The 54,696-nt window shown below is 63.0% G+C and carries 52 protein-coding genes and 1 pseudogene; 32 read left to right on the forward strand and 21 right to left on the reverse strand.

Annotation, left to right across the window (positions count from 1 at the left end; translation table 11 throughout):
* Positions 1-392: 392 nt before the first annotated feature.
* Positions 393-2,111: an adenylate/guanylate cyclase domain-containing protein gene (locus tag NKJ17_RS28565; protein ID WP_352691141.1), complete on the forward strand. Its 1,719-nt coding sequence runs from the start codon at positions 393-395 to the stop codon at positions 2,109-2,111.
* A 192-nt stretch (positions 2,112-2,303) separates the two neighbouring features.
* On the opposite strand, the gene gnd is transcribed toward NKJ17_RS28565, so the two are convergent.
* The 6 genes from gnd to NKJ17_RS28595 all read right to left on the reverse strand — a co-directional run bounded on the left by gnd (position 2,304) and on the right by NKJ17_RS28595 (position 8,117).
* The gene (gene gnd / locus NKJ17_RS28570; protein WP_352691114.1) at positions 2,304-3,728 is read right to left on the reverse strand and encodes an NADP-dependent phosphogluconate dehydrogenase; all 1,425 of its coding nucleotides are present in this window, start codon (positions 3,726-3,728) and stop codon (positions 2,304-2,306) included.
* Between the two features lie 140 nt (positions 3,729-3,868).
* A complete protein-coding gene (locus NKJ17_RS28575; RefSeq protein ID WP_352691115.1) occupies positions 3,869-5,506 on the reverse strand; it encodes a copper resistance CopC/CopD family protein in 1,638 nt (545 codons plus the stop codon).
* A gap of 52 nt (positions 5,507-5,558) precedes the next feature.
* Positions 5,559-6,077: a YcnI family copper-binding membrane protein gene (locus tag NKJ17_RS28580; protein ID WP_352691117.1), complete on the reverse strand. Its 519-nt coding sequence runs from the start codon at positions 6,075-6,077 to the stop codon at positions 5,559-5,561.
* 25 nt (positions 6,078-6,102) lie between these two features.
* Positions 6,103-6,639: a copper chaperone PCu(A)C gene (locus tag NKJ17_RS28585; RefSeq protein WP_352691119.1), complete on the reverse strand. Its 537-nt coding sequence runs from the start codon at positions 6,637-6,639 to the stop codon at positions 6,103-6,105.
* A gap of 99 nt (positions 6,640-6,738) precedes the next feature.
* Positions 6,739-7,095, reverse strand: a complete 357-nt coding sequence (locus tag NKJ17_RS28590) for a DUF2946 family protein (protein ID WP_352691120.1) — start codon at positions 7,093-7,095, stop codon at positions 6,739-6,741.
* A gap of 119 nt (positions 7,096-7,214) precedes the next feature.
* Positions 7,215-8,117 (reverse strand): GntR family transcriptional regulator, encoded by a 903-nt coding sequence (locus NKJ17_RS28595; protein ID WP_352476364.1) that lies wholly within the window; start codon positions 8,115-8,117, stop codon positions 7,215-7,217.
* A gap of 256 nt (positions 8,118-8,373) precedes the next feature.
* Here NKJ17_RS28595 and NKJ17_RS28600 point away from each other — a divergent pair, with 256 nt between their 5' ends.
* The 5 genes from NKJ17_RS28600 to NKJ17_RS28620 all read left to right on the forward strand — a co-directional run bounded on the left by NKJ17_RS28600 (position 8,374) and on the right by NKJ17_RS28620 (position 14,907).
* Positions 8,374-9,879, forward strand: a complete 1,506-nt coding sequence (locus NKJ17_RS28600) for a UxaA family hydrolase (protein WP_352691122.1) — start codon at positions 8,374-8,376, stop codon at positions 9,877-9,879.
* A 329-nt stretch (positions 9,880-10,208) separates the two neighbouring features.
* Positions 10,209-11,204: an ABC transporter substrate-binding protein gene (locus NKJ17_RS28605; RefSeq protein ID WP_254816763.1), complete on the forward strand. Its 996-nt coding sequence runs from the start codon at positions 10,209-10,211 to the stop codon at positions 11,202-11,204.
* Between the two features lie 100 nt (positions 11,205-11,304).
* A complete protein-coding gene (locus tag NKJ17_RS28610) occupies positions 11,305-12,858 on the forward strand; it encodes a sugar ABC transporter ATP-binding protein (RefSeq protein ID WP_352506643.1) in 1,554 nt (517 codons plus the stop codon).
* Positions 12,855-13,820 (forward strand): ABC transporter permease, encoded by a 966-nt coding sequence (locus NKJ17_RS28615; protein ID WP_352691123.1) that lies wholly within the window; start codon positions 12,855-12,857, stop codon positions 13,818-13,820. The genes NKJ17_RS28610 and NKJ17_RS28615 overlap by 4 nt, the downstream gene beginning before the upstream one ends.
* A 70-nt stretch (positions 13,821-13,890) precedes the next feature.
* Positions 13,891-14,907, forward strand: a complete 1,017-nt coding sequence (locus NKJ17_RS28620) for a zinc-binding alcohol dehydrogenase family protein (RefSeq protein ID WP_352506645.1) — start codon at positions 13,891-13,893, stop codon at positions 14,905-14,907.
* 12 nt (positions 14,908-14,919) lie between these two features.
* Here the strand turns inward: NKJ17_RS28620 and phnF are convergent, their stop codons facing one another.
* Positions 14,920-15,663: a phosphonate metabolism transcriptional regulator PhnF gene (gene phnF, locus NKJ17_RS28625; protein WP_352506646.1), complete on the reverse strand. Its 744-nt coding sequence runs from the start codon at positions 15,661-15,663 to the stop codon at positions 14,920-14,922.
* 134 nt (positions 15,664-15,797) lie between these two features.
* Here phnF and phnG point away from each other — a divergent pair, with 134 nt between their 5' ends.
* From phnG to phnE (NKJ17_RS28685), 12 genes and pseudogenes are all read left to right on the forward strand, one after another.
* Positions 15,798-16,259 carry a phosphonate C-P lyase system protein PhnG gene (phnG, locus tag NKJ17_RS28630; RefSeq protein ID WP_352691125.1) on the forward strand — a complete coding sequence of 154 codons (462 nt, stop codon included), beginning with the start codon at positions 15,798-15,800 and terminating at the stop codon, positions 16,257-16,259.
* Positions 16,259-16,870 (forward strand): phosphonate C-P lyase system protein PhnH, encoded by a 612-nt coding sequence (phnH, locus tag NKJ17_RS28635; protein WP_352691127.1) that lies wholly within the window; start codon positions 16,259-16,261, stop codon positions 16,868-16,870. The genes phnG and phnH overlap by 1 nt, the downstream gene beginning before the upstream one ends.
* A gap of 1 nt (position 16,871) precedes the next feature.
* Positions 16,872-17,984 (forward strand): carbon-phosphorus lyase complex subunit, encoded by a 1,113-nt coding sequence (locus NKJ17_RS28640; protein ID WP_352506649.1) that lies wholly within the window; start codon positions 16,872-16,874, stop codon positions 17,982-17,984.
* Entirely contained in the window at positions 17,981-18,892 is a 912-nt protein-coding gene (locus tag NKJ17_RS28645) for an alpha-D-ribose 1-methylphosphonate 5-phosphate C-P-lyase PhnJ (protein ID WP_352506650.1), read from the forward strand. The genes NKJ17_RS28640 and NKJ17_RS28645 overlap by 4 nt, the downstream gene beginning before the upstream one ends.
* Complete coding sequence (gene phnK, locus NKJ17_RS28650; protein ID WP_065009749.1) at positions 18,889-19,665, forward strand: phosphonate C-P lyase system protein PhnK; 777 nt, start codon at positions 18,889-18,891, stop codon at positions 19,663-19,665. Before NKJ17_RS28645 ends, phnK begins: the two co-directional genes overlap by 4 nt.
* Before the next feature lie 211 nt (positions 19,666-19,876).
* A complete protein-coding gene (gene phnL / locus NKJ17_RS28655; protein ID WP_352506651.1) occupies positions 19,877-20,584 on the forward strand; it encodes a phosphonate C-P lyase system protein PhnL in 708 nt (235 codons plus the stop codon).
* Entirely contained in the window at positions 20,581-21,198 is a 618-nt protein-coding gene (locus tag NKJ17_RS28660) for a DapH/DapD/GlmU-related protein (RefSeq protein WP_352506652.1), read from the forward strand. The genes phnL and NKJ17_RS28660 overlap by 4 nt, the downstream gene beginning before the upstream one ends.
* 552 nt (positions 21,199-21,750) lie before the next feature.
* Positions 21,751-22,449 (forward strand): annotated as a pseudogene (locus tag NKJ17_RS28665) (DUF1868 domain-containing protein).
* A gap of 145 nt (positions 22,450-22,594) precedes the next feature.
* Entirely contained in the window at positions 22,595-23,443 is an 849-nt protein-coding gene (phnC, locus tag NKJ17_RS28670) for a phosphonate ABC transporter ATP-binding protein (protein ID WP_352506653.1), read from the forward strand.
* Between the two features lie 88 nt (positions 23,444-23,531).
* Positions 23,532-24,440, forward strand: a complete 909-nt coding sequence (gene phnD, locus NKJ17_RS28675; RefSeq protein WP_352476349.1) for a phosphonate ABC transporter substrate-binding protein — start codon at positions 23,532-23,534, stop codon at positions 24,438-24,440.
* Positions 24,441-24,493: 53 nt separating this feature from the next.
* Positions 24,494-25,450 (forward strand): phosphonate ABC transporter, permease protein PhnE, encoded by a 957-nt coding sequence (gene phnE, locus NKJ17_RS28680; protein WP_352506654.1) that lies wholly within the window; start codon positions 24,494-24,496, stop codon positions 25,448-25,450.
* Between the two features lie 67 nt (positions 25,451-25,517).
* Positions 25,518-26,885, forward strand: coding sequence for a phosphonate ABC transporter, permease protein PhnE (gene phnE / locus NKJ17_RS28685; RefSeq protein ID WP_352506655.1), 1,368 nt, complete (start codon positions 25,518-25,520; stop codon positions 26,883-26,885).
* A 24-nt stretch (positions 26,886-26,909) separates the two neighbouring features.
* Here the strand turns inward: phnE (NKJ17_RS28685) and NKJ17_RS28690 are convergent, their stop codons facing one another.
* From NKJ17_RS28690 to NKJ17_RS28700, 3 genes are all read right to left on the reverse strand, one after another.
* Complete coding sequence (locus NKJ17_RS28690; RefSeq protein ID WP_352691129.1) at positions 26,910-27,761, reverse strand: sugar phosphate isomerase/epimerase family protein; 852 nt, start codon at positions 27,759-27,761, stop codon at positions 26,910-26,912.
* Positions 27,762-27,938: 177 nt separating this feature from the next.
* Complete coding sequence (locus NKJ17_RS28695; protein ID WP_352476346.1) at positions 27,939-29,144, reverse strand: Gfo/Idh/MocA family protein; 1,206 nt, start codon at positions 29,142-29,144, stop codon at positions 27,939-27,941.
* A 139-nt stretch (positions 29,145-29,283) separates the two neighbouring features.
* Positions 29,284-30,339: a sugar phosphate isomerase/epimerase family protein gene (locus tag NKJ17_RS28700; protein WP_352506657.1), complete on the reverse strand. Its 1,056-nt coding sequence runs from the start codon at positions 30,337-30,339 to the stop codon at positions 29,284-29,286.
* Between the two features lie 392 nt (positions 30,340-30,731).
* Between NKJ17_RS28700 and NKJ17_RS28705 the strand changes: the two genes are divergently transcribed.
* The 5 genes from NKJ17_RS28705 to NKJ17_RS28725 are packed head-to-tail and all read left to right on the forward strand — an operon-like array spanning position 30,732 to position 34,968.
* The gene (locus tag NKJ17_RS28705; protein ID WP_352506658.1) at positions 30,732-31,619 is read left to right on the forward strand and encodes a sugar phosphate isomerase/epimerase family protein; all 888 of its coding nucleotides are present in this window, start codon (positions 30,732-30,734) and stop codon (positions 31,617-31,619) included.
* Positions 31,620-31,674: 55 nt separating this feature from the next.
* Positions 31,675-32,844, forward strand: coding sequence for a mandelate racemase/muconate lactonizing enzyme family protein (locus NKJ17_RS28710; RefSeq protein WP_254816744.1), 1,170 nt, complete (start codon positions 31,675-31,677; stop codon positions 32,842-32,844).
* 1 nt (position 32,845) lies between these two features.
* Complete coding sequence (locus tag NKJ17_RS28715; RefSeq protein ID WP_254816743.1) at positions 32,846-33,562, forward strand: FadR/GntR family transcriptional regulator; 717 nt, start codon at positions 32,846-32,848, stop codon at positions 33,560-33,562.
* Position 33,563: 1 nt separating this feature from the next.
* Positions 33,564-34,544, forward strand: a complete 981-nt coding sequence (locus NKJ17_RS28720; RefSeq protein ID WP_352506659.1) for a hydroxyacid dehydrogenase — start codon at positions 33,564-33,566, stop codon at positions 34,542-34,544.
* 40 nt (positions 34,545-34,584) lie between these two features.
* Complete coding sequence (locus NKJ17_RS28725) at positions 34,585-34,968, forward strand: hypothetical protein (protein WP_352476343.1); 384 nt, start codon at positions 34,585-34,587, stop codon at positions 34,966-34,968.
* A 14-nt stretch (positions 34,969-34,982) separates the two neighbouring features.
* Here the strand turns inward: NKJ17_RS28725 and NKJ17_RS28730 are convergent, their stop codons facing one another.
* Complete coding sequence (locus NKJ17_RS28730; RefSeq protein WP_352506660.1) at positions 34,983-36,278, reverse strand: amidase; 1,296 nt, start codon at positions 36,276-36,278, stop codon at positions 34,983-34,985.
* A 117-nt stretch (positions 36,279-36,395) separates the two neighbouring features.
* Here NKJ17_RS28730 and NKJ17_RS28735 point away from each other — a divergent pair, with 117 nt between their 5' ends.
* Positions 36,396-36,743 (forward strand): GFA family protein, encoded by a 348-nt coding sequence (locus tag NKJ17_RS28735; RefSeq protein ID WP_352506661.1) that lies wholly within the window; start codon positions 36,396-36,398, stop codon positions 36,741-36,743.
* Here NKJ17_RS28735 and NKJ17_RS28740 read toward each other — a convergent pair.
* Positions 36,740-37,963: an MFS transporter gene (locus NKJ17_RS28740; RefSeq protein WP_352506662.1), complete on the reverse strand. Its 1,224-nt coding sequence runs from the start codon at positions 37,961-37,963 to the stop codon at positions 36,740-36,742. The two genes, NKJ17_RS28735 and NKJ17_RS28740, sit on opposite strands and share 4 nt — an antisense overlap.
* A 90-nt stretch (positions 37,964-38,053) precedes the next feature.
* Here NKJ17_RS28740 and NKJ17_RS28745 point away from each other — a divergent pair, with 90 nt between their 5' ends.
* Complete coding sequence (locus NKJ17_RS28745; RefSeq protein ID WP_352506663.1) at positions 38,054-39,025, forward strand: AraC family transcriptional regulator; 972 nt, start codon at positions 38,054-38,056, stop codon at positions 39,023-39,025.
* A 125-nt stretch (positions 39,026-39,150) separates the two neighbouring features.
* Here the strand turns inward: NKJ17_RS28745 and NKJ17_RS28750 are convergent, their stop codons facing one another.
* The 8 genes from NKJ17_RS28750 to NKJ17_RS28785 all read right to left on the reverse strand — a co-directional run bounded on the left by NKJ17_RS28750 (position 39,151) and on the right by NKJ17_RS28785 (position 46,411).
* Positions 39,151-39,432 (reverse strand): hypothetical protein, encoded by a 282-nt coding sequence (locus tag NKJ17_RS28750; RefSeq protein WP_352506664.1) that lies wholly within the window; start codon positions 39,430-39,432, stop codon positions 39,151-39,153.
* Positions 39,433-39,679: 247 nt separating this feature from the next.
* Positions 39,680-40,783: an ABC transporter ATP-binding protein gene (locus NKJ17_RS28755; RefSeq protein ID WP_023675181.1), complete on the reverse strand. Its 1,104-nt coding sequence runs from the start codon at positions 40,781-40,783 to the stop codon at positions 39,680-39,682.
* Positions 40,783-41,886, reverse strand: coding sequence for an ABC transporter ATP-binding protein (locus NKJ17_RS28760; protein ID WP_352506666.1), 1,104 nt, complete (start codon positions 41,884-41,886; stop codon positions 40,783-40,785). The genes NKJ17_RS28755 and NKJ17_RS28760 overlap by 1 nt, the downstream gene beginning before the upstream one ends.
* Entirely contained in the window at positions 41,883-42,104 is a 222-nt protein-coding gene (locus NKJ17_RS28765) for a hypothetical protein (protein WP_023675179.1), read from the reverse strand. Before NKJ17_RS28765 ends, NKJ17_RS28760 begins: the two co-directional genes overlap by 4 nt.
* The gene (locus NKJ17_RS28770; protein WP_352476335.1) at positions 42,101-43,060 is read right to left on the reverse strand and encodes a carbohydrate ABC transporter permease; all 960 of its coding nucleotides are present in this window, start codon (positions 43,058-43,060) and stop codon (positions 42,101-42,103) included. The genes NKJ17_RS28765 and NKJ17_RS28770 overlap by 4 nt, the downstream gene beginning before the upstream one ends.
* A 1-nt stretch (position 43,061) precedes the next feature.
* Complete coding sequence (locus NKJ17_RS28775) at positions 43,062-43,967, reverse strand: carbohydrate ABC transporter permease (protein ID WP_254816733.1); 906 nt, start codon at positions 43,965-43,967, stop codon at positions 43,062-43,064.
* 74 nt (positions 43,968-44,041) lie between these two features.
* Positions 44,042-45,358: an ABC transporter substrate-binding protein gene (locus tag NKJ17_RS28780; RefSeq protein ID WP_352448404.1), complete on the reverse strand. Its 1,317-nt coding sequence runs from the start codon at positions 45,356-45,358 to the stop codon at positions 44,042-44,044.
* Between the two features lie 357 nt (positions 45,359-45,715).
* On the reverse strand, positions 45,716-46,411 hold the full coding sequence (locus tag NKJ17_RS28785; RefSeq protein WP_352506668.1) for a TetR/AcrR family transcriptional regulator: 696 nt from the start codon (positions 46,409-46,411) through the stop codon (positions 45,716-45,718).
* Between the two features lie 106 nt (positions 46,412-46,517).
* Here NKJ17_RS28785 and NKJ17_RS28790 point away from each other — a divergent pair, with 106 nt between their 5' ends.
* From NKJ17_RS28790 to NKJ17_RS28800, 3 genes are read left to right on the forward strand one after another with little or no spacing between them, the layout of a single operon-like run.
* Complete coding sequence (locus NKJ17_RS28790; protein WP_352691135.1) at positions 46,518-47,714, forward strand: Tm-1-like ATP-binding domain-containing protein; 1,197 nt, start codon at positions 46,518-46,520, stop codon at positions 47,712-47,714.
* 11 nt (positions 47,715-47,725) lie between these two features.
* On the forward strand, positions 47,726-48,565 hold the full coding sequence (locus NKJ17_RS28795; protein ID WP_352506670.1) for a phosphoenolpyruvate hydrolase family protein: 840 nt from the start codon (positions 47,726-47,728) through the stop codon (positions 48,563-48,565).
* Positions 48,566-48,589: 24 nt separating this feature from the next.
* On the forward strand, positions 48,590-49,018 hold the full coding sequence (locus NKJ17_RS28800; RefSeq protein WP_352691137.1) for a cupin domain-containing protein: 429 nt from the start codon (positions 48,590-48,592) through the stop codon (positions 49,016-49,018).
* Here the strand turns inward: NKJ17_RS28800 and NKJ17_RS28805 are convergent.
* Positions 49,015-50,202 (reverse strand): M24 family metallopeptidase, encoded by a 1,188-nt coding sequence (locus tag NKJ17_RS28805; RefSeq protein WP_352506672.1) that lies wholly within the window; start codon positions 50,200-50,202, stop codon positions 49,015-49,017. The genes NKJ17_RS28800 and NKJ17_RS28805 overlap by 4 nt on opposite strands.
* A gap of 363 nt (positions 50,203-50,565) precedes the next feature.
* On the opposite strand from NKJ17_RS28805, the gene NKJ17_RS28810 reads away from it, so the two are divergent.
* From NKJ17_RS28810 to NKJ17_RS28825, 4 genes are all read left to right on the forward strand, one after another.
* Positions 50,566-52,176 (forward strand): ABC transporter substrate-binding protein, encoded by a 1,611-nt coding sequence (locus NKJ17_RS28810; RefSeq protein ID WP_352506673.1) that lies wholly within the window; start codon positions 50,566-50,568, stop codon positions 52,174-52,176.
* 268 nt (positions 52,177-52,444) lie between these two features.
* Entirely contained in the window at positions 52,445-53,431 is a 987-nt protein-coding gene (locus NKJ17_RS28815; protein ID WP_352506674.1) for an ABC transporter permease, read from the forward strand.
* Positions 53,428-54,258, forward strand: coding sequence for an ABC transporter permease (locus NKJ17_RS28820; RefSeq protein ID WP_352506675.1), 831 nt, complete (start codon positions 53,428-53,430; stop codon positions 54,256-54,258). The genes NKJ17_RS28815 and NKJ17_RS28820 overlap by 4 nt, the downstream gene beginning before the upstream one ends.
* Positions 54,255-54,696 (forward strand): ATP-binding cassette domain-containing protein (locus NKJ17_RS28825; RefSeq protein ID WP_352691139.1); only part of this gene is annotated, 442 nt, incomplete at its 3' end. The genes NKJ17_RS28820 and NKJ17_RS28825, both read left to right, overlap by 4 nt.

Here is a 54,696-nt window from a genome sequence, read left to right on the forward strand (position 1 = left end):
AAATCCCCATAACCATCGCCTGTGGCCCGCGGGTTCCTTCCTCGGGGACTTTCGTACGCCTGCCGGCGCCCGAAACTCTTCACGAAAGCGGATTGGCAGCTCCGGGCCGCAGATCTTTAATTGCGGACATTTAGGTCGGCGTGGGCATCGTCGTGACCTGGCCCGAAGCGGTCACGGGTCCGGTTGAGAGGCAACTGCCGCGAACAAGCGGTAGGGATAGATGGGACTCGCTCGTCAGTGGCGCTGCGCAGGAGAGCCAAGGCGTCGCGCGAGTCATACTCTCAAGAAGCGTGATCTGTGGTATAGAGGCCGGTGAGGGCACGCCGGAGGCGCCGGTCCTACCTGCCTCTGACCTGCGCCTGGCGTGTCGCGAATCTGAACTGAGGCTCAACATGGAGCGGAAGCTCGCTGCCATCCTTGCCATTGATGTTGTCGGTTACTCGGCGCTCATGGAGGTGGATGAAGCGGGCACCTTCGACCGGCTGAAACGGGGCCGCAAAGAGTTGTTCGAGCCGGAAATCGCGACGCGACACGGGCGAATCTTCAAGCTTATGGGAGACGGCCTGCTGGCGGAGTTCGGTAGCGTGGTGGATGCGGTCGAATGCGCGGTCACGCTTCAGCGCGGCATGACGGAACGTAACGCGAGCGTCGCCGAAGACCAGCGCTTCGAAGTCCGGATCGGAATCAACCTTGGGGAAGTGATCGTCGAAGGGGACGATCGCTATGGCGAGGGCGTGAATGTAGCGTCGCGCCTCCAACAACTCGCCGAGCCCGGTGGCATCTGCGTTTCGGAGAAGGTGTCCAAGGAGGTCAGGCAGAAGCTGGCGTTTGCGTTCGAGCCTATGGGCGAGCAGCGGGTGAAGAACATAGCCGAGCCGATATACTGCTATCGCGTCAACCTGCAGCTTCCGAGAGCCGCTCAGGTCGGGCGACTGGCATCGCTGGAATTGCCCGACAAGCCCTCGATCGCGGTCTTGCCTTTCACCAACATGAGCAACGATCCGGAGCAGGAAACCTTTGTCGACGGCTTGACCGAAGACCTGATCACCGACCTATCTCGCTGCGCCGGCCTCTTCGTCATCGCACGCAACTCGACCTTTGCTTACAAAGGGCGGTCGGTCGATGTGCGTTTGGCCGCGCGTGATCTTGGGGTGCGCTATGTGGTTGAAGGCAGCGCCCGGCGCGCCGCGGGGCGCGTGCGCATCAATGCGCAGCTGATCGACGCGATCGGCGGCGATCATATCTGGGCCGAGCGCTACGACAGCAGCCTCGAGGATATCTTTGCAGTGCAGGACGAGGTCACGGCCAAGATCGTCGAAGCCCTGGTCGGCCGATTGGCCGGACAGCCGGCGCGCAAACGGCCGACGAGTCTCGAAGCCTATGACCTCTGTGTACAAGCCCGCGGCGTCAGTTTTCAGACCGGGTTAGGCGCGCAGGAAGCGCGCATGCTGCTGGAGAAGGCGATCAGACTCGATCCCGACTATGCCGAAGCGCATAGCTTGCTGGCCCTCAATCTTTGGCTCGGCTGGCTGTTCTGGAACGAGCCGAAGGAAACCAACCAACCTCGCTCGCTCGCGGAAGCGCAGCAGGCAGTGGCGCTCGACCCTAACGATGCCGGGAACCGGTGGGTGCTGGGCATCATACTTGGTCACGAACGGCGTTTCGCGGAATCGGATGCAGAGTTCGAGGCGACTTTCAAGCTCGATCCCAATCATGCCGATGCCTGGGCGATGCGCTCGGATCTCATCACCTTGAGGGGCGATGCGGTCAAGGGCGTCGAATTCGTGAAGCGGGCGTTGCGGCTCAATCCGCGCCCTCCGGGGTGGTACCATTGGATGGCGGGCCAAGCCTATTATGCGCTCGGCGACTATCAATCCGCGGTCGAGGCTTTACGCAAGCCGGAAACCTACCGCACCACGTCGCGGCGCATGCTTGCGGCAGCCCTCGCGCAGCTCGGACGCCTGGATGAAGCCCGTCAGGAGGCGGAGTTCTTCATGATGAGCAATCCCCATTTCAGCATCAGGCACTGGGCGACATCGCAGCCATTCGACGACGAGGAAGTGCTCCAGCGCTTCGTCGAAGGCTACCGCAAGGCTGGCCTTCCCGACTAAAGAGCGCATCGCTTTGGATCGCCGGCTTGCTCTCGTCAGGACATAGGCTCGTCTTTTGGCTGTGAGGGCAAATGCCCGTGGGTTCCCTCGATCAATGTCCGTTGATGGCGCAACCACGATCTCCAGCGTGATCGCCAGCAAGGTCCGCTTTCAAGAAACTGCGAAGCCGATCTCTACGGCCGAGACCGGGCGCTAACCAGCCGCCCCACTTCCCCACGGGCCATGGAAAGCGCCCTGCCCATCGATGCGCTCGAAGCCGTGCGCGCCGAAGAAATCGCGCTGCGCCTGGATCAGGTTCGAAGTGCCGCGGCCCTGCCGGTAACTGTCGAAATAGGCAAGTGCAGATGACAGGGCCGGCACCGGCGAGCCGGCTTCGGCCGCCCTTGCGACGACACGGCGAAGCGACGGATGTGCCTCCTGCATCAATGAGACGAAAGCCGGCGCCATCAACAGGTTGGTGGCTGCGCCGCCGCCGCCGAAGGCCTCCGCCATCGTATCCAGCAATTGCGAGCGGATGATGCAGCCGGCCCGCCAGATCTTGGCGATGACCGGCATCGGCAGGTTCCAGTTGAATTCCTTCGACGCGCCGCTCATCACCGCGAAGCCTTGCGCGTAGGCGGCGATCTTGCCGGCAAACAGCGCCAGCTCGAGATCGCCGAGCAGGGCGTCCCTGTCTCCGGAAATCTTGCTCACGCCGCCGCCATAGACCTTTTCGGCGGCAAGCCGCTCGTCCTTGATCGACGACAGTACGCGTGCCGCCACAGCCGCCTCGATCGCGGTGGCCGGGATGCCTAGCTGCTGCGCCTCGATCACCGACCATTTGCCGGTGCCTTTCTGGCCGGCGCGGTCGAGGATGATGTCGACCACCGGTTTGCCGGTCTTGGGATCGTCGGCGGCCAGCACCTTGGCGGTGATCTCGATCAGGTACGAATTGAGCCTGCCCGTGTTCCACTGGGAAAACACCTCGGCGATCTCTTTCGGCCCCATGCCGAGCCCGTCGCGCAAGATGCCGTAGATCTCGGCGATCATCTGCATGTCGGCATATTCGATGCCGTTGTGGATGGTCTTGACGAAATGGCCGGCGCCGTCGGTGCCAAGCCACGCCGCGCAAGGCTCGCCCTTGAACTTGGCCGAGATCGCGGTCAGCACCTTTTCGACGCGCTTCCAGGACTCTTCGGTACCGCCGACCATGATCGAGGGACCGTGGCGTGCGCCCTCCTCGCCGCCGGACACGCCCATGCCGATGAAGGTCAGGCCCGAATCGGTAAGCTCGGAGAAGCGACGCATCGTATCGCGGAAATTGGCATTGCCGGCGTCGATGACGATGTCGTTGGCCGACAGCACGCCGCGCAATGCCGCGATCTGCTCGTCGACCGGCTTGCCGGCCAGCACCATGATGATGATCGGCCGCGGCGGCCGGATCGCGGCGGCCAGTTCTTCGAGGCTGTAGCAGGGCACCACCCTATCCCGAAGCGCGCCGGCATTTTCGACAAAGGCATCGGTGCGCGCCGCGGTGCGATTGAAGACGGCGATGCGGTGCCCCTTCTCGGCGATGTTGAGCGCCAGGTTGGAGCCCATCGTGCCAAGGCCGATCAGGCCGATTTCGGCTTTTTCCATCGTTTCTTCCCTGCTTTCGGATCTTGTTGGTTTGAGCCCGCGATTGGGTTGGACGCCCATTCTTGATGGCGATGATTGACGGGGGTTCGCGGCCGCGTCAACCGCCTCGCCGAATTGTCTTGCGTGGACCAGCGCTCTCGTCACGGCCTGATGTCGATCGGCGCCTCAATCTTCACCATCTCGAAATCCGAGACCAGGATATCGAGCCGCGCCGTCCACCGGCCGGCGACCGGAATGACGAGATCGTCGACGCGCCAGGTGCCGTCGCCAAGCCTCGTCGCCGGGCGCTTGATGGGTTCGATGCCGGAATCGGGCTTTGACAGCACCAGTGTTACCTGCTTGGCGTCGAGCGGGCCGAAATCGCCGGTCATGATGAAGATCGAAGCGGCAACAGGCCCGGCATGGCCGGGCGCAATGCTGAGGTCGGCCATCGCTTGCAGCGTGTGGATATGCACCGACGCCGGCTGTGCCGCGGCGATCGCCAGCGCGCGCGGCGGCGGCGTGAAGCGCCAGCCGGCGGCAACGCCGAAGATCGCCAGCACGATCAGCACCTCGATGGCGATCGAGCGGGCCAGCCGCCGCTGGACTTCCGTTTCGCCCGCCTCAGCCGGGGCCGTAAGCTTGAAGCGATTGACGGCGGCGAGCGTGAACAGAAAGACGAGCAGCACCAGCTTGAGCAGCAGCAGCCGGCCGTAAGCGGTATGGACCAGCGCCGACGGCGTTTGCACCTGGATGACGGCGAGCACGATGCCGGCTGCCGCAAGCACCGCCACGACGAACAGGATCGCTCGTGAAAACCGGCGCAGCAACGGCCCGGCTTTGTCCGGCTGCCGTTTCAAGGCAAGACCGAGCGGCGCCAGCGCCCCGGACCAAATCGCGATACCAGTGGCGTGCAGAAACACCATCGGCCGGGTCAGCCATTGCGGCTCGGCGGCACTGGCATGCCCGCTGGCGGCAAGTGCTGCGCCAACGCCAACCAGTCCGGCCAGGGCGAGCGGCCTTGCGTCGGCGCGCGGCACGACCAGCGACAACAGGCCAAGGCCGAGCGCCATCAGCGCGATCAGCACTGTCCAGCCGAAGCTGGTGCCGAGCCCGGTCTGCCAGATGACCGGCTGCGCCAGCCGGGCAAGCGGCGCGCCAAGCGCATCCAGGCCCTGGAAACCAAGCGACAGCGGTGCGGCGGCCAGGCCGCACAGGATCGCAGCGACGATCATGTTCTGGCCTGATCGGCCGCCTTGCGCCAGCCAGGCCTGCGCAAAGGCACCGCCGACCCCGAAAAACAGGCCGACATACAGAAAAACCTTGCCGATCCAGATCGCCGTTCGAAGCCCCCGGTCAACGGCATCGGAGGCGGCCGGCGCGGCACTCGGTGTGCCGACCGAGAACAGCACCGAGCCGCCGACCGGATGCCCGTCGGCGGAGATTACCCGCCAGCTCAGCACATGCGTGCCGGATGTCAGCGCCTGCGGATTGTCGATCTCGACGGCCTGGCCGCTGAGCCGGAAAGAGCTCAGCGGGATCGACGTGCCGTCGGGCCGCACCAGCGTCAGCACCAGCGGCGAAACCGGCTCGCTGAAGGTCAGCGACATCTGCGACGGGCTCTGCGCCAGCACCGCACCGTCAGCCGGCTCGGCCTTGATCAGCGCTGCATGGGCGAAGGCGGGATCAGGCATGGCGATTACGGCGAGCAGCACGATGGCGGCCAGCAGGCCAGCCACAAGCCGGCCAGAACAGTTGCCGGCCATGCAAGCTTGCCGCAGGAAGGATGGCGCGCTCATATCACCGCCAAGAGCAGCGGCGCGCCCATCCGCCAAAGCGCGCCGCCGGAGCTCACTTCTTCGGCAGCAGCTTGAGGCCGGGCGCCGGAAATTCCAGCGCATCCTCAGCCTGCCCGGCCGCCGGAATCTCGATCCAGCGATCGGCAACGCCGTCACATTCCTGTACCACCGGAAAATGCAGCATCTGGCCTGCCGGCAGGTCGGATGCCAGTGTCGCGCGAAAGACGAATTCGTCGTAGAATTCGTCCGGCAGGCTGCCGGCGCTCCAGTCGATCTCCTTGACGCCGCTGGTCACTGCCTGGCCGTAGAGCTGGTAGGACTTCTCGTATTTGCCGTTCTTGACCTGCAGCGTCCAACCCGGCTTCGGCATCGGTTTGACCGAGAGCACCCCTTCCGGGATCTGCACGCGCACGGCGGTCGTCGCCTTGCCCTCGCAGCCATGCGGCACCCGAAGAACCGCCTTGTAGGTCGAGCCCACCGCCGCCTCCGGCGTTTCGAGCGTGATGTGGGCAAAGGCCGCGCCGGTCCCGAGGATAAGAAGCACGCAGCCGGGCAAAAGAGATTTCTTCATGATGGTACCTCTCGAAGCGGCCAAGTCAGTGGTCGTCCTGCGGCGCCGCGCTGCCGATGCCTTGCACGGCGAATTCAATCTGCACGGGCCCGGCTTTTTCGAAGGTCAGTGTTGCGGAAAACATTTCGCCCTCCTTGGGCTGCCGCTTCAAATCCATGAACATCAAATGATAGCCGTTAGGCGCCAATGCGACCTTGCCGCCAGCCGGGATTTCGAGGCCGCCTGTGACCGGCCGCATGGTCATGACGCCATTGCTGACGCCCATCTCGTGCAGTTCGGCCTTGGCCGAAATGTCGGAGGTGATCGACAGCAGGCGATCCGGCGCACTGCCGGTGTTGGTGATCGTGAAGTAGCCGCCGGCTACCTTGGCGCCGGCTGGCGTGGCGCGCGACCAGGGGTGCCCGATCTCGAGATCGCCAAGCTTGAACTCGTGTGCCAACACCGTCTGGGCGCTGGCGAACAGGAGGGCAAGAACGCAAAGGGCGATGCCGAGACGCTGCTCGAAACGACCCAGTGCGAAGCGCCTGCGGCTGGATGCGGCGGCGCGAAAAGAGTGAGACATGATTGCTCCGTGGACTTTAAGGGACCGCGCCGACGGCCGGTCGCGAACGATGTCGATAAACGCGCCGGCAAAGGGTTGCGCGGCGCGAACCAGAACGGATCAGGCCGTCGCCGGTGGTGCGCGCGGATTGGACGGAGTGCGGGCGCGGGCGAAATCGCGATGCCGGAAGGCCGGCAGGAAAAAGGCGATGGTTTCGACGGAGAGGCTGCGAGCCAGGCTCCCGGCGGCATCGGGCGGCGCGTAGACCGCCGAAACGAGGTTGCAGCCAAGCATGCAGCAAGCCGGCATGTGCTGATGATGCGGATCGCCGGCGGGGAGTTGCGCCGCACCGTCATGGGTGCAGATCGTGTTGCCGAAAGCATCGAATTGCGAGGCGTTCGGCTCGCCGCCTGAAGCAAACGCGCCGAACATCGACTGGAGCACGAAAAGCCACGCCGCGGCGAACGCGACCGGCATGCTCCATCGTCTCCGGCGTATGGTCAAGAACCAGCCTCTTCACGCAGCAACGTCAGTTCTCTAGCACGGAGCCGGCGGCCGGAAAATCGCCAAAACGTTGCTGCGGCAACGCAACACAATCACGCGCGTTGCGGCTGCCTGCCCTCGGGAATGGACGTCAGCAGCGTGTGGCGGGCCGATTTCAGGTGCTTGCGGCAGGCGGCGTCGACCTTGGCGAGATCGCGCGATTTGAGCGCGGCGATATAGGCGAGATGCTCCTGGACCGCGACTTCGTTGCGCTCGCGCTCCTGCGCCTTGTTCCACTGGTAGTGGTAGTGGAAGATCATGGCGATGACGTCGTAGAAATCGACAATGAAGCGGTTGTGCGACGCCCGGTGGATAAGCCGGTGAAAGCGCTCGTCGAGCTCGGAGAATTCGTTGAACCGCACGGCGATCTCGCGCGCCAGCAGGCGATGCTCGTCCTCCAGGCGGTCGAGGTCGGCCCACACCGGGCTGTCCTCGGGCAGAGCGGCAAAGGCTGCGGCCGAGCGCAGTTCGAACATTTCGCGGATCTCGGTCAACTCCAGCGCGAAGGCGCGGGTAAAGCCTTTCAGCACCCAGTGGCTGTTGCGGCGCTTCTCGATCAGGCCAAAGCGCGAGAAGCGGATCAGGAATTCGCGCACGCTGGTGGTGCCGACGCCGATCTCTCGCGCCAGCTCGAGCTCGTTGATCTGCATTCCGGCTTCGGCACCGCTGGCAAGCAGCCGCCGCATGAAGGAACGCTCGATGATCTCGGCCAGCGTGTCGGTTTCTTCCTCGGGGAAGAAATCATCCGGCCGCGGCTCGCGCAGAACCGTCTTGCTGCGCTTGTTCCAGTCTATCAGCCCGGTCTCTTCCATGCGCGCAAGGATAGTGCGGACCGTCGTGCGGCTGACGCCGAGCAGCGTACCCAGCTCCGGCTCCGAAGGCAGGCTCCTGGTTTCGTCGAGCAGCCTCAGACCGCGATTATAAGCGTCCTTGTAAACGTTGTTGCTCTTCGACATCCCCTGCCCCGTGGCGCATTGGCGATTGCGGCCGGATTGAAGCGTTTCGCGCGCATGAAATCGGAATCGCTTCGCAAAATACCATGCGCAACGCTAGTCTTGGTTGTAGAGCCTACTTCTCGCATCCAAAAGACGCGTCGCGCTCTGGCGAAAAAACAATTGACGCAAAAATGTTTTTTCACGATAAAAGACATTATATGTTAAGAGCCGCGTGTCAATCCGCTCGCGCACCCAGGAACACACCCAGGAAGCTCCCGTGAACGCCGCAAACAGCATTCTTCTGTCTCCCGCCGACAATGTCGCGGTCGCCAATGGCCGCATCGAGATCGGCACCGTGCTGCCGGGCGGCGCCGTCGCCGCCGCGCTGATCGAGCCGGGCCACAAAGTGGCGATCAAGCCGATTGCGGCTGGCGAAGCCGTGGTCAAATACGCCCAGGCGATCGGCCGCGCCACGCAGGACATCGCGCCCGGCGAGCATGTCCATTCGCACAATCTGGTCTTCGAAAGCGGGCGTTTGCCGGTGGTGCCGCCGAGCGAGGCAGTGCATGCGACCGAGGCCGACCGCGCCCGCACCTTCATGGGCTACCGCCGCGCCGACGGCCGCGCCGGCACGCGCAACTTCGTCGGCATTCTGGCCAGCGTCAATTGCTCGGCAACCGTCTGCCACGCCATCGCTGACGCGGCGAACCGCACGCTTCTGCCGCAATATCCCGGCATCGACGGCTTCGTCCCGATCGTCCACGGCCAGGGCTGCGGCATGAGCGCCACCGGCGACGGCATGATGGTGCTGCATCGCACGCTGGCCGGCTATGCCCGTCATCCGAATTTCGGCGGCGTGCTGATGGTCGGGCTCGGCTGCGAGGTCAACCAGCTCACCCTCTATGGCCAGAAGGGCGTTGCCGCGGGAAAACGTCATTTCAACATCCAGGAAGCCGGCGGCTCGCGCAAATCGGTTGAGAAGGCGCTGGTCGTGCTGGCCGAGATTGCCGAAGAGGTCGGCAAGCTTCAGCGTGAGCCGATCCCGGTCAGCGAGATCGTCGTCGGCCTGCAATGCGGCGGCTCCGACGGCATGTCCGGCATCACCGCCAATCCGGCGCTGGGTGCCGCGGTTGACATCCTGGCCGGCGTCGGCGGCATCGGCATCCTCTCCGAAACGACGGAGATCTACGGCGCCGAGCACCTGCTCGCCTATCGCGCCGCAACCCCCGAGATCGCCGCCAAGCTCGACGGTTATGTGAAATGGTGGGAAGACCACGTCGCCAAGCATGGCGCATCCATCGACAATAATCCCTCACCGGGCAACAAGCGCGGCGGCCTGACCACCATCCTGGAAAAGTCGCTCGGCGCGGTCGCCAAGGGCGGCCAGACGCCGCTCAACGGCGTCTTCGGCTATGCCGAAAAGGTCACCGGGCACGGGCTGGTGTTCATGGACACGCCCGGCTACGACCCGGTCTCGGCCACCGGCCAGGTGGCGGGCGGCGCCAACGTCATCGTCTTCACTACCGGCCGCGGCTCCTGCTTCGGCTGCCGGCCGACGCCGTCGATCAAGGTCGCCAGCAACTCGACCATGTACCACGCCATGGAAGAGGACATGGACGTGAATTGCGGCGTCATCGCCTCGGGCGAAAAGACCATTGCCGGCATGGGCCGCGAGATCTTCGAGCTGATCGTCGAGACAGCTTCGGGCCGCAAGACCAAGAGCGAGGAATTCGGCTACGGCGACAACGAGTTCGTGCCGTGGCATCTCGGCGCGACGCTCTAAGCCTTGCCGTCCGGGAAGTCGCGCGCACCTGACGTGAGCGCCAGGTGTCACAGTTCGTACACCGCCAAAACGAATGTACATTCCATATTGACTGGTTGATGGAACTAATATTCCATGCGGGATATTGAAGCAGATTGGCAGCGGAGTTCCGACAGAAAAAATCTTCCATCCAGCCATTCGAAGCGGCCATCAAACAGCGCTTGCGCCGACCGAGATGATACACTATCAAAATACAGTAAATGTTTTTTATTGATAAAGTTCCGTTTTGGGCCGCGCCATCCGAATGGAGCTTCCGTAACATTCACCGGGCGACTTAGGGAGGACTCCTAATGAAATTCGTGACCAGCATTCTCAACCGCCGCGCCTTCGTGGCACTCGCAGCCGCGTCGATGCTTGCCGGCGTGATGCATTCGGCTCCGGCATCCGCGGCCGACGTAACCATTCCGATCATCGTCAAGGACACCACGTCCTTCTACTGGCAGATCGTTCTGGCCGGCGCCCGCAAGGCCGGCAAGGACCTCGGCGTCAACGTGCCGGAGCTCGGCGCCCAGGCCGAGACAGACGTCAACGGCCAGATCTCGATCCTTGAAAATGCCGTCGCCGGCAACCCGGCGGCCGTCGTCATCGCGCCGACCGAAGCCAAGGCGCTTGGCAAGCCGATCGATGAGGCCGCCACCAAGGTCAAGATCATCGGTATCGACTCCGGTGCCGACTCCAAGGCCTTCACCTCGTTCCTGACCACCGACAACATCCAGGGCGGCCGTGTCGCCGCTGACGGCCTTGCCGCAGCCATCGGCGAAGCCAATGGCGGCAAGGTCGAGGGTGACGTCGCCCTGATCACCGCGCTTCCGGGCGCCGGCTCGCTCGAACAGCGCGCCCAGGGTTTTAAGGAACAGCTCGCCGCCAAATATCCCGGCCTCAAGCTGGTCGCCGACAAATACGCCGACGGCCAGGCCACCACCGGCCTCAACATCGCCACCGACCTGATCACCGCCAACCCCAACCTCAAGGGCATCTTCGCCTCCAATCTAATCATGGCGCAGGGCGTCGGTCAGGCGATCGCCGAGAACAATCTTGCCGGCAAGGTCGCGCTGGTCGGTTTCGACAGCGACGAGAAGCTGATCAAGTTCCTCAATGACGGCGTCATTTCGGCTCTCGTCGTTCAGGATCCGTACCGGATGGGCTATGACGGCATCAAGACGGCGCTCGCCGCCTCGAAGGGCGAGAAGGTCGAGGCCAATGTGGACACCGGCGCCAACCTGGTCACCAAAGCCAACATGAAGGATCCGAAGATCGACGCGCTGCTCAACCCCAAGCTCGACTGAGCATCGCCACAAGTGAACTGTTTCCGGGGCCTTTGCCCCGGAAACATCCCACTCGCGCCAATCGTCAGACCATCTGGCGGGCCAATCTGGGAGGATTGTCATGATGTCGACGGCGCAGGAACTCCATCCGGCCCCAACGCTGGAACCGGGCAGGACCATCCTCGAACTCCGCGGCCTGGAAAAGCGCTATCCCGGCACCCACGCGCTGAAGCCGGTCGACCTCGCCTTCAAAGCCGGCGAGATCCACGCCATCGTCGGCGAGAACGGCGCCGGCAAATCCACCCTGATCAAGCTTCTGACCGGCGTCATGCCGCGCACCTCCGGCGACGTCATCTGGGAGGGCAAGCCTGCCGCATTGGCAACGCCGCATGAGGCGATGGCACTCGGCATCAATGCCGTGCATCAGGAAGTGGTCCTGTGCCGCCATCTCACCGTCGCCGCCAACATGTTCCTCGGCGAGGAGGATGCACGTTTCGGCATCCTGCAGCAGCGGGCGATGGTCAGGCAGGCGCAGAAGATCATCGACGACCTAGGCTTCGACCTGCCCGCGCATGTCATGCTGGGTGACCTGACCATCGGCCAGCAGCAGCTGATCGCCGCCGCCCGCGCCACCGTGCGCGGCACCAAATTCCTGATCTTCGACGAACCGACCGCCTACCTCACCCGCAAGGAGGCCGACCAGCTGTTCACGCTGATCCGCCGGCTGAAGGGCGAAGGCGTCACCATCATCTACATCAGCCATCGCATGGAAGAAGTGTTCGAGCTCGCCGACCGCGTCTCGGTGCTGCGCGACGGCACGCTGGTCGGCACCAGGAACATTGCCGAGACCAATGACGCCGAGCTGGTCAAGATGATGATCAACCGCTCGATCGAGCAGGTCTACCACAAGGAGCATTTCACCTTCGGCGCGACCATCGTCGAAGCCAGGAACCTGTCGGGCAAGGGCTTCGAAAATGTCTCGATGTCCGTCCGTGCCGGTGAGATCGTCGGCCTCTATGGCCTGATCGGCGCCGGACGCAGCGAGTTCGTCACCACGCTCTATGGCCGCCACCGCAAATCGGCCGGCCAGATCCTCTGGGAGGGCAAGGAGGTCAAGGTCAATAGCGAACATGACGCGATCAGGCTCGGCATCGCGCTTGCCCCCGAAAGCCGCCGCGACCAGGGCCTCTGCCTCAACCTGCCGGTCGGGCTCAACCTCAATCTGCCGATCTACAAGCGCATCTCGAGCAATCTGCTGATCTCGCGCGCGCAGGAAAAGGCGCAAGCCGATCGCCAGATCGCTGACCTGCGCATCAAGACGCCAACACGCAGCGCGCTGGCCTCCAGCCTGTCCGGCGGCAACCAGCAGAAGATCGTCATCGGCAAATGGCTCGCCCACGGCGCCAAGCTGTTCATCTTCGACGAGCCTACCGTTGGCGTCGATGTCGGCACCAAGGCCGAGATCTACCGCCTGTTCGGCGCGCTGCTATCCAAAGGAGCCGGCATCATCCTGATCTCGTCCTACCTGCCCGAGGTCTATGAACTCGCCGACACGCTGCATGTGTTCCGGCGCGGCAAGCTGGTGGCTACGCACGGGTTTCGGACCGCTGATCACGAGGAGATCCTCACCCAGGCGCTGGCCGAGAAACAAGAAAGACCGGGAGGACGGATATGAGCACCGAGGCGATCGCTGCCGAAAGGCCGAAACGCAACTATAACGCCCTGTTCGGGCTGACACTGCTGGCGCTGCTGGTTCTTTTGTGGGTCATCCTGTCGGTGGCGACGCCGAGCTTCGCCTCGGGCAACAACATCTCGAACCTGTTGCGGCAAGGGTCGATGATCGCCATCCTGGCGGTCGGCCAGACCTTCGTCATCATCACCGGCGGCATCGACCTTTCCGTCGGCGCCGTGGTCGGCTTCGCTACCGTCATCGTCGCGATGCTGATCAACGCCGGAACACCGGTTTTCCTGGCCATCCTGATTACCTTGCTGGTCGGCGTCGCCATCGGCATGTTCCACGGCTTCGGCATCGTCAAGATGGGCCTGCCGCCCTTCATCATCACCCTGGCGACGCTGACCTCGCTGCGCGGCATCGGTCTGTTGATGACCAACGGCAACTCGATCTCGATCAACAACGATGCCTTCCAGACGTTCTCGCGCAGTTCCTTCGTCGGCGTCCCCAATCTGTTCTGGATGGTGATCCTGGTCGGCATCCCGGCCTACATCTTCCTGCACCACAGCCGCTGGGGCCGCTATCTGTTCTCGGTCGGCTCCAACGCCGAGGCGTCGCGCCTGTCAGGCGTCAACGTCCAGCGCACCATCTATATGGCCTACACGCTGTCGGGGCTGTGTGCGGCATTCGTCGGCGTGCTGCTCGCCTCGCGCATCGGCATCGGCAATCCGACACAGGCCGAGGGCTGGGAATTGCAGGCGATCGCCTCCTCGGTGATCGGCGGCACCTCGCTGTTCGGCGCTGTCGGCTCAGTGCACGGGCCGCTGCTCGGCGCCTTCATCCTTGCCACCATCAACAACGGCGCCAATCTGCTCAACGTCAACGCCTTCTGGCAGCGCATCATCACCGGCGTGCTGATCATCGTCATCGTCTACTTCGACGGGCTACGCCGCCGCGGCAAATAGACCGCCTCCCCACAACCGCCGGCCTCGCGACAGCAGAGCCGGCGGTGCCATGAACCGACTGGATTGAAGCATGAAAGCCGTCGTCTGCCGCTCGCCCGGCGAACTTGTCCTCGAAGATCGTCCGGCGCCTGGCGCGCCGCCAGCCGGCTGGGCGCTGGTCGCCGTCAGCCATGTCGGCATCTGCGGCACCGACTATCACATCTTCGAAGGCAAGCACCCGTTCCTCGCCTATCCCCGCATCATGGGCCACGAAGTTTCCGGCACCGTGATCGAGGTTGGTGAGGGCGTCGATCTGGCAATCGGCGAACCGGTGGTCGTCAATCCCTATCTCGCCTGCGGCAAATGCATCGCCTGCCGGCAAGGCAAGCCGAATTGCTGCGTTAAGATCGAGGTGCTCGGCGTCCACCGCGACGGCGCCATGTGCGAGCAAATCCTGGTGCCGGCGCAAAATCTTTATCCGGCAAACGGCTTGTCGCTGGCCGATGCTGCTGCCGTCGAATTCCTGGCGATCGGCGCGCATGCCGTGCGGCGCTCGCTGGCTGATCCAGGTGCGCGCACGCTGGTCATTGGCGCCGGCCCCATCGGGCTCGGCACGGCGCTGTTCGCCCGCATCGCCGGGCTCGACGTGACGCTGCTCGACATGAGTGCGGAGAGGCTGGGTTTCGCCGAAAGCGAACTCGGCTTCGCGACCCTCGACGGCTCGCAGGGCGCTGCTGCGGACCTGGTGCGGCAAGCAACCGACGGCGACGGTTTTGACATGGTTTTCGATGCCACCGGCAACACCCAGTCGGTGCAGTCGGCCTTCGCCCATGTCGCGCATGGCGGGGCGCTGGTCCTGGTCAGCGTCGTCAAGGACGACATCGCCTTTTCCGATCCCGAATTCCACAAGCGCGAGATGATGCTGATCGGCAGCCGCAACGCGCTGCGTGCCGATTTCGACCATGTCGCCGCCTCGATCCGCAACGGCGCGGTGCCGTTGGCAAAGCTCGTCACGCACCGCACGACGCTTGGCGAAACGCCGCACGATCTTGCCCGCTGGGCGCATGAGAAGTCCGGCCTGATCAAGGCCGTTATCCAGGTCGCATGATGCTGGCGCACCTCAAAGCGCCGACAGTTTGAGCTCGATCCGCTCGGCCGGGAAGCGCGACTCCGAAAACTGGATCGGCTGACCGTCGGGCGTGACGTTGACGGCGACCGTCACCAGCACGATGGCGCCGGGCTGCAGGTCGAGGTCCGCAAGGTCGGCCGCATCGGCATGGCGCGCCGACAACACCGTCGATTGCCGCAGATAGTCGTCAATGCCAAAACGTGCCAGCGATGCGGTGATCGAACCGGTTTCCGCCATGGCAGCATCGATGCCGGCAAAGCGCCTGGCATCGAACCAGCCGGCAGCGCGGGACACTGGCATTCCATCGGCTTCGCCGCGCGTTTCCAGACGTATCACGTCGGCCCCCTTTGCAAGGCCTAAGCTCTCTGCCACACGACGGTTGGCAGGCTCGACCGATGACGCAAGCAAGGTGATATGCCGGTCGGACGCCTGTCCTTGCAATCCCTCCGAAAAGCGGGTGCGGGCGCCGATCGGATATGACAGCCGCCTGCGCGACAGCACGAAGGTGCCCCGCCCCTGCTCTGCCCTGAGCACACCCTCCTGCACCAGCGCTGCAATGGCGCTGCGGACGGTGTGGCGGTTGACGCCATAGCGCTCGGCAAGTGCCACCTCCGGCGGCAACGCCGCATTTTCGGGAAAATCGCCGACGGAAATCGAATGCAGTATCTGATCGGCGATCTGCCGCCACAGCGCGACACCGCTGCGCCGCTCGATGCTGTTGGCTTGTCCGATCATTTTCTGCCCCAACCTTTGCGCCCCCTCTTCTCGCCCTTGTCATGCACCCGTCATAGACACGCATTAGATAATAGGTATAATTTGTATAATTGTCTATATCAATAGACAAATTTCGATGCAAGGGAATGTTAACCATGCGAGGACAGGAAGCCCGCGATCAGGCTGGGCGCAAGGCCGTTATGGCAACGCTGGCGCAATCGACCGGCGACGATATCGTCCGTCTGTGGAACGAAGCCGGCCTGCCTTCGGAGGCGGAACTCCTGCGCGGCCCCGAAACCGGCCTGGTCACCGTGCGTGGCCGCATCGGTGGCGGCGGCGCGCCGTTCAACGTTGGCGAGACGACGGTCACCCGCGCCACCGTCCGGCTCGCCTCCGGACAGGTCGGCCACTGCTATGCGCTCGGCCGCGACAAGCAGAAGGCAAGGCTGGCGGCAATCGCCGATGCGCTGTGGCAGGACCCGGCTCACCGCAACGAGGTCGAGACCAGGCTCGTCGCGCCCTTGCAGGCGGCACTGGCCGAGGCCCGTGACCAGCGCCGCGCCGAGACGGCGGCGACCAAGGTCGATTTCTTCACCATGGTACGCGGAGAAGACTGATGGACATCGTAACCCAAGCGATCGAAGGCGGCTTTGCCGATCCGGTGTTCGACGCCCAGACGGTCTTCCGGGCAGTGATGGACGCGATGGCCCGGCCGGGCACACTGCAGCCCCTGCCGGTCTTTACCCGTCCACCGACGCCGCTGTCAGCCACCGCGGGCGCCATTGCGCTGGCGCTGTGCGATAACGACACGCCGCTCTGGCTCGACCCCGCCTTGCAGGCTTCAGCGACGGTGAAATCCTGGCTTGGCTTCCATACCGGCGCGCCGCTGGCCAACACCCCGGCCGACGCGCATTTCGCGCTGATCGCCACGCCGGCCGAGATGATGGCGCTCGACGGGTTTTCGCAAGGCACCCAGGATTATCCCGATCGCTCCACGACGCTGATCCTCGAGATCAGCGATCTTGTCTCCGGCGCTCCGCTGCTGCTCGAAGGCCCGGGCATCGAGAAGACGGCGACGATTGCGCCGGCGCAAATGCCGCGCCATTTTGTCGAGCAATGGAAGCAGAACAACCAGCGCTTTCCGCGTGGCATCGACATCATCCTCGCCACGTCCGAAGCAATTGCCTGCCTGCCGCGCACGACGCGCATCAAGACGATGGAGGCATAGGATGTATGTCGCGGTAAAGGGTGGCGAAGCGGCCATTCGCAACGCCCACAAACTGCTCGCCGACCGCCGGCGCGGCGATCGTTCGGTGCCCGCACTTCGCCTCGACCAGATCGTCGAGCAACTGGCGCTCGGCGTCGACCGGGTGATGAGTGAAGGTTCGCTCTACGACAGGGAATTGGCGGCACTCGCCATCGTCCAGGCGCGCGGCGACATGATCGAGGCGATCTTCCTCATTCGCGCCTATCGCACCACGCTGCCGCGTTTCGGCTACACCAAGGCGGTCGACACCGGCACGATGCTGGTCGAGCGGCGGGTGTCGGCGACCTACAAGGACCTGCCCGGCGGCCAGTTGCTCGGCCCGACTTTCGACTACACCCACCGGCTGCTCGATCCCGAGCTTGCCGCAGGCGGCGAAGTCGCCGAGCCGGAGCAGCGTGCAGGCGAGCCGGAAGCCATGCCGCGCGTGTCGGCCATCCTCGCCCGCGAGGGCCTGATCGAATCCGACGGCGACATGCCTGAAGACCATGTCCCCGGCGACATCACCCGCGAGCCGCTCGAATTCCCGATGGCGCGCGACATCCGCCTGCAGGCGTTGTCGCGCGGCGATGAGGGGTTTTTATTGGCGCTCGGCTATTCCACCCAGCGCGGCTATGCGCGCAACCATCCCTTCGTCGGCGAGGTCCGTATCGGTGAGGTCGAGCTGGAGCTCGACGTGCCGGAACTGCCTTTCGCAGTGCCGCTCGGCAGTATCCGCGTCACCGAGTGCCAGATGGTCAACCAGTTCAAGGGCTCGGCCAAGGCGCCGCCGCAATTCACCCGCGGCTACGGCCTCGTCTTCGGCCAGAGCGAGCGCAAGGCGATGGCCATGGCGCTATGCGACCGCGCGCTGCGGGCGGCGGAGTTGGGTGAGGATGTCGTCGCCGCCGCCCAGGACGAGGAGTTCGTCATCTCGCATTCCGACAATGTCCAGGCGACCGGCTTCGTCGAGCATCTGAAGCTGCCGCACTATGTCGATTTCCAGGCCGAGCTCGACCTCGTGCGCCGCATGCGCGCCGAGCACGACGCCCGCGAGAACGCCGGCAAGGCCGAAGAGAAGAGAGAGGCCGCGGAATGACCGCACAACCAACCGACATCGCCACCTACAACTTCGCCTATCTCGACGAGCAGACCAAGCGGATGATCCGCCGGGCGATCCTCAAGGGCATCGCCATCCCTGGCTATCAGGTGCCGTTCGCCTCGCGCGAAATGCCGATGCCCTATGGCTGGGGCACCGGCGGTGTGCAGGTCACCGCTTCGATCATTGGCCCCCTCGATGTGCTCAAGGTCATCGACCAGGGCGCCGACGACACCACCAATGCCGTCTCGATCTGCGCCTTCTTCAAGAAGGTCGCCAATGTCGCTGTCACCACTGAGACGGCGAAGGCGACCATCATCCAGACTCGCCACCGCATCCCCGAGCATCCGCTGAGTGCGGGTCAGGTGCTGGTCTATCAGGTGCCGATCCCCGAGCCGCTGCGCTTCCTCGAGCCACGCGAGACCGAGACGCGCAAAATGCATGCGCTGGAGGAATATGGCCTGATGCATGTAAAACTCTACGAGGACATCGCCAAACATGGCCGCATCGCCACCACCTATGCCTATCCGGTCAAGGTCGAGGGCCGCTATGTGATGGACCCGTCGCCGACGCCGAAATTCGACAACCCGAAAATGCACCGTTCGCCGGCTTTGCAATTGTTCGGCGCCGGCCGCGAAAAGCGCATTTATGCACTGCCGCCCTTCACCGACGTGGTCAGCCTCGACTTCGAGGACCATCCGTTCGAGGTGCAGACCTTCGACCAGCCCTGCGCACTGTGCGCGGCCGAGAACGTCTATCTTGACGAAGTTATCCTCGACGACCATGGCGGCCACATGTTCGTTTGTTCCGACACCGACCATTGCGAGAAGCGGCGCGAGCAAGGCCATCGCGGCCACCTTGCGCCTGAAACCCCTCTTGCCCTGGAAAAAACGGAGCCGGCGCAATGACCGACGAACCGCTGCTGCGCGTCTCTGCGCTGTCCAAATTCTACGGCTCGCGCGTCGGCTGCGAGAACGTCACCTTCGATCTGTGGCCGGGCGAAGTGCTGGCTGTCGTCGGCGAATCCGGTTCCGGCAAGACGACTTTGCTCAACTGCCTGTCGACAAGGCTACTGCCCAGCTCCGGCACCGCCAGCTACCGCATGCGCGATGGCCAATTCCGCGAGCTCTACCGCATGAGCGAGGCCGAGCGCCGCTTTTTGATGCGCACCGACTGGGGCTTTGTCCACCAGAACCCCGCCGATGGTCTGCGCATGACAGTGTCGGCCGGCGCCAATGTCGGCGAGCGGCTGATGGCGGTCGGCGACCGCCACTACGGAAAAATCCGAGCCACGGCGGTCGACTGGCTGTCGCGCGTCGAGATCGACGAGGACCGCATCGACGACGAGCCGCGCGCCTTTTCCGGCGGCATGCGCCAGCGCCTGCAGATCGCCCGCAACCTCGTCACCGGGCCGCGGCTGGTGTTCATGGACGAGCCGACCGGCGGCCTCGACGTCTCGGTGCAGGCGCGCCTGCTCGATCTGTTGCGCGGCCTGGTCACCGATCTGGGTCTGGCGGCCATCGTCGTCACGCACGACCTTGCGGTGGCACGTCTACTGTCGCAGCGCATGATGGTGATGAAGGACGGCCGCGTCGTCGAAAGCGGCCTCACCGACCGCGTCCTCGACGATCCGCGCGCCCCCTACACCCAGTTGCTTGTCTCCTCGATTCTGCAGGTATGACGATGATTGCTCCGGCGTACCCCCCTCTGGCCTTCCGGCCATCTCTCCCTCAAGAGGGGAGATCAGCAGCTTTTATGTCCCGCCCGTTCTGCGACACAGGAGAATGGCGAAACCGAATGCGACAGCCCATCTCCCCTCTTGAGGGGGAGATGGCCGGAAGGCCAGAGGGGGGTGTTGGCCCGCAGACGAATGACGATTGGAGAACCCTCTGATGGCAACCCCGCTCGTTGTCTCCGACGTCGCCAAAAGCTTCACCATGCATCTGCGCGACGGCATCAAACTGCCGGTGGTCGCTGGCGTCTCGTTCGCGATCAGGGCCGGCGAATGCTCGGTGCTCGGCGGCCCGTCCGGCGCCGGCAAGAGCTCGATCCTGAAAATGCTCTACGGCAATTATGCCGCCGATGAAGGCCAGATCATCGTCCAGCACGAGGGCGGGCTGATCGATCTCGCAACTGCCAGCCCGCGCACCGTGCTTGCCGTGCGCCGGCTTACCATCGGCTATGTCAGCCAGTTCCTGCGCACCGTGCCGCGTGTCTCGGCGCTCGATGTCGTCGCCGAGCCGCTGGTCGAGCGCGGCGAGGAGCGTGAGGTCGCGCGCGGCAAGGCACGTGCCTTGCTGGCGCAGCTGAACCTGCCGGAAAAACTCTGGGCGCTGCCGCCGGCGACGTTCTCCGGCGGCGAACAGCAGCGCGTCAACATCGCGCGCGGCTTCATCACCGAGCATCCGATCCTGCTGCTCGACGAGCCGACCGCTTCGCTCGACGCCAGAAACCGCGACGTGGTGATCTCCCTGATCGCCGCCAAGAAGGCGGCGGGCGTCGCTTTGCTCGGCATCTTCCACGACCACGACGTGCGCGAGGCGGTGGCCGACCGTATAATCGACGTGACCGCCTTCGCCGCCGGAAAAATCGCCGCATGACGAGGAAACTGTCGGAGGCGCCGCTGATCCACGAGACGGCGGAAGTAGAGAACTCAACGCTTGGCCGCTGGACCGAAGTCGCCGAGCGCTGCCGGATTTCGGAAAGTGCGTTGGGCGACTATTCCTACATGATGCAGGACTGCGGCGTCTGGTGCGCGACGATCGGCAAATTCGCCAACATCGCCGCCAATGTGCGCATCAACGCCACCAACCACCCGACCTGGCGGCCGACGCTGCACCATTTCACCTATCGCGCCTCGGACTATTGGGACGACGCCGAGCACGAGAGCGAATTCTTCGCCCAGCGCCGCGCCAAGCGCGTCACCATCGGCCACGACACCTGGCTCGGCCACGGCTCGACCATCCTGCCCGGCATCACCGTCGGCGATGGCGCCGCGGTCGGTGCGGGTGCCGTGGTGTCGAAGGACGTCGCGCCCTACACCATCGTCGGCGGCGTGCCGGCCAAGCCGATCCGCGAGCGCTTCGACCGCCGCACCGCGGAGCGCTACCAGGCGCTCGCCTGGTGGGATTGGGACCACGCCCGGCTGCGCGCCGCGCTCGACGATTTTCGGGAACTGTCGGCCAATCAGTTTTTGGAGAAGCATGGGGGTTGACGTCCCGAATAAGTCAGCCGCTCGGGCAAATGTCCAAAATAATAGAAAGAAATCCTAACGTGATAAGAATAGCACCACCAGTCTGATTAAACCTGATAAGTTCTATAATTTTTTTGTCATAACCAATATCTACAAGCGATTTGGTTTTTTCCTCAATCTTATTTGCAAAATTTATCGTAACTAGCGCAATTAAAAAAATGAGAATCATTAGAATAATGGCCGCGTCGCGCCCATTTGCATAATTGTACAAGTATCCCGATATTGGATGGTTCAAGCTACCAACCCGATATACGGACATCAAAACCAGGGCCACTGTGAAACTTATCGCAGCGACTACCCCTGCAGCATACAGCCGCAACCACTGGCGCCAACGTAGCAATTAGGCAGCCTCTCTTTGATACGAGTTTGAATCTTTATTTCAATCTTGATGATGTGCAAACCCCGGCAGCATCGCTTGGCGAATCCTGCCTTTGATATTCTACTTCTTGGCACGGTTTTCATGTCCCTGACACATCGTCGGGGCAGAACGCGGCCTTTCCTCTGGAGATCGCAATGCCTGTTTCAGTCAAACCTTCGCTCGCCGGATACTTTGCCGGCTCGAACCCGACCCCTCCGCTGCATCTCGGCAGGCGCTACGACACCTCTGGCAATTTCCTGACCGAGCCCGGCAACACGGTCGTCTGCCATCTCGTCGACGGCTCGCCGTCCGAGGCAGTGGTGGTCGAAGTGCGTGAGCGGATGCGCGCCATGCCCGATACCGACCGGCTGGCCTCTCCAGCCTGCACATGACGCTGTTCCAGGACATCATCGAATATCGGCGCCGGCTCCCTATTGGCCTGAGGATGCGCCCCTCGACACCAGCATCGACGACATGACCCGCCTCTATCAGGAACGCCTGAACGGCTTCGAAGGCCGCGGCGCCTTCAAGATCAGGGTTGTCGATGTCGTGCCGACGGGCTTGACCGTTGCCGGCGCAACCGATGAGGACGTGCGTATCCTGCGCGCATGACGCGATGCCTTGTCGGCGCCCTTCGGATATCGGCATCCCGACCACGACAGCTACACGTTCCACATAACCTTCGCCTATCAGATCCGCCGTCTCGACGATGAAAGGATAACGCAATGGCAACAACTATTCGATGATTGCCTCTCGCTGCCGTCCGTCAGGCTCCAGTGATCGAGCTGCTGCCTCCGGCATTTTGCAGCTTCAAGGACATGAAGCATTTCGAGGAGCTTCTTGTCCTGGGCTGATCCAAAGGCGCGCGGATGAATTCCCCGGGCGAGGCGTACCTGTGGGCAGTAACAAAACTGACATCGTTCCGACACCGCAGGTTCATGCGGCTGCGCTAGCGAGGGTTAACAGACCTTCAATTGCGATTGGACTGGAGCCTGCACCATGTCAGCTACGCTCGAAATCCGCGGCGTCACCCGCCGGTTCGGCAAGAACACCGCCGTCAGCAATGTCGACATCGCGATCCCGCACGGTCAGATGGTCGGCATCATCGGCCGTTCGGGCGCCGGCAAATCGACGCTTCTGCGCATGATCAACCGCCTCATCGATCCCAGCCAGGGATCCATCCTGTTCGACGGCGTCGAGGTCTCCGGGTTGCGCGGCTCGCCGCTCCGGCGATGGCAGCGCGACTGCGCCATGATCTTCCAGCAGTTCAATCTGGTGCCGCGCCTGGACGTGCTGACCAATGTGCTGCTCGGCCGGCTCAACCACCGCTCGACGCTGTCCAACCTCTTCGGCATGTTCTCGCGCAGTGAATGCGCCGAGGCTGTTGCCGCCCTTGAGCGTCTCGACATCGCCCGCACCGTACTGCAGCCCGCCGGCACGCTTTCCGGCGGCCAGCAGCAGCGCGTTGCTATTGCGCGTGCCATGATGCAGCAGCCGAAGGTGCTGTTGGCGGACGAGCCGATCGCCTCGCTCGATCCGCTCAACGCCAAGGTGGTGATGGATTCGCTGCAGGACATCAATTTGCGCGAAGGCATCACCGTCATCACAAATCTGCATACGCTTGATACGGCCCGCAACTATTGCAACCGTATCATCGGCATGGCCGCCGGCAAGGTTGTCTTCGACGGCCCGCCCGAAGACCTCAACCGCGAGGCCGTGCGCATGGTCTACGGCGCCGACAGCAATGGCGGCGAAATCTCCGAGGCCATCACTTCGACCAGTGTCGCCGTCAAACAGAAAATCGCTGCATCCGCCGGACCGCTCGAGCCCGTGTTCCCTGGCTACTGAGAACGGCCTGATCGCCCGCCCGCGTCAAAGGCACTCGTCAAAAGTTCGAACGCTCCGGCGCGAAGCCGGAACCAACAGGAGAGAGATAATGTTCAGGAAGATGGTTTTTGGCGCGGTTTCATTGCTCGCCATCGCAACAAGTGCCGCTCACGCCCAGGATATCAAGGAATTCCGCATCGGCATCCTTGGTGGTGAAAATGAAGCGGACCGGCTGCGCAACTTTCAGTGCCTCGCCGATCACCTGAAGTCCGAATTCGGCTTCGAGAAGGTCTCGCTGTTCCCGGCCGCCGACTATGACGGGGTGATCCAGGGCCTGCTCGGCGGCACCCTCGATTTCGCCGAGCTTGGCGCGTCAGGCTATGCCAGCGTCTACCTCAAGGATCCGAACGCCGTGACCCCGATCCTCACCACCCAGCAGACCGACGGCGCGACCGGCTATTATTCGATCGGCCTGGCGCTGAAGTCGTCCGGCATCACCGACATCAAGTCGGCAAAGGGCAAGAAGCTCGGCTATGCCGACCCGGATTCGACCTCCGGTTATCTGATCCCGCTGACCCAGATCCCGAAGGACACCGGCGCCTCGAACGAAACCTTCTTCGCCTCGACCCAGTTCAATGGCGGCCACGAGAACAACCTCCTCGCCGTTCGCGACGGCAAGGTCGATGTTGCGGTTGACGACTCCTCGGGCATTGGCGACTTCAAGAACGGCTACACCTCCGGCACCTTCCACAAGGAAGTCGCCAAGGGCGCCGTCGACCCCAACGATTTCGTCGAAGTCTGGCGCTCCGGCCTGATCCCGAACGGCCCGCTGGTCGTGCGCACCGCGCTCGGTGGCGATATGAGCGCCAAGCTCGCCAACTTCTTCACCAGCCTGCCGGCCAAGGACAAGCCCTGCTTCGAGGCCATCGAAGGCGGCGATTTCACTGGCTACGTTCCTGTGAAGCCGGACTTCTACAGCGTCATCGTCGAAGCCCGCAAAGCCGCGATCGGCGGCTGAATGCGGTGGCAAAGGGCGGCCTTACCAGCGCCGCCCTTTTTGCATGCCCGATCATGACCATCTCAGCCACGATCCGTTCAGACGCGACCCGGCGGACAGCCGACTCCTGGCGACGGCAGACGTCCTTGCGCCGGTTCTACACGGCGCTCGGCATCGGTTTGCTGCTTATCGCCATGTGCACAGCCATGTGGTTTGCCGACGAGGCCAATGCCGGACATTTCTTCGATCGGCTGCCGCACATACTGGATTTCCTTAGCTGGCTTGTTCCCAAAGACTGGAACGACGTCTGGCGGGCGCTGTTCGACATCGCATCGCCGCACGACAAGGGCAGCCAGGAGTTCAACTTCCCGCTTGGCCGCGTTTATCTCTGGGGCGGTTTTTACCTACCCGAATATTTCGAGCTGATGCTCACCACGCTCAACGTGGCGCTGGTTTCCACTTTCATCGGCTTCGTCTTTGCGGTGCCGTTCTCGTTCATCGCCGCGCGCAATTTGACACCCAGTCCGGTGCTCAGGCTCGTCGTCAAGCGCTTCATGGAACTGCTTCGCGCCTTCCCCGAGATCGTCATTGCCGGCCTGTTCGCAGCCATCCTCTCGACTGGCCCGGTCGCGGCCATCATCGCCATCGGCCTGCATTCGATCGGCGCCCTCGGCAAGCTCTTCTACGAGATCAACGAAAACATCGACATGCGCGCCGACGAAGGCCTGCGCGCGGTCGGCGCCAACTGGTTCGAGCGCGTGCGCTTCGCCGGCCTGCCACAGGTGCTGCCCAATTTCATGTCTTACGCGCTGCTCAGGATCGAGATCAATGTCCGTATCTCGACCATCATCGGCGCGGTCGGCGGAGGCGGCATCGGCGAGGAGCTGAAGCTCTCCATCTCACGCGGCTTTGGCGCCAAGACGCTGGCACTGGTGCTGCTGTTGTTTACCACCATCTTCCTCGTCGACCAGTTCTCCGCCTGGCTTCGTCGCAAGCTCGTCGGCGAGCAGGCCTTCATGATGGGCGCCTGACCATGATCCCAAAAAGTGGATTCCGGTTTTTGGAAAAGATCATGGCAAATCAACAAGAAGACTGCCCATGGCCGCGATGACCGCCGATGAGATGCAGGCGATAGAGGAGCGCTTTCCCCAAGTGTTCCGACGGCCCTTGTACAAACGCTTCGGCCCGCTGGTGCTGTTCGCCGGCATCCTGCTCTACCTCGTCTATGCCTTGTGGTTCTTCAGCCTGCCGCAAGTGCTGAGGGAATCGCATTGGGAGCGACTGCCGCTCTTCCTGACGCAATGGATCAGCTACGATCTGCAGCCGGAATTCCGTCTCGATCAGCCTCAGATCACACCCAAATACCCGCGTTTTTCTGCACTTGGCGAAGACCCGCATCCCGACTGGGTCATCGCCAATGCCAACGGCTCCTACACCGTTCTGATCGAAGGCCGAGCCAAATCCGTCACCTTCGACAAGGCCGAGGCAACGCTTGTCGCCAATGGCCAAGCGGTGCCGGTGTCGTTGACCAGCGGCAAGCCGGTGATAACCGGCCCGGTGCCGGACTGGATCACCGCGCATGACGATGAAATCGTCGCCCGGATGGGCTTTGCCGGCGAGGTTCGCATAACCGTCGATCGCGTCAAGGTCCGCAAGCGCTTCCTCGGCTGGGCGAATTTCGTCTTCGACACACGCTCGCCCTTCTTCGGCAAGTCGCCCGGCGAGGTGGTCTCGTTGCTGATGTCCGGACCCCAGCTCAAGCCGGGCACATCGAACATTGCGCTGGCCGCGGACAATATCTGGAACAACGCCCAATGGCAGCATGGCGACGTCTGGACGAAGCTGTTCCAGACCATCGTCATGGCGTTTCTCGGCACCTTGCTCGGCGGCATCGTCGCCTTCCCGCTCGCCTTTTTCGCCGCCCGCAACATCACCCCGAGCGGCCTCCTCAGCCAGGTGCTCAAGCGGTTCTTCGATTTCATGCGATCGGTCGACATGCTGATCTGGGCGCTGTTCTTCACCCGCGCCTTCGGCCCGGGCCCACTGGCCGGCAGCGCCGCGATTTTCTTCACCGAGATCGGCACGCTCGGCAAAGTCTATTCGGAAGGCCTCGAGAACATCGACGACAAGCCACGCGAGGGCATCCAGTCGACCGGCGCGAACGGCTTGCTGGTGCAGCGCTATGGCGTGCTGCCGGAGGTGATCCCGGTCTTCATCAGCCAGACACTCTATCAGTGGGAATCCAACACCAGGGGCGCGACGATCATCGGCGCCGTCGGTGCCGGCGGGATCGGCCTGAAGCTTTGGGAAGCGATGCGCACCAACTCCAACTGGGCCAATGTCTTCTACATGGTGCTCTTGGTCCTGCTCGTCGTTTTCATCTTCGACAACATTTCCAATTTGCTGCGCCGCCGGCTGAGCAGGACGATCCACGACTACAACCGGATCCAGGCCGAGCAGGGGTGACGGGTGCATCGGGCTGGCCGATCGTTATGCAACTTTCCTCCACCCGTCCTTAATATGCCTGTAGCCGTCGCGGTAGACAGCTTCCGGGCCTTCGGAAAAGTCGCGCCACACCTTGGTGGCCGCGGCCAAGTCCTTCAGCGAACGCCCGAACGCCTCGATCGTCAGCCAATCGTCGTAGCCGCTCTTGCGGATGGCGGAGAAAGTCTCCTTCCAGGGAATATGGCCACGGCCCGGCACCCCGCGATCGTTCTCCGAAATGTGGATATGGACGATGTTGTTGCGGTTGCGCGTATAGGCGCCAATCGGGTCGGCTTCTTCGATGTTGGCATGGAAGGTGTCGTACATCGCCTTGATGTGCGGCCGGTCGATCGCGTCGATATGCTCCGATAAATCGTCCATCGTGTTGAGCAGGTAGCATTCGAAGCGGTTGAGCGCCTCCAACCCGATGGTGACGCTCTTGTTGCCGGCATAGTCGCCAATGGCGCGTTGCGAAGCGATCGAACGTTTTTTCTCGGCCGCTGTCGGCCCGCTGCCGGAGAAGGCCCCGAGTGTCGAATGGAGCGGGCCGCTCAACGTGTTCGCGCCAAGCGCCTGAGCGCAGTCGATCGCCGATTTCATGTAGTCGATACCGGCTTTGCGCGTCGAGGCATCCGGCGAGATCAGGTTCATCGCCGCATCGCCCATCGCCGAGACGGCGGTGCGTTGCAGCCCGATACGGTCGAGCAGTTCGCCGAGTTTCCTGTAGTTGTCCGGCGTGCCGGAGAAGACCGGTATTTCGACGCCGTCGAAGCCGGTCGCCTTGATGTCCCTCAACAACGGCTCGTGTTTTTTCGAGACACTGGTCGTCCACAACAACATGCACATGCCGATTTTCATCGACGCCCCTCCCTTCATTCGCTCGATCGCCGGAGGGGTGATGAGATTCAGGTCAGGCCGAGCCGAAAATGGCGGGTTCCGAGAACCGGAGCGGAGCGTGCTTTTGGTACATGCGCACCGGAAGCGCAGGAAACTGCCATTTGCAGGCCGGTCTCACCTGACTATCACCACCACCCTTCAGAGCTTCGTCCACGCCCCATTCTTCTTCGACGACTTCACGCAGGCCTCGATGAAGGCCATGCCCTCGACGCCGTCCTGCACGGTCGGGAAGACGACATCCTTAGCCGGCTTCCCGCCCTTCCGGCGCGCTGCACGAATCGCCCGCGCGGCTTCCTGATAGATGTTGGCGAAACCTTCGAGATAGCCTTCCGGATGCCCTGGCGGAACGCGGCTGACGCGCCCGGCGACGGGGAGCGCGCCGGCGCCATTACGGGTAATCAACTGCTTCGGCTGGCCGAACGGCGTGTACCAGAGATAGTTCGGGTCGGCCTGCACCCATTCGAGGCCGCCCTTCGAGCCGTAGATGCGCAATTTCAACCCGTTCTCGTGGCCGGGCGCCACCTGGCTTGCCCAGATCATTCCCTTGGCCGGGTGCGACCCGCCGACCGGCTTGAAGCGCAGCAGCACATTGATGTTGTCGTCGAGCAGCCTCCCCGGCACGAAGGCATCGAGATCGGCCGACAACGAATCGAGCTCCAGCCCGGAGACGAAACGGGCAAGGTTGTAGGCATGCGTGCCGATATCGCCCAGTGCACCGCCGGCACCCGCCTGCTTCGGGTCAGAGCGCCACGCAGCCTGCTTCTGGCCGGTGGCGGCCAGGTCTTCGGTCAGCCAGTCCTGCGGATATTCCGACTGCACGATGCGGATATCGCCGAGCTGTCCCTTGGCCACCATCTCGCGTGCCTGCCGCACCATCGGATAGGCGGTGTAGTTATGCGTCAGCACGAACACCTTGCCAGTCTTTTCGACCAGCGCCGCCAGCCTCTTTGCCTCGGCTAGCGTCGTCGCTAGTGGCTTGTCGCAGATGACGTGGATGCCGGCCTCGAGAAAAGCTTTGGCGGCCGGCACGTGCACATTGTTCGGCGTGACGATGGCCACCACCTCGATGCCATCCGGCCGCTTGGCCTCCGCCTTGGCCATCTCGGCATAGGAGCCGTAGCTGCGTGCCGGATCGAGCCCAAGCTCGGCCGCCGAGGCCTTGGCGCGCTCCGGATTCGACGAGAGGGCGCCAGCAACCAGCACGAACTCGTTATCCATGCGTGCCGCGATGCGGTGCACCGCGCCGATAAAGGCGCCTTGTCCGCCGCCAACCATGCCGTAGCGGATCGGACCGCCTCCCGTTTCCGTCTTCGATGCGCCAACCACGATTTTCTCCCTCGTCATTGAAATACCCCTCCCCTTGAGGGGAAGGTGGCCCGCAGGGCCGGGTGGGGTCGGTTCATGCCGAGCCCTACGCCCAGCGACCCCACCCCGATCCGCTGCGCGGATCGACCCTCCCCTCGAGGGGGAGGGAATATCTGTGCTAGATCCCCATCATGCCGCGCAGCACCTTTTTATCGGTCGTGCCGCCGGCGAAGTCGTCGAATGCTTTTTCCGTCACCCTGATGATGTGGTGCTGGATGAAGGGAGCGCCTTCGGCCGCACCATCCTCCGGGTGCTTGAGGCAGCATTCCCATTCCAGCACCGCCCATGAATCGTAATTGTATTGGGTGAGCTTGGAGAAGATGCCGCGGAAATCCACCTGCCCGTCGCCGAGCGAGCGGAAACGCCCGGCACGGTTGGTCCAGCTCTGGTAACCGGAATAGACGCCTTGCCGCCCGGTTGGATTGAACTCGGCATCCTTGACGTGGAACGCCTTGATCCGCTCGTGGTAGATGTCGATAAATTCGAGATAATCGAGCTGCTGCAGCAGGAAGTGCGACGGGTCATAGTTGATGTTGCAGCGCTTGTGGCCGCCGACCGAATCGAGGAACATCTCGAATGTCGCGCCGTCGAACACGTCCTCGCCTGGATGAATTTCGTAGCCGACATCGACGCCGTTTTCGTCATAAACGTCGAGGATCGGCGTCCAGCGTTTGCCGAGTTCGGCAAATGCCTCCTCGATCAATCCCGCCGGCCGCTGCGGCCAGGGGTAGAGGTATGGGAAGGCCAACGCTCCGCAAAACGACACCGACGCCTTGAGCCCGAGATTCTTCGACGCCTTGGCGGCGAACTTCATCTGTTCGACCGCCCATTGTTGCCTGGCTTTTGGATTGTTGTGCACCGCAGCCGGCGCGAAGCCGTCGAACTGCGCGTCATAGGCCGGATGCACCGCCACCAGTTGCCCCTGCAGATGCGTCGACAGTTCGGTGATCTCGACGCCGGCATCGGCGCAGATGCCCTTCACCTCCTCGCAATAGGCCTTGGAGGAGGCTGCCTTCTCGAGATCGAACAATCGGGCGTCCCATGTCGGGATCTGCACGCCCTTGTAGCCCAGACCAGCCGCCCATTTGGTGATCGAGGCCAGCGAATTGAACGGCGCGGCGTCGCCCGCAAACTGCGCCAGGAACAGACCAGGCCCCTTCATCGTCGTCGGCATCGGCATCTCCCTATGTTTCACGACCAAGCATAGCGCCGATTGAAAACAGGGCCAGCGTCTTTGGTCTCTTTGCACAGCGCGCTCAGCGCCGCTATTCTGGTATTACCAAATGCCGAAATCTGGTCAAGCCATTTGACGCGCTGCCGCAGTCCTGCAACCATGCCGAGTTAAGCCACATGTTTAAGTATAATCAATAGCATAGACAGGAGCCAACGCTTGATGGCAGCACTTCTTGCCGTCCAGATGAAATTACTGTAGACCTCCCATCAAGCCCAATTGGTCGAACCAGTTTGCAAAAAAATGCTGGGACGCCTTGGGGAGGAATCATGCGGCGGCTTCGGCAGAGTGCGCCGCAGGCAAACTGGTACAGGCGATTCTGGGAAGGATAGACCATGCATCTTTCGACGCACAATTGGATGCGGGCGGAGCCGCTGGAAACGACGCTCAAGCGCATCAAGAAATTCGGCTATGAGTCGATCGAGATTTCCGGCGAACCCGAACAGTACAAGCCCAAGGAGACGCGCGCACTGTTGAACGAGTACGGCATTCGCTGCTGGGGAGCGGTGACGCTGATGCTGGGCGAGCGCAATCTCGCCGCCAAGGACCAGGGCCAACGCGAGCGGTCGGTGCAGTACGTCAAGGACGTGCTGACCATGGTCAGCGAGCTCGACGGCGAGATTATCACGCTGGTTCCCGCCACTGTCGGCAAGGTCGTGCCGGACGGCACCGAGGAAGAGGAATGGAAATGGGTGGTCGATGCCACCCGGGAATGCTTCACCCACGCCAAGAAAGTTGGCGTCAAGATCGCGGTTGAGCCGCTCAACCGCTTCGAGACTTATCTGTTCAACCGCGGCGCCCAGGCACTGGCGCTGGCCGATGCGGTCAGCCCCGAATGCGGCGTCTGCCTCGACGCCTACCACATCCACATGGAAGAATTTAACGTCTATGACGCCATCCGGCAGGTCGGCGAGCGCCTGTACGATTTCCATGTCGCCGACAACAACCGCTTCGCCGCGGGCCTTGGGCAGATCGACTGGCCGAAGATCGTCGGCACGCTGAAGGAGATCGGCTATGACGGCGCGCTGACCAATGAATTCGTCGCCCCCGTCGACCGCACGCCGGCTGCTCCCTATCCCGACATGGTCGAACGCAACCCCGTCGACATCTCGCCGGAGCAGCTGAAGTTCATTCAGGACCACGGCTCCAGCGTGCTCACGGAGAAATTCTACACCGACCAGATGCGCATCAACGCGGAAACGCTGCTGCCGCTGATCAAGTAGCCGAGCCGTTTGGAAAGAGCCCTTCCGCCTCACCGCGGCCGGGCCGAGGATGAACATGCGCATCAAAACGGTCCAAGCCTGGTGGGTCCGCATACCGATCGAAGTCGCGAAGCAGCACCGCAGCGACTTCGGTCAGGTGGCGACGTTCGACGCCGCTATCCTGCGCATCGAAACCGACGACGGGCTGGTCGGCTGGGGCGAAGGCAAGAATGCCGCCGGCAGCGCCGGGAGTTACGGCGCTCTCGTTCATTTGCTGAACTACGAGGTCGGCCCGCAGCTGGTCGGCCGCGACCCGGCCGACATCGGCGTCATCTGGGAGATGCTCTACAATGGCACGCGCCACGACAGTGCCGCTCGCGCCGGCCATGCCATGCCGCAACTGGCACGACGGGGCATGAGCATCGCTGCCATCAGCGCCGTCGACATCGCATTGTGGGACATTCTCGGCAAATCGCTCGGCGTTCCGGTCTGGCGGCTGCTCGGCGGCCGCAAGCTGGACCGCATGCCGGCCTATGCTTCCGGCGGCTGGGCCACCGCGGAAGCCATCGGCGACCAGCTGCAGTCCTACATCGCCAAGGGCGGCTTCAAGGCGCTGAAGATGCGCGTCGGCGCGATGGATGGCGCCCCACATATCTCGGCCGCTCGCGTCCGCGCCGCAAGACAGGCGCTCGGTCCAGATATCGATCTGATGGTCGACGCGCACGGCACTTACACGGTGGCCGAAGCCAAGCGCTTCATCCATCTCGCCGGCGACCTCGATCTCGCCTGGTTCGAGGAGCCGGTGATCGCTGACGACAAGCCCGGCATGGCCGAGGTGCGCGCCTGCGGTTCGATCCCGATCGCCACCGGCGAAAGCGAGGCGACACGCTATGCCTTCCGCGACCTCGCCGTGCTCAAATCCGCCGATATCTTCCAGCCGGATCCGGCCTTTTGCGGTGGCATCAGCGAGGCGATGAAGATCGGCACCATCGCCAGCGCCTTCAATCTGCGCTTTGCGCCGCATCTTTGGGCCGGCGCGCCCTGCTTCTTTGCCGGGCTGCATGTCTGCGCCGCTTCGCCGGCGAGCTTCACCGTCGAATATTCGCTCGGCGCCAACCCGATGATCCACGATCTGATCGAAGAGACTGTCGAAGCAAAGGACGGTATGGTAGCGATCCCTGATAGACCCGGGCTGGGATTCACCATTTCGGAGCGGTTCCTGGAGGCGCACGCGCAACACGGCTGACATGAAAGAAAAGAACCTTCTCGCGGAACTCGCCGCCTATCTGTTCTCCCATTCCGACAAGGAGACCGGCCGCACGCCGTCGGAGCGCGAACTGGCAGAGCATTTCAGCGTCAGCCGCGGACAGATCCGCGAGGCGCTGGCCATTCTCGAGGCGATGCGCATCGTCGAGCGACGGGCGAAATCCGGCATCTACATCGATACGAAGCAGGCGAGCGTCGAGGCGATGGCGCTGTTCGCCCGCGCGGGCCTGCCGCTCGATCCCGTCCAGATCTACGAGACGGTCGAGTTGCGCAAGATCCACGAGATCAAGGCCGCCGAACTGGCCTGTTCACGCGCCACCGAGGAGAATTTCGAGCGGCTGCGCGAGATCCTGAAGGCCTCCGAGGATCGCATCGCCGCCGGTGAAGGCCTTGCCCGGGAAGACCGCGAGTTCCACCTCGAGATCGTGCGGGCGACCAAGAACAGCGTCTTCCACAATATCTGCAGCGTCTACTACATGATGGGTGAGCTGCGCCTGCCGATCTATTTCAACGATCCCGAACGCAGCGTGCGCTCCCATGCCGAGCATATCCAGATCTACGAGGCGCTGCTGCGCCGCGACGGCAATCTCGCCCAGGCGCTGATGAGCGCCCATCTGCAAGGCGCCGAAAGCTACTGGAAGGGGCTGATCGAGGGGCGTGGGGCGGAACCGCAAAGCCCAGCGCTCGAAAAGGCCTGAAATGCCCAAGATCCTGTCGACACACAGACTGCACCCCCGTGCCTCTTCCATGCTGACAGGGGCCGGCGAACTCGTCGTTGCTTCCGCCCTCGACGCGCATACGCTTGCCGCCGAGGCAAGGGACGCCGATGTCATCATCGTTCGCGCTCCCTTGCCTGCGTCGCTTTTCGAAGGAGCAAGGAAGCTCAGGGCCGCGATCCGGCACGGCGCCGGGCTGGACATGGTACCTATGGAAGCGGCCAATGCCGCCGGCGTGCTGGTGGCGAACGTACCGGGGGTGAACGCGCGATCCGTCGCCGAATACGTGATGTTCGCGGCGCTGGCGCTGCTTAGGCGCTTTCGTGTGTTGGACCGCGACCTGCGTGCGAAGGGCTGGCTGGCCGGCCGCGAACACACTGTGGTGGCCAGCGAGCTAGCGGGCAAGACGATCGGCATTGTCGGTCTCGGCGCGATCGGCCAGGCGGTTGGCCATATCGCGGCACATGGGTTCGATCTGAATGTGGTGGCGACGACGCGCAGCATGCGGCCGGCGCCGGACAGGGTCGGCTTCCTGTCGATCGATGCGCTGATCGAACAGAGCGACATCATCGTTCTGTGCTGCCCGCTGACGCCCGAAACACGGGGGCTGATCAGCCGCGAGCGCATTGACCGGATGAAGCCGGATGCGCTGCTGATCAATGTTTCGCGCGGGCCGGTGATCGACGACGACGCGCTGATCGAGGCCTTGCAGAAGGGCCGTATCGGCGGCGCCGCACTCGATGTTTTTGCAACACAACCGCTGCCGCCCAACCACCCCTATTTCGGCTTCGACAACGTCATCGTCACCCCGCACATGGCTGGGATCACCGAGCAGTCGATGATGCGCATGGGCGTCGGCGCGGCTGGCGAAGCCTTGCTGGTGCTGGCCAACAGATTACCGGTCAATCTGCGCAACCCGGAAGTGGTCGAGCACTACCGGCGGCGGTTCCCTGTCGATCTCTGAGCGCCTCAATTTTCCCGAACTCGCCGGCGATGGTGCCGGCATGGTAAACGTCACAAAATTCCTGCTGACCGCTGGCTTCTGCGTGGCGACGGCGCAAGTCTTCGCCAACGGACAGGGCAGCTACGTGTTCTGCGACAACGGCTTGCGCTGCGTGGCGGCACCCTGTCCATCGAACAGCGCACTCGACCTCGCTACTGGTAAGCTCATCAAAGGCGTTTCAATCGACATTGATCGCCTGCCGCAGCAAGACAAAGCCCTCAATCTTTCGGACAAGCTCTATGCCGGCGAGGTCGTTGTTGTCGGATCGATCGAGAACCGCACCCGGACCTTCAACGGCAAGCGGTACACCCTGCCTTGGCTGGTTGCCACCGGCATCGAACGCGCCGCCAAGGACAGCGAACGCGGCCACTGCTCGTCGCGCTGACACGCGCTGTCGGATCAATTTGCAAGCAGCGCCTCCACGCCGGCTGCGATGCGCAGCAGGTGGTGGTCATGACCATTGCGCGCCACCAGCATCAGCCCGGCCGGGCGCGTCTTTCCCGGCATGGGCAGCGAGATTGCTGACAGATCGAACTGGTTGGCGACCTGCGTGTTGCGCAGCAGAAGACCCTCGATCCTGTTGCAGAGGGCCTCGTCACCGGTCATCGAGACGATCGTCGGCGCCGTCACCGGCGTGGTCGGCAGGGCCAGTACGTCTACCCCTGACAGCCGCTCATCCATTGCGGCGACAAGTGCTGCGCGACGGCGCATTGCCCTGATATAGACCGTGGCCGGAATGGCGGCGGCGCGCGACAATGGTCCGCTTACCCGCGGGTCGACCGGCGTCGCCGCTCCCGTCGCCAGCCAGTCGGCATGGATCTCCGCCCCTTCCATCGCCGCGATCGAGGCGCGCTTGGTTGCCGCGCGCAGTTCGGCAAGCAGGTCGTCGATCGACAGTTCCGCAAGCCGTGCGCCGCTAAGCTCCATCTTGCGAAGACACCAGTCGAACGTCGTCGCGACCTCTTCCTGCGTATCATCGAACAGCACGCCGCGCGCAATGCCGATGCGCAGGCCGTGCAGTGGAAGCGGCAACAGTGCTGCCAGGTTTTCGCCCGACATCACTGCATCGGCCGCCGCACATTCCGCGACGGTGCGGGCCAGCGGACCGATCGAGTCCAGCGTGGCCGACAGCGGAAACGCACCCGCGAGCGGCACGCGCCGCGCGGTCGGCTTGAAACCGACGACGCCATTCAGCGATGCCGGAATGCGCACCGAACCACCCGTATCGGAACCGATAGAGATTTGGCTGGTGCCTTCGCCGACCGAAACCGCGGCGCCTGAGGACGAGCCGCCCGGAATACGGGTGGCATCGCTTGCATTGCCGGGGGTGCCGTAATGCGGATTGACGCCGATCGCGGTGAAGGCGAACTCGGTCATGTTGGTCTTGCCGAGGATGACTGCACCGGCCTGACGCAGCCGTCGCACGACAATGGCATCCCGCAGCGCCGGCGCTGCGGTGGCGAGCAGCAGAGAGCCCGCCGTGGTCGGCTCGCCAGCGACATCGAACAGATCCTTGATCGAGACGATCGCCCCATCGAGCGGCCCGAGCGTGACGCCGGCTTTTCGCCGCGCATCGGCTGCGTCGGCCGCCGCCCGTGCGGCTTCCGGGTAGAGCTTTACGAAAACGCTTTCGTCGTCGACGCGAACGGCAAGACGCGAAAGAATTGCTTCGAGGCTATCACGGGCTGATTGCATTTTCGGTGTCGGACTCCGCACGCTTGGAACGTCTTAAGATAGCAGCCCCAACTGCCGCAGGAGACATAGCCCGGCACGGTCGGATTTGCACCTGTCGAACCGAAGGAGGAAGGCCCGATGCTCTACCAAGGCAGCTGCCACTGCGGCAAGGTCGCGTTCGAGGTCGAAGGCGAGCTGACCGGAGCCGTACGGTGCAATTGCTCGATCTGCTCGCGCAAGGGTGCACTGCTATGGGCAGTGCCGCATGAAAGCGTGCGGGTGCTTGCCTGGGGCGATGATCTCGGCCGCTACAGCTTCGGCAACCATGTCATCGCGCACCGCTTCTGCCGCAGCTGCGGCATTCACCCCTTCGCCGAGGATGTCGGCGAAGGGAGCGGGCGAAGTGCCTATATCAATATTCATTGTATCGAGGCGTTGGACGTCGCCGCCGTGCCGGTCTTCGACTTCGACGGCCGTTCCGTTTAGGCCTTGGGATCGTCGATCGGCTTGGGGCCAAGGAAGAACGCCGCCAGTGCCGCAAGCAATGTCGCCGCCGCGCAATAGGCGAAGGCGCTGGCAACGCCGGTATTGTCGACCAGCAGGCCGCCGAACACGGCGCCCAACGCGATGGCGACCTGGAACGTCATAACCATGAGCCCGCCGGCGCTTTCCGCCTGATCGGGGGCGGCTCGCACCAGCCAGGTCTGCAGCCCGACTGGGACGGCACCGAAGGCAAAGCCCCAGCTGGCCACTGCTATTGCAGCCACGACGGGTGAGCCTCCGACCACCAGCAGCAGGAGCGCTGAAGACGCGATCAGCAGAGGCGCCAGAGTGACGGCTGCCTTGAGGCTGCGCTCGGCAATGAAGCCGCCGGCAAAATTGCCGAAGAAACCACCAATGCCGTAGGCGAGCAGCACAAGCGAGATCGTCTCGATGTCCAGTGCGGGCACCTTCTCGAGAAACGGGCGGACATAGGTGAAGCCGGCAAAGTGTCCCGAGGCGACCAGCAACACCACCAGCAGCGCTACTCTGATCATCGGCCGCTTCATCACCTCCAGCAGCGTGCGAAAACCTGCTGTACCTGCCGGCGGCAGTCGCGGGATGGTAGCCACCTGTACCAGAAGCGCCAGCGCGCCGACCACGGCGGCGATCATGAAGGCCGTCCGCCATCCCCAGATGTCGCCGACATAGGCGCCGACCGGAGCAGCGCAGACCGTCGCCACCGAAACGCCGGTGAGGATGATCGACATGGCGCGCGGCATCAGCCGCATTGGGACAAGCCGCATCGCCATGGCCGCCGACATCGACCAGAATCCGCCGAGACTGATCCCGAGCATGATGCGGGCGATCAGAAGAATAGGAAGCGACGACGCAAACGCGGCCACCAGGTTTGACAGCACAAGCAGCACGGTCAGCGCCAACATGACCAGCCTGCGGTCCAGCCGCTTGGTGACAATAGCCATGGTCGGTGCCGCAATCGCGCCAATGACGGCCGTTGCCGTTACCGCCTGCCCGGCGGCGCCTTCGGTGATGCCGAGATCCTGCGCAAGCGGCGTCAGCAGGCTGGCCGGCAGAAATTCTGCGGTCACCAGGCCGAAGACTCCGAGCGCCAAGGAGACCACCGCCCCCCATGCGGGGTCGGATCGTTCGCCAGTTTCAGATGGGTCGAGAACGGCGTCCATGACGCCTGTCGCGGGTTCGGTCATGAGGGATCTCCGGTCTGTTGCAGCGCAGCATTTGACTGCAATGCAACATAAGGAGTGACTAGCTGGAGTTTCCATGCTAGAAACACCATTATGTTTGACCGTTCGTCCAAAATCCCCGTAACCGGCGATCCACTGACGGACATATTGCGCGGATTGCGCCTCGAAGGCGTCGATTACGGCCGTTGCGAGATGAAGGAGCCTTGGGGCATCCATTTTCCGGCTCAGGCGGCGGCACGGTTTCATTTCATCGGCCGTAAAGGCTGCTGGTTGCTGCAGCCGTCCGGCGAATGGGTCGAGCTCAAGGCGGGCGACGCTGCCTTGTTGCCGCGCGGCTCAGCTCACACGCTGGCGAGCGAGCCGGGTATCGAGGCGGCGCCGATCCACGGCTATGAGGTCGAGGAGATCTGCAAGAATGTCTATTGCATGTCGAATGACGGCGTGCCCGGCTGCCGTCCGGGGACCTTGCTGTTTTTCGGCAGCATGTATTTCAATCTCGATGGCTTGCACCCCTTGCTCGGCATGATGCCGGACGTGATGCGCGCACATGAGTTGGAAGCCTATGAACCAGGTATTCCACATTTGCTGGAAGCGATGGCCCGCGAGGTGTCGATGGAGCGCGTCGGCTCCGGCGGCATCCTGGCGCGGCTGGCCGATGTGCTTGCCGCGACCGTCATCCGCTCATGGGTCGAGCGCGGCTGCGGCGACTCTTCCGGATGGATCGCGGCGGTCAGGGATCGCGAGATCGGCCGGGTGCTGGCCGCGATCCACCTGGAACCGAACCGTGACTGGACGGTGGAGGCTCTGGCGAAGATGATGGGTGCCTCGCGATCGGGTTTCGCCGATCGCTTCGCCACCATTGTCGGCGAAACACCGGCAAAGTACGTCACGCAGGTGCGGATGCACCAGGCGCGGCAATGGCTGGTCCGCGACCGGCTCAAGATTTCCGTCGTGGCGGCGCGCCTCGGCTACGAATCCGACGCCTCCTTCAGCCGCGCCTTCAAACGGGTCATCGGATCGCCGCCCAGCCATTTCCGGGCCGAGGAACAGGCGGAGATCCGCTAATGCATGTCGCGCAAAAGTGTGCAGCGGTTTTGCGATAACGACGTGCATCAAAACAAGAATCTAAAGCGCGTCGCATGAGGCCGGTCGAACGCGACGCGCTTTAGGCCGGCTAAACGTTGGCCGGCTTATTGCTCGGTGATACAGGCCGAGCCGGCACTGCTCTTGCAATATTTGCCGGAGGCCCCGCACCTGCCATCCGAGACTTCGACGACGGTGCCGCTCAACAACAGTTTGCAGTCGCTGGTGGACAGATTGACCGTGCCGTTGAGGCCCTTGATCTTCTTGGCGTCGACCTTCGCACCGGCGACGATTTTCTTGGCTGCCTGCGCCTCGCCCAGATGCGCCGCCAACAATCCCATACCGGCGACAAGCAGGATCGTCGCAAAAGTGCGGAACAGATTTCCCATAGCCAACCCTCCATTTCGGGCCTCCAAAATTGGGCTTGCAAAGCCCGTTTGGGACCAAAGGATCAGCCTATTCGACAAATCGGAGCATCCGCATCCCCCGCACGGGGGATGACGGGAAGACTCGAGCATTTCGCACCAAATGGAGTCACGTAGCGTCGCACAAATGCGGCTAAAACACATAGATAGAGCGGGATACACGGTTCGTGTTGAACGCATCCCGCTCCAGCTGCAGTAAAGAGGCTTGTACTTAGCCGGCGTGACGCAGGCTTATTCCGCTGCCCTTGTCGAACAGCACCACCTTGTCCGGATTCCAGGCAAAGCGCACCGGCTGCTCTATCTGGACGTCGGTCCTGGCCGGCACGGTGGCGCGCAGCATGGCGTCGCCGACCCGCAGCGTCAGGATCTTCTCGACGCCATGGTTCTCGACATCGTGGACCCGCGCCTCGACCGGCGCGCCGGTCTCGAGATAGACGTCTTCGGGACGAATACCGAAGACGAGCGGGCGACCGTCGGTCGCCGCGCCCGTCTTGGCACCCCCCGAAGTCTTGGCACCCCCCGCAAACGGCAATTCGAAATTGAGCGGCGCCATCACCGCACGTCCGTTGACGAGCTTGCCGTCGATGAGGTTCATCGGCGGTGAGCCGACGAAGCTTGCCACGTAGGTGTCGCGCGGATTGTTGTAGATCTCGTACGGCGTGCCGGTCTGGACGATGCGGCCATGGTTGAGCACGCCGACCTTGTCACCCATCGACATCGCCTCGATCTGATCGTGCGTCACGAACAGGAAGGTGGCGCCAAGCTGCATCTGCAGGTTCTTCAATTCGGTGCGCAGCGCCTCGCGCAATTTGGCGTCGAGCGCCGACAACGGCTCGTCCATCAGGAATACCCGCGGCTTGCGCACGATGGCGCGGCCGATCGAGACGCGCTGCATCTCGCCGCCTGAAAGCCTATCGGTCTTGCGGTCGAGCAGATGCTCGATGCGCAGCGTCCTGGCCGCGCGGTCGACACGATCCTTGATCTCGGCATCGGGCAGCCGGCGGATCTTCGGCTTCAGCGGAAATTCGAGGTTCTGGCGCACCGTATAGCGCGGATAGAGCGAATATTGCTGCAGCACCAGCGCCACGTCGCGCTCGGCCGCGCCCCAGTCGGCGACATCGACGCCATCGATGAAGACCTGGCCTTCGCTCGGTTTTTCCAGGCCGGCAATCATGCGCAGCGTCGTCGTCTTGCCGGCGCCGGTCTCGCCAAGCAGGACGAAGAACTCGCCATCGGCGATGTCGAGATCGAGCCCGGTCAAGGCGGTGTGGTTACCGAACTTCTTTGAGATGTTCTTGAGCTGGATGTGGGCCATCAGAGTCTCACTCCCAGCGATTTGCCGCTCGCCGTGTCGAAGAAATGCGCCTGGCTGGGATCTATTCTGACGAAGACCCTTTCGCCGGGGCCGCTGATGAAGCCGCTCTTGGTGCGCGCACGCAGCATCTTGGAGCCGACCTTGAGGTCGACGATGTCGAAGGACCCGAGCGGCTCGACGATCTGCGTCTCCACCGGCAGGAACCCCTCGGCGGTTTCGCGGCGGACGAGGACGCCTTCCGGCCGTATGCCGAGCGCGAGTTGGCTGCCGGCATGGCCATTGAGCTTCGACAGCAAGGCGCGCGGGAATTCGAAGCCAGCGGCCGCATCGCCGACCGTGACCGAGGCCGATGAGGGTTTCTCGGTCACCGAAGCGTCGGCGACGTTCATCACCGGGCTGCCGACAAATTGCGCGACGAAAAGATTCGCCGGATGCGAATAGACCTCGTCCGGCGAGCCGACCTGCTGCAGTACACCTTCATGCATGATGACGATGCGGTCGGCGAGGCTCATCGCCTCGATCTGGTCGTGGGTGACATAGATGCTGGTCGAACCCTGCTTGATGTGCAGCCGCTTGATCTCGGCCCGCATCTCCTCGCGCAGCTTGGCATCGAGCGCGCCGATCGGCTCGTCCATCAACATCGCCTTCGGCCGCCGCACCAAGGCCCGGCCGATCGCCACGCGCTGCATGTCGCCGCCGGACAGCGCCGACGGTTTCTTGGCGAGGAGATCGCTGATCTGCAGCGTCTTGGCGACCGAGCGCACCTCGCTGTCGATCTCGGCCTTGCTCTTGCGCGTCGCTCTCAGTGGAAAGGCGATGTTCTCGTAAACGCTCATATGCGGATAGAGCGAAAACGATTGGAAGACCATGGCGATGTCGCGGTCGGCGGCCTTGAGGTGCTGGACCGGCTTGCCGTCGATGAGGATGTCGCCGCCGTCGATCGTCTCCAGCCCGGCAATCGCCCTGAGCGTCGTCGTCTTGCCGCAGCCCGACTGGCCGAGCAGCACGATGAACTCGTTGTCGTCGATCTTCAGGTTGAGGTCCTTGATGACCTGGACGGCGCCGAAATATTTCTGGACGCCGCGAAGCTCGATTTGGGTCAATGCTGTGCCCCCGGATTTGCCCCTTGCCCGGTGCCGGCCTTCTCCTCCGGCGCGATCTTGGAGGTGATGTTGAAGCCGATCAGACCGATCAGGATGATGGTCACGCCATAGCTGTGCAGCAGCATGTTCCACGGCTGGCAGAGCGCGATGATACCGAGCACCATCAGCACCTGGCTGCCCGGTTCGAGATATTTCTGGTTGATGTCGCGAAAGCTCATTTGCGGATCGCTCCGAAGGACATGCCGCGCAACAGGTGGTTGCGGAGCAGGAAGGTGAAGATCGCGACCGGCAGCAGGAACAGGAAGGTTCCGGCGGCGATCACCGTCCAGTCCGGCAGGCCGGAACCGACCTGGCTGGGAATGAAGGGCGGTGCCGTCTGGGCGCGGCGGCTGGTCATGATCAGCGCGAAGGCATACTCGTTCCACGCCGTGATGAAGCAGAACACGGCGGTGGCGGCGATGCCGGTGGCGGCCTCGGGCAGCACGATCTTGAAGAAGGCCTCCATGCGCGTGTAGCCGTCGACGAGCGCCGCCTCTTCATACTCCTTCGGGATTTCGTCCATGAAGCCCTTCATCAGCCAGACCGAGAAGGACAGGTTGAAGGCGGTGTAAAGAATGATCAGGCCGACATGGGAATCGTTGAGCCCTACCGCCCGGTACATCAGGAACATTGGGATGGCGACGACCACCGGCGGCAGCATGCGCGTCGACAGGATGAAGAAGAGCAGATCCGCCTCTCCCTTCACCTTGAAGCGCGAGAAGCCATAGGCGGTGAAGGTGCCCATGCCGACGGCCAGGACGGTCGAGGTTATGGCGACGATCAGCGAATTCATGAAACGGCTCGGATAGCCCGACCACTGCACCTGGCCCTTGCCGTCGCGCACGATCTTTTCGCCGCCATTGAAGACGACGCGCTCCCACCACGGCGCAGCCGCGTACTCCTCCGGCGACGGCGGGCTGCGCAGCTGCGAACGCTTGGTGAACAACTTGACGAAGGGCGATATCTCCGGCTGGAAAACCACCGTCGGCGGAATGGTGGTGGCGAGATTGCGCGGCTTGAAAGCCGTCGAGGCGATCCAGTAGATCGGCGCCAGGAAGATGATCGTCACCAGCAGGACAGCGACGATGGCGACCCGGTTGAAGGTGATTTCGGAAGAAGTGCGGACTGCGGCCATCTCAGCGCTCCTTCACCTTGTTGAGATATTTGACATAGATGTTGGTGATCGCCAGCACCATGATCAGCACGATGTAGGCGAGCGCGCAGGAACGCCCGGTCTGCCATTCCTGGAACGCCATCTTATAGAGCCGGATCGAGATCAGCTCGGCCGTCGGCTGGCTGGTCAGGATGTAGGCGAGGTCGAAGGTCTTGAACGCCTCCATGGTGCGGAAGATGACCGCGATCATCAGGATCGGCGCAACCAGCGGCAGCGTTATGCGGAAGAAGGTGTAGAACGGCCCGGCCCTGTCGATCGCGGCTGCCTCGTAGAGATGCTTGGGCACAGCCGACAGGCCGGCCAGCGACAACAGCATGACAAAGGGCGACCACATCCAGATGTCGGTCAGCGCGACCGCATAGAGCGCCATTTTCGGATTCGACAGCCATTCGAAGGTGCCGAGGCCGAGCGCATAATTGATGATGCCGAAGGACGGATCGTAGAGCAGCTTCCAGAACAGGCCGACGACGGCCATCGACAGCATCATCGGCAACAACAGGAGCGTCGTCAGCAGGCCCTTGAGCGGAATGTCGCGATTGAGCAGCATGGCCACGCCGAAGCCGACGAGCAGCTGGCCGGCGACCGAGATGATGACGTATTTTGCGGTGATGGCGAAGTTGGACCAGACATAGGGATCGCTGAGCAGGTCGCGATAGTTTTGCAGCCCGACGAAATTCGCCGCCGCGCTGGTCGAGGCGCGGAAATCGGTGAACGAATAGCCCAGCGAATAGATCAGCGGGAAGATGTTGAAGACGATCAGAAACAGGATCGTCGGGATGATGAAGAGATTGCGGATCGAAATGTCGCTTAGACCGCGAGCGGCGGCCCGCGAGGACCTGTCCAGCGTGGTGATCATCGTGGTCGCCAAGACCCTGCTCCCGGTTCAAGAATCAGAAAAAGAAACGGAGGAGGCACGAACGCCCCCTCCGTGAAACTTCATGCTTATTGGCCGCGGCCGTATTTCTTGAAGGTCGCGTTCCAGTCGGCTGCCAGTGCGTCCAGCGTCTCCTTGGCGGTGCCTTCGCCGCCGATCATGTAAGGATAGATGCGCTGGTTGAGCTGCTGCAGCAGTTCCGCATATTCCGGAACCGCCCAGAAGTCCTTGACCTTGAACATGGTCTCGTAGAACGCCTTGTTGTAGGGCGTGGCGTTCTGGAATTCGGGCGACTTGAGCACGGCGGCACTGCAGGTGTAGCCGCCAAGCGCTGCCCATTTCTTCTGGGTCTCGTCCTTGATGAACCATTCCAGGAACTTCGTCGCCTCTTCCTGCTTCTGCGAGTAGGAAACGATGGAGATGCCCTGACCGCCGAGTGCGGCGAACTGGTCGCCGCCAGGTCCGGCTGGATTGGCGAAGAAGCCGGTGTTCTTGGCGTTCGGGTTCGACGCCTCGTTGATCAACGAGGGGAAGAACGCGAAGTAGTTCATGCTCATCGCGGCCAGGTTTTCAGTGATCGCCTGGTTGTCCTCGACGAAGAACGACTTGGCCCAGCCCGGAGGCGTGAACTTGTAGAGTTCCTTGTAGGCGTCGAGCGCCGCGATCGCCTTGTCGGAGTTGATGAAGCCATCGACCTTGTAGGTCTTATAGTCACCCAGCTCGCCGCCAAAGGAGAACAGCGCGTTTTCGAAGCCCATCGCCATCGCGTCATAAGAATTGTCGGTGTAGATGGCGATGCCGTATTTTTTCTGGTCCGGCCGGTAGAAGAATTCGGCGATGTCGCGTAGCGCCTTGAAATCCTTCGGCACGTCGAGATCGTAGCCATACTTGGCCTTGAAGGCTTCTTTTTCCTTGGGGTCTTCGAACCAGTCCTTGCGATAGGACCAGCCGACGGCGTCGCCTTCGAGCGGAATGGCCCAGTACTTGCTGCTGCCGCCCGGATATTCGGCATAGTATTTCACCGTGGCCGGTGCCATCACTTCACCGACCTTGTGCTTGTTGAAGAAGTCGGTCAGGTCGACATAGTGGCCACCGGTCGAGCCAGCACCAAGCCATTGCGAGTCGCCGACGACCATATCGTAGGCGTCGCCATGGGCGTTGAACTCGGTGAAGGCCTTGGTCTGGAAGTCGGGCCACGGTGTGGTTTCCACCGTGATCTTGACGCCGGTTTCCTTCTCGTACTCGTTGCCGAGTTCCTGCAGGTAATTGGCCGGATCCCATTCCGCCCAGAAGATTGTAAGTTCCTTTTCCTGCGCGTAGACGGACGTTCCGCAGGCGAGCACTAGGCCGATACCAGCAAGCAAGCTGGTCATTGTCTTGCGCATAATGATTTCCTCCCTTGTGCGCATTCTACCGTTCATGAGAACCGGCATCGAGGCCGGCCCTGGTAGTCCTCCCGTGACGGCACCGTTTCGGTCTGTGAGCCTCCTCGCTCGACCGAAACGGATCTCAGCCTTCACCTTTGATCCGCTTTATTTGTCCTGATCTGGTATTACCAATTTAAGAGGAACGTCAAGCCCTTTCTTGGACGGTGACGGACACGCAGACAAGCTGGCTTCTGCGATATCTGCCTGTTTTCGCTGAATTTTCCTACTCCATGATACATGAATGCCTTACTTGGGCCGCTGCATCGCCAGTAGCATGAATAGCCAAGTTGAAAATCTGGTCGAACCAGATTGGCGTCATCTCACGGCGGTCGTCGGCGCGATCCCATCTCCTTCAATCATCGACTCGGTCATAGCCGCGCGCACAAGAGCCCCGGCCGCCCATTGCGCAACCGACATCATACTGCGGCTATCCAAGCCCCATATATCCTTCAATACGATCAGCATCTCAACACCGAAGATCAGCGACAGCGCCTGCGCAAGCCGCTTGAATTCGCGCTGCGGCAACTGGCCCTTGAGTGGCGCGATCGCATCCTTCAAAAGCTCGATGCGATGGCCGCGCGTGAAGGCCGGTTCGCCGCCCAGCGTGCCTGCCTGTCGCTGTGCCCACTGGTCGAGCGACAGTTTCAGCGCCGCCTTGAACGTCGCTTCGAAGGCCTCGATGCGCGGCATGGCGGTGTCGAACAGCTCGGCGACCCGGCGCTCCGGATCGGCAGAGATCGATTGCCAGGTAAGGATCGGCCCGAGCCCTTCGTCGACCACCGCCTGCACCAGCGCCGCCTGGCTCGGAAAATACCGATAAGCGGTGGCGCGCGAGACTTCCGCTGCTTCCGCCACCTCGCTGACGGAGGGCGTGGCGCCCGCCTGCATCAGCTTTGTCGCCGTCTCCAGCATCAGCCGCTTGGTGCGCGCGCGGGCCCCGCGCTCAGCCCGCGGGCTGGCGCCTTGGCCGGCGTCGTCGTTCACTGTCGCTTGTTGACGTGAGACATCCATGTTAATACGATACGCGCGTCTCAAAAAATTGCAATGGCCCTTCGCCCATCGAACGGCCAGGCAAAGGGGCGGCAGCGCCGAACACGCCCAAGACCGGGGAAACGCGATGAAGCGCATCTATGTGGTGGGCACCGCCGACACCAAGGGCGAGGAACTCGCATTTCTGTCCGATGCGGTCGCCGCTACCGGCGCTTCGATTGCCCGTGTCGACATCGGAACACGCGGCGCGACCGTGCCGGTCGACATTTCGGCAGACGAGGTCGCCAGCCACCATTCCGAGGGTCGCAACGCCGTGCTCGGCGTCGACGATCGCGGCACCGCGGTGGCGGCAATGGCTGCCGCCTTTGCCCGGTTTGTTCAATCGCGCAGCGACATTGCCGGGATTATCGGCATTGGCGGCGGTGGCGGCACCTCGATCATCACCGCAGGAATGCGCACGCTGCCGCTCGGCCTGCCCAAGATCATGGTTTCGACGTTGGCCTCCGGTGACACCACGCCTTACGTCGACGTCTCCGACATCGTCATGATGCCGTCGGTGACCGACATGGCCGGCCTCAACCGACTTTCCCGTGTCGTGCTGCACAATGCCGCCCAGGCGATATCAGGCATGGCGGCAAAGCCGGCGCCGCCGGCCGACGGCAGACCCTCGATAGGCCTGACCATGTTCGGCGTCACCACGCCATGCGTGACCGCGATCGCCGATGAGCTTCGTTCGACCTATGACTGCATGGTCTTTCATGCCACCGGAACCGGCGGCCGCACCATGGAAAAAATGGCCGACAGCGGCCTGTTGTCCGGCGTCATCGACATCACAACGACCGAAGTCTGCGACTTGCTGCTTGGCGGCGTGCTGCCGGCGACCGAAGATCGCTTTGTCGCCATCGCCCGCACCAGGCTGCCTTATATCGGCTCGGTCGGCGCGCTCGACATGGTCAATTTCTGGGCGCCGCCGACAATTCCGGAACGCTATCGCGGCCGGCTGTTTTATGAGCACAATCCAAACGTCACGCTGATGCGCACCACTGCCGACGAAAGCAGGACGATCGGCGAATGGATCGGGACAAGGCTGAGCCTCTGCCAGGGTCCGGTTCGTTTCCTCATTCCGGAGAAAGGCGTGTCGGCGCTCGACATCGAAGGCGGCGCCTTCTTCGACCCTGAAGCCGATGCCGCTTTGTTCGAGGCGATCGAGCGTACCATCAAACCCGCCAAAACGCGGCGCGTGCTGCGCCTGCCGCTGCACATCAACGATCCGGAATTCGCCTGGGCCGCCACAACGGCCTTCCTCGACATCGCCAGACAGTGAGACACCAAGACATGGCCGCCATACCGCGCAAGAAAATCCTGGAGAAATTCCGCATGATGATTGCGGATGGCGTGCCGATCGTCGGCGGCGGTGCCGGCACCGGCCTGTCGGCCAAGGCCGAGGAAGCCGGCGGCATCGACCTGATCATCATCTACAATTCCGGCCGCTACCGCATGGCCGGGCGCGGCTCGGCCGCCGGCCTGCTCGCCTATGGCAACGCCAACGAGATCGTCAAGGAGATGGCCTACGAAGTGCTGCCGGTGGTGAAGAAGACGCCGGTGCTGGCCGGCGTCAACGGCACTGATCCCTTCGTCATCATGCCGCTGCTTTTGGCCGAGTTGAAGACGATGGGCTTTTCCGGCGTCCAGAATTTTCCGACCATCGGCCTGTTCGACGGCCAGATGCGGCGGAGTTTTGAAGAAACCGGCATGGGCTTCGGGCTCGAGATCGACATGATCGCCGAGGCTCACAGACTCGACCTGTTGACCACGCCCTATGTCTTCAACCCAGACGAGGCGCGCGCCATGACAACAGCCGGCGCCGACATCGTCGTCGCCCATATGGGGGTGACCACCGGCGGCTCGATCGGCGCGACGTCGGCTAAATCGCTGGACGACTGTGTCAGCGAGATCGACGCCATCGCCAAAGCGGCACGCTCAGTGCGCGAGGATATAATCCTGCTTTGCCATGGCGGGCCGATCTCGATGCCGGACGACGCCAGATATATTCTCGAGCGCTGCAAGGGCCTGCACGGGTTCTATGGCGCCAGTTCGATGGAGCGGCTGCCGGCGGAAGCCTCGATCGCCAGGCAGACGGCGGATTTCAAGGCCGTCACGTTCGGCGCTGCGTAGAGACCAGCAAAAGAAGGTGGGACGATGACCGACAACAGCAAGGTGTTCGTATATCCAAAAGACGTCAGCGCCTTCGGCTTCGACTGGGGCAGGCTGTCGCTGACGGTCGCTCCCGAAGTGAACGGCGCAAAGCGATTTTCCGGTGGTGTCGTCGACCTCCCGTCGGGCAAGGGCCATACGCGTCATAACCATCCGGGTGCGGAGGAGATCATCTTCGTCATCTCAGGCGATGGCGAGCAGATGGTCGAGGACGAGAAAGGCAACCCGGTCGTCGAGAAAGTCGGCCCCGGCTGCACCATCTATGTGCCGGAAAGCCGCTTCCACTCGACGCTCAATACCGGCGATGGGCCGATGCAGCTTTTCGTCGTCTATTCGCCGGCCGGGCCGGAACTGGCGTTGCGGGAGTTGCCGGATTTCAGGTTGATCCCGCCGGGCGGGGATAGAAGCGCCTAACCCCCGCCCGCGTTCCAGCCCCGGCCCCGATCGCCGAACATCACGTACCCTGTGTCGGTGACCGCCACCGTGTCCTCCAGCTTGATGAAGCCGCGCGTCGGGTGGAGCATGGTCGTCTCGACCGAAAGCACCATGTTCTTCTCCAGCGGCTTTGCGGCATAGGTGCCTTCATAGGTCACCGGATGGTTGGTCATCAGGAACGGCGCTTCATGCGTGATCAGCCCCATGCCATGCGCGAAGAAATCGGTATAGGGCGCAACCTTCGACTTCTTCAGCACGCCTTCGGCATGAGAAATCATGTCACCGCCCAGCGTGCCCGCCTTGACCTTGGAGAAGGCCGCCTGCTGCACTGTCTCGATCTCGGCCAGCAGATCCTCGAGTTCGGCGTCAGGCTCGCCCAGCACGCCCATGCGGCAAAGGTCGCCGATATAGCCGTGGTAGTTGCCGCCGGAATCGATCGACATCACCTCGCCCCGTTTCCAGGCCTGCGGCGAGGCGGCGCGGTTGTGGCTGGAGCCTAGCGTCAACAGGCAATATTCGAAATGCGCGCCGCGATTGGTCTCCTCGCGCCTGAGCTGTTCGATGATCTCGCTCTTGGTCGTGCCTTCGCGTGCCCAGCCGATGGTCGCCAGCATGGAATCGGTGATCAGCTCGGAGGCGATGCGCAGCTTCTCCAACTCGGCCTCGGTTTTGATTGCGCGCATGCGCTCCAGCATATCAGTCGCATCGATCAGCTTGGCATCCGGCAGCGCGTTGCGGATCAGCATATAGGCGTCGGACGGCAGGAAGGCGGGCTCGATGCCGACGCGGGCATTGCCCTTGCCGATCTTTCGCAAATGCTCGACCGCCAGGTTGGCGGCATCGAGCGTGCCCCAGCAGGCGGCATGCAGTGTCGGCGTCCAGAATGGATGGTTCTGGTGCTCGCCGCCTTCCATGCGGTTGGCGATATAGGCGGCATGCTCCGGCCCACCTTTCTCATAGACGACGACAGGCAGATAACGGCTGTGGCCGATCGCATCCATGGCGGCGAAGAAGATGAACTTGTAGCCGCCAAGCAGATACTGCGTGTTGTGCTTGGAGGTGGCGAGCAGCACGTCGATGCCGGCCTCCTCCATCAGCCCGTCCACCCGAGCCTGGTCGAACGGCACGCCGCCGACGGCATTCTTGCCTGGGGCAATGTTCATGTCTCTCTCCCTGAAATCCCTTGGCCGGCCGCTCGCCGGCACCGGCTTTCCGGCTCTGACCCTCGGCTATGCTTAATCTGCATCATTTTGCCCGATCTGGTCCAGCCAGAACGGGCGAACCAGCCCCAAAGCTGGTCCACCTGCTGCACTTTACTCCAGTCTGGGTCCTGCCAGAACCGCGCATCGAACCGTTTCCGTACAACTGGTCCAACGGACGGAAATTTCAAAGCCACGTGAGGATGCGCCAATTCCGTCTTTGGCGAAACCCCGCACAAGGCCCATAATCAGCCGTGCAGGATGCTTACGAGCGTCCGAGGGGTACGGCGGACCCGGCCGGGTCCGCGGAGAGGACGGAGTTCGATCATGCCAGAGTTCACCATTTCCAGACGTACGATGCTTGCGGGTTCGGCATTGCTGCTGGCCTCCACCGCGATGCCGACGATCGGGTCGGCGCAGACGCCGAAAAAGGGCGGACGACTGGTTGTCGCCGCTGATTCCGAGCCGCGCAATCTCAATCCGGCGATCGTCGCCTCGAACGGCGTCTTCTTCATTTCGAGCAAGATCGTAGAAACCTTGGCTGAGGCCTCCTTTGAGGGCAAGGACGGGCTCGATCCGCGCCTGGCACTCAGCTGGGAAGGTGCCACCGACGGCCTGTCGGTGACGTTCAAGCTGCGCGAGGGCGTCAAATGGCATGACGGTAAACCCTTCACCTCCGGCGATGTCGCGTTCTCGGCGCTGCATATCTGGAAGCCGTTGCAGAATCTCGGCCGCACCGTGTTCAAGGATCTGGAGGCGGTCGACACGCCGGACGAAGCCACCGCCGTGTTCAAATTCGCCAAGCCGACACCGTTCCAGCTGATCCGCAACGCCTTGCCGGCGCTGAGCAGCGTGGTGCCCAAGCACATCTACGAGACCGGAAAGATCGAGGACAACCCGGCCAACAACGCCCCGGTCGGCACCGGACCGTTCAAATTCGCCGAATACAAACCCGGCGAATATTACCGGCTGGAGAAGAATACGGATTATTGGGGCAAGGACGAGCCCTATCTCGACGAGATCATCTATCAGGTGCTGCCGGACCGCACAGCAGCGGCCAGCGCGCTCGAGGCCGAAGAGATCCAGCTCGCCGCCTTCTCCGCCGTGCCCCTCGCCGATCTCGACCGCATATCCAAAGTGCCCGGCCTCAAGGTGATCACCAAGGGTTATGAAGGGCTGACCTACCAGCTCGTCGTCGAGATCAACCATCGCCGCAAGGAGCTGGCCGACCTGAAAGTGCGCCAGGCGATCGCTCACGCCATCGACAAGGATTTCGTCGTCAAGACGGTGTTTCTCGGCTATGCCGCCACCGCCACTGGCCCGGTGCCGAAAAACGACCCGCAATTCTACACCGCCGACGTGCCGACGTACGCCTTCGACGTCGCCAAGGCCAACACCCTGCTGGACGAGGCCGGCTACAGCCGAGGCGATGACGGCAAGCGCTTTTCACTGAAACTGCTGCCGGCGCCCTATTTCAACGAGACCAAGCAGTTCGGCGACTATCTGCGCCAGGCGCTCGCCGCCGTCGGCATCGACGCTCAGCTGGTCAACAACGACTCGGCCGCGCATATCAAGGCTGTTTACACCGACCACGCCTTCGACCTTGCGGTCGGGCCGCCGGTGTTCCGCGGCGATCCTGCGATCTCGACCACCATCCTGGTGCAGAGCGGCATTCCAGACGGCGTGCCCTTCTCCAACCAGGGCGGCTATAAGAACGCCGAACTCGATGCCCTGATCGCCAAGGCATCGGAGACGCTCGACACCGCCGCCCGCACCGGACTCTACAAGGAGTTCCAGAGAAAAGTTGCCGCTGACCTGCCACTGATCAACGTCGCCGAATGGAGTTTCATCAGCGTCGCACGTGATACGGTCAGGAACATCGCCAACAATCCGCGCTGGGCGGTATCGAACTGGGCGGACACTTGGCTGGAGGGGTAAGGAAGTCTCTCCAGACTTGCGCGCCGCTTGTGTGCTCAGCTTCAACGATGAGAGCTTTTTCGCGCCCCCCTCTGTCCTGCCGGACATCTCCCCCACAAGGAGGGAGATTGGCAGCTTTGGCGTTGCCGGCCGTCTTGCAACGCTGGAGATTGGCGAAAGCGACAATGACAGCTGATCTCCCCCCTTGTGGGGGAGATGTCCGGCAGGACAGAGGGGGGCGCCGTAGAGCGCGGCACCGAAGACTTGGCTCTCCTATCGGCGTTATGCCATGACCCGCGCTGTCATCCTCCTTCGCCGCCGTCTCGTCGGCAGCATCTTCGTGCTGCTGATTGTCGTCATCGGCACCTTCCTGTTACTCGAAGCCGCTCCCGGCGACGCGGTCGATGCCTACATCGTCTCGACCGGCGGCGACGCCGGGATGATCGAGCTGTTGCGTCACCGCTGGGGTCTCGACCAGACGGAACTGACGCGGCTCGCCAATTATCTTTGGGCGCTGCTGCATCTCGATCTCGGCCAATCGGTCACCTTTTCGCGGCCGATCCGCGACGTCATCCTCGAGCGCCTGCCCAACACGCTGCTGTTGATGGGCAGCGCCACCGCGCTCTCCTTCGGTCTCGGCTCGGCACTCGGCATCTATGCCGGCGCCAGGCCCGGCAGTTTTCGCGATCGCTTTCTGTCCATCGGTTCGCTGGCGCTCTATGCCGTGCCGGGCTTCTGGCTTGGGCTGGTGCTGATCATCGTCTTTGCCGTCGACCTGCGATGGTTTCCGATCGGCGGGATCGAGAGTATCGCCTCGGCCCGGACCGGCCTCGATCGCGCCGCCGATATCGCCCGCCATCTCGTCCTGCCGGTTTCGGCGCTCGGCTTCATCTATCTCGCGCTCTATCTGCGCATGATGCGCGCCGGCATGGCCGAGGTCTGGCGACAGGATTTTGTGCTGGCCGCCCGCGCCAGAGGACTTTCCCGCCGTCGCATCGTGCTCGCTCACGTCGCCCGCAATGCGCTGTTGCCGCTGGTCACCATGCTTGGCCTGCAGTCCGCGCAGATGTTGGGCGGCAGCGTCGTTATCGAAAGCGTCTTTTCCGTGCCAGGCCTTGGCCGGCTGGCGCAGGAAGCGGTGGCGGCACGCGACACGCCGTTGCTGCTCGGCATCATTCTCATCAGTGCCGTCCTGGTCGTCATCATCAACCTTCTCGTCGACATCGCCTACGCCGTCCTCGATCCGCGCGTCGGGGCCAGTGAGGCCGGCGCGTGAGCCCGCTTCGCCGCTTTCTTCGCACGCCGGAAGCGATCGCCGGCGCGGTCATCCTGACGGCGCTGTCTGCCGTGGCGCTTGCCGCACCTTTGTTCTTTCCGAGCGATCCGCAGGCCATTGCCGGGCCGGCATTGCTGTCGCCGTTCCAGGACTGGTCGCTGCCACTCGGCACCGACCGCCTCGGCCGTGACGTGCTGGCCGAGCTTTTCCACGGCGCCCGCACCTCGCTGGCGGTCGGCCTGGCAGCAGCAGCCACCGCGCTTGCCGTCGGCGCCGTAATCGGCACGTTGGCCGGTTTTGCCGGCGGCCTTGTCGACGAGGTACTGATGCGCATCACCGACGCTTTCCAGACCGTCCCAGCCTTCCTGCTGGCTTTGGCTTTCGTCAGCATCGTCGGGCCGTCGCTCGGCGTCGTGGTCGCTGCGATCGCGCTGGGCGCCTGGACCGGACCGGCACGCGTGGCGCGGGCCGAAGTGCTGTCGATCCGCGAGCGCGATTTTGTTGCCGGCGCCCGCGTCATCGGCATGCATCCGCTGGAGATCGCCTTTCGCGAGGTGCTGCCCAACGCGCTGCCGCCCGTCCTGGCGTTGTCGTCGGTGATCGTCGCCGCGGCTATTCTCACCGAAGCGGCATTGTCTTTTCTCGGCCTCGGCGACCCCAACCGCGTGACCTGGGGCGGCATGATCGCCGAAGGCCGCGCCGTGCTGCGCACCGCGCCCTTCCTGTCGATCATTCCGGGTGTAGCACTCGTGCTGACCGTGCTCGGCGTCTATCTCGCCGGCGAAGGCGTCGTCGAGACCGCGGCGGTGAGAAAGAGCCTGTCGTGACGGCGCTTGCTTCGATCCGCAATCTAACGGTGACCTATCGCCGCGACGGCGCCGAGGTGGCTGCGCTGAAACATATCAGCTTCGATGTCGCCGCTGGCGAGCGCCTCGCCATCATCGGCGAGAGCGGCTCGGGCAAGAGCACGTTGGCGCTGGCGATTGCCGGGCTGCTGCCGGCCACTGCCAAGATCGAAGGCCATATCGATTGGCTCTTGCGCCCGCCGCCAATGTTTGGTGCCAAGGCACCCCCCTCTATCCTGCCGGACATCTCCCCCTCAAGGGGGGAGATTGCGCTTTCATCTCTGCCTTCGCCAATCACTGAAGCTGGCCGAAAGGAACCGGCTGCGGAACTGCCGATCTCCCCCCTGTTTGGACCGGGGACATCGCGAACAGCTGTGCGAGGACATCGCGAACAGTTTGCCATCCTATCGTTGGCTTGCA

Source organism: Mesorhizobium sp. M0208, from assembly GCF_040322015.1.
Lineage (GTDB): Bacteria > Pseudomonadota > Alphaproteobacteria > Rhizobiales > Rhizobiaceae > Mesorhizobium.

Excerpts from the sequence above, each read along its gene's own strand:
- gnd (WP_352691114.1), bottom strand. The coding sequence starts at position 3,728 with ATGGAAAAAGCCGAAATCGGCCTGATCGGCCTTGGCACGATGGGCTCC.
- NKJ17_RS28620 (WP_352506645.1), top strand. The coding sequence starts at position 13,891 with ATGAAAGCCGTCGTCTGCCGCTCGCCCGGCGAACTTGTCCTCGAAGAT.
- NKJ17_RS28810 (WP_352506673.1), top strand. The coding sequence starts at position 50,566 with ATGCCAGAGTTCACCATTTCCAGACGTACGATGCTTGCGGGTTCGGCA.
- NKJ17_RS28595 (WP_352476364.1), bottom strand. The coding sequence starts at position 8,117 with ATGTCGAAGAGCAACAACGTTTACAAGGACGCTTATAATCGCGGTCTG.
- phnL (WP_352506651.1), top strand. The coding sequence starts at position 19,877 with ATGGCAACCCCGCTCGTTGTCTCCGACGTCGCCAAAAGCTTCACCATG.
- NKJ17_RS28805 (WP_352506672.1), bottom strand. The coding sequence starts at position 50,202 with ATGAACATTGCCCCAGGCAAGAATGCCGTCGGCGGCGTGCCGTTCGAC.
- NKJ17_RS28720 (WP_352506659.1), top strand. The coding sequence starts at position 33,564 with ATGCCCAAGATCCTGTCGACACACAGACTGCACCCCCGTGCCTCTTCC.
- NKJ17_RS28640 (WP_352506649.1), top strand. The coding sequence starts at position 16,872 with ATGTATGTCGCGGTAAAGGGTGGCGAAGCGGCCATTCGCAACGCCCAC.
- phnG (WP_352691125.1), top strand. The coding sequence starts at position 15,798 with ATGCGAGGACAGGAAGCCCGCGATCAGGCTGGGCGCAAGGCCGTTATG.
- NKJ17_RS28780 (WP_352448404.1), bottom strand. The coding sequence starts at position 45,358 with ATGCGCAAGACAATGACCAGCTTGCTTGCTGGTATCGGCCTAGTGCTC.
- NKJ17_RS28740 (WP_352506662.1), bottom strand. The coding sequence starts at position 37,963 with ATGACCGAACCCGCGACAGGCGTCATGGACGCCGTTCTCGACCCATCT.
- NKJ17_RS28745 (WP_352506663.1), top strand. The coding sequence starts at position 38,054 with ATGTTTGACCGTTCGTCCAAAATCCCCGTAACCGGCGATCCACTGACG.
- phnC (WP_352506653.1), top strand. The coding sequence starts at position 22,595 with ATGTCAGCTACGCTCGAAATCCGCGGCGTCACCCGCCGGTTCGGCAAG.
- NKJ17_RS28585 (WP_352691119.1), bottom strand. The coding sequence starts at position 6,639 with ATGTCTCACTCTTTTCGCGCCGCCGCATCCAGCCGCAGGCGCTTCGCA.
- phnE (WP_352506654.1), top strand. The coding sequence starts at position 24,494 with ATGACCATCTCAGCCACGATCCGTTCAGACGCGACCCGGCGGACAGCC.
- NKJ17_RS28590 (WP_352691120.1), bottom strand. The coding sequence starts at position 7,095 with ATGCCGGTCGCGTTCGCCGCGGCGTGGCTTTTCGTGCTCCAGTCGATG.
- NKJ17_RS28710 (WP_254816744.1), top strand. The coding sequence starts at position 31,675 with ATGCGCATCAAAACGGTCCAAGCCTGGTGGGTCCGCATACCGATCGAA.
- NKJ17_RS28750 (WP_352506664.1), bottom strand. The coding sequence starts at position 39,432 with ATGGGAAATCTGTTCCGCACTTTTGCGACGATCCTGCTTGTCGCCGGT.
- phnE (WP_352506655.1), top strand. The coding sequence starts at position 25,518 with ATGGCCGCGATGACCGCCGATGAGATGCAGGCGATAGAGGAGCGCTTT.
- NKJ17_RS28615 (WP_352691123.1), top strand. The coding sequence starts at position 12,855 with ATGAGCACCGAGGCGATCGCTGCCGAAAGGCCGAAACGCAACTATAAC.
- NKJ17_RS28705 (WP_352506658.1), top strand. The coding sequence starts at position 30,732 with ATGCATCTTTCGACGCACAATTGGATGCGGGCGGAGCCGCTGGAAACG.
- NKJ17_RS28735 (WP_352506661.1), top strand. The coding sequence starts at position 36,396 with ATGCTCTACCAAGGCAGCTGCCACTGCGGCAAGGTCGCGTTCGAGGTC.
- NKJ17_RS28795 (WP_352506670.1), top strand. The coding sequence starts at position 47,726 with ATGGCCGCCATACCGCGCAAGAAAATCCTGGAGAAATTCCGCATGATG.
- NKJ17_RS28765 (WP_023675179.1), bottom strand. The coding sequence starts at position 42,104 with ATGAGCTTTCGCGACATCAACCAGAAATATCTCGAACCGGGCAGCCAG.
- NKJ17_RS28790 (WP_352691135.1), top strand. The coding sequence starts at position 46,518 with ATGAAGCGCATCTATGTGGTGGGCACCGCCGACACCAAGGGCGAGGAA.
- NKJ17_RS28610 (WP_352506643.1), top strand. The coding sequence starts at position 11,305 with ATGATGTCGACGGCGCAGGAACTCCATCCGGCCCCAACGCTGGAACCG.
- NKJ17_RS28715 (WP_254816743.1), top strand. The coding sequence starts at position 32,846 with ATGAAAGAAAAGAACCTTCTCGCGGAACTCGCCGCCTATCTGTTCTCC.
- NKJ17_RS28800 (WP_352691137.1), top strand. The coding sequence starts at position 48,590 with ATGACCGACAACAGCAAGGTGTTCGTATATCCAAAAGACGTCAGCGCC.
- NKJ17_RS28690 (WP_352691129.1), bottom strand. The coding sequence starts at position 27,761 with ATGAAAATCGGCATGTGCATGTTGTTGTGGACGACCAGTGTCTCGAAA.
- NKJ17_RS28645 (WP_352506650.1), top strand. The coding sequence starts at position 17,981 with ATGACCGCACAACCAACCGACATCGCCACCTACAACTTCGCCTATCTC.
- NKJ17_RS28575 (WP_352691115.1), bottom strand. The coding sequence starts at position 5,506 with ATGAGCGCGCCATCCTTCCTGCGGCAAGCTTGCATGGCCGGCAACTGT.
- NKJ17_RS28695 (WP_352476346.1), bottom strand. The coding sequence starts at position 29,144 with ATGACGAGGGAGAAAATCGTGGTTGGCGCATCGAAGACGGAAACGGGA.
- NKJ17_RS28725 (WP_352476343.1), top strand. The coding sequence starts at position 34,585 with ATGGTAAACGTCACAAAATTCCTGCTGACCGCTGGCTTCTGCGTGGCG.
- NKJ17_RS28580 (WP_352691117.1), bottom strand. The coding sequence starts at position 6,077 with ATGAAGAAATCTCTTTTGCCCGGCTGCGTGCTTCTTATCCTCGGGACC.
- NKJ17_RS28605 (WP_254816763.1), top strand. The coding sequence starts at position 10,209 with ATGAAATTCGTGACCAGCATTCTCAACCGCCGCGCCTTCGTGGCACTC.
- phnH (WP_352691127.1), top strand. The coding sequence starts at position 16,259 with ATGGACATCGTAACCCAAGCGATCGAAGGCGGCTTTGCCGATCCGGTG.
- NKJ17_RS28785 (WP_352506668.1), bottom strand. The coding sequence starts at position 46,411 with ATGGATGTCTCACGTCAACAAGCGACAGTGAACGACGACGCCGGCCAA.
- NKJ17_RS28755 (WP_023675181.1), bottom strand. The coding sequence starts at position 40,783 with ATGGCCCACATCCAGCTCAAGAACATCTCAAAGAAGTTCGGTAACCAC.
- phnF (WP_352506646.1), bottom strand. The coding sequence starts at position 15,663 with ATGATCGGACAAGCCAACAGCATCGAGCGGCGCAGCGGTGTCGCGCTG.
- phnK (WP_065009749.1), top strand. The coding sequence starts at position 18,889 with ATGACCGACGAACCGCTGCTGCGCGTCTCTGCGCTGTCCAAATTCTAC.
- NKJ17_RS28565 (WP_352691141.1), top strand. The coding sequence starts at position 393 with ATGGAGCGGAAGCTCGCTGCCATCCTTGCCATTGATGTTGTCGGTTAC.
- NKJ17_RS28730 (WP_352506660.1), bottom strand. The coding sequence starts at position 36,278 with ATGCAATCAGCCCGTGATAGCCTCGAAGCAATTCTTTCGCGTCTTGCC.
- NKJ17_RS28700 (WP_352506657.1), bottom strand. The coding sequence starts at position 30,339 with ATGCCGACGACGATGAAGGGGCCTGGTCTGTTCCTGGCGCAGTTTGCG.
- phnD (WP_352476349.1), top strand. The coding sequence starts at position 23,532 with ATGTTCAGGAAGATGGTTTTTGGCGCGGTTTCATTGCTCGCCATCGCA.
- NKJ17_RS28660 (WP_352506652.1), top strand. The coding sequence starts at position 20,581 with ATGACGAGGAAACTGTCGGAGGCGCCGCTGATCCACGAGACGGCGGAA.
- NKJ17_RS28815 (WP_352506674.1), top strand. The coding sequence starts at position 52,445 with ATGACCCGCGCTGTCATCCTCCTTCGCCGCCGTCTCGTCGGCAGCATC.
- NKJ17_RS28770 (WP_352476335.1), bottom strand. The coding sequence starts at position 43,060 with ATGGCCGCAGTCCGCACTTCTTCCGAAATCACCTTCAACCGGGTCGCC.